The sequence below is a fragment of the Amycolatopsis sp. CA-126428 genome (genome assembly GCF_002904335.1).
Lineage (GTDB): Bacteria > Actinomycetota > Actinomycetes > Mycobacteriales > Pseudonocardiaceae > Amycolatopsis.
On the sequence record NZ_PPHF01000010.1, the window covers coordinates 57,269 to 113,391 of the forward strand.

Below are 56,123 nucleotides of genomic sequence, written 5' to 3' on the forward strand. Positions count from 1 at the left end.
GAAGCCGGCTCCCAGCGGCACAAGCTCCCGTTCATCGCCAAGGCTCATGGGGCCTACCGTAGCCGGAGCCGGGTCACGGAAGGGTGAGCACCCGGGCGGTGCGCCGAACGCGTCGTCTGCCGCGCCGGAAGGAACCGCCGGAATCGGGCGGTTTTCCGGGGGTTCCCGACGCCGGGAGCGGTCCCGCTCCCGGCGTGGCCGTGGCTCAGGCGCCGCGGAACGCGTTGATGCCCTCGAGGTGCTTCGCGCGCTTCTCTTCGTCGCGGACGCCGAGGCCTTCCTGCGGAGCGAGCGCGAGCACGCCGACCTTGCCCTGGTGGGCATTGCGGTGCACGTCCAGCGCGGCCTGCCCGGTTTCCTCGAGCGCGTAGGTCTTCGACAGCGTCGGGTGGATCAGCCCCTTCGCGATCAGCCGGTTCGCTTCCCACGACTCGCGGTAGTTGGCGAAGTGGGAGCCGATGATCCGCTTCAGGTTCATCCACAGGTAGCGGTTGTCGTACTGGTGCATGTACCCCGACGTCGAAGCGCACGTGACGATCGTGCCGCCCTTGCGCGCGGCGTAGACGGACGCGCCGAAGGTCTCCCGGCCCGGGTGCTCGAAGACGATGTCCGGGTCCTCGCCGCCGGTCAGCTCGCGGATCCGCGCCCCGAAGCGCTGCCACTCCTTCGGGTCCTGCTCGGCGTCGTTCTTCCAGAACTTGTAGCCCTCGGCGCTGCGGTCGATGATCAGCTCGGCGCCGAGCTTGCGGCAGATCGCCGCCTTCTCGGGGCTGGACACGACGCACACGGGGATGGCGCCGCCGTTCAGCGCGTACTGCGTCGCGTAGGAGCCGAGGCCGCCCGAAGCGCCCCAGATCAGGACGACGTCACCCTGCTTCATGTCCGCGCCGTTGCGCGAGACGAGCTGGCGGTAGGCGGTCGAGTTGACCAGGCCGGGGGAAGCGGCCTCTTCCCAGGTCAGGTGGTCCGGCTTCGGCATCAGCTGGTTGGCCTTGACCAGGGCGATCTCGGCGAGGCCGCCGAAGTTGGTCTCGAAGCCCCAGATCCGCTGCTCGGTGTCGAGCATGGTGTCGTTGTGCCCGTCCGGGCTCTCCAGCTCGACGTTCAGGCAGTGCGCGACGACCTGGTCGCCCGGCTTCCAGTTGTGCACGCCGACGCCGGTCCGCAGCACGACGCCGGACAGGTCCGAGCCGACGACGTGGTACGGCAGGTCGTGCCGCTTGGCCAGCGGCGAGAGCTTCCCGTACTTCTTCAGGAACTTGAACGTCGGGATCGGTTCGAAGATCGACGTCCACACGGTGTTGTAGTTGATGGCGCTCGCCATCACCGCGACCAGCGCTTCGCCGGGGCCGAGTTCCGGCACCGGGACGTCGTCGACGTGCAGGGACTTGCGGGGGTCCTTGTCCCGGCTCTCGAGGCCTTCGAACATGTCGACCTCGTCGGCGTGCACGGTCACCCCGCGGTAGCTCTCGGGGACGGGCAACGAGCCGACCGCGCCGAACTCGCCGGTCAGGATGGCCTGCTGGATCTCGCCGAGCTGCGTCATCGGTTCCTCCGCGGAGATGGGGGGCGTTGGCGGCAGAAATTACTCGCCGGTAACACGCGACCACAACTGTACGAGACGGACAGCACGATTACACGCCGAACCGTGCCGGCCCAGTCTTGACCGGCCGGCCAGTCAAGCGGATCATCGACGGCGGGTACACCCACCCGACCAGCAGTTTCACCGACGGAGGTGAGCACGAATGAGTGAAGTCTCTACGCGCGCGTGGACCCGGCCCCATGACTGGGCCGAGGTCGTCATCGGGGTGGTCGCCGCTCTTTCACCCCTTTGGCTGAGCACGGACACGACCGCGATGTGGACGATGGTCGTCCTGGGCGCGCTGATCGCACTCGACGGCCTGGTTTCGCTGGCGATGCCGGGCATGGTCTACGGCGAAGGCATCCAGATCGCGCTCGGCGTGCTGCTGTTCATCGCGCCGTGGGTGATGGGGTACACGGAGTTCAACGGCGCATCCTGGACGTCCTGGATCGCCGGGGTGCTGACGGTCATCGCCGGCGCGGCAGCGATGCCGGTCGCGAACGCCGCACACCGCATGGCCGGGCAGCACTGACGACGCGGGAGGCACGGGAATGACCGAGGATTCGGCGAAGGAGCGCATCCTCTGCGCCGCCGAGGCGCTCTTCGCCGAGTCCGGCTTCGACGCCACCCCGACCTCGCGCATAGCGGAGCAGGCCGGGGTCCCGAAGGGCCTGGTGCACTACTACTTCCGCCACAAGGCCGACCTGCTCACGGCGCTCGTCGCCCGGTTGCCCGACGAGCGCATCGAGCCGGCGGTGGTGGTGGTCCCGGGCGACCTGGCGGGCAGCCTGCGGCGTCTGGTCCGCGAACTGGACCACCGGTTCAGCAGGTCCCTGGGGTTGTCGCACCTGTTGTGGCGCGAGGCCGACACGCACCACGTGGTCCGCGACGCGTTGCACGAGCGCTTCCAGGTCCTGGTCCGCCAGGTCCGAGCGGTGATCGTGGCGGCAACGGGCGGCGGGTTGCCGCCGGCTGACGTGGATCGGGCCTCGGGCTTGCTGGCCCGCGCGGTCAGCCACCGCCACGCCACGGCCCGCCATTCCGAAGACGACCTGCCGGCGGAGTTCGACGGCGAGCTGACCTTCATCGCCGACGCCCTGGCGTCCAAGGCCGCGCCTGCGTAGCCGGGTTGGCGTGTGCGGCTGCGTGCCCTCACCGGCGTTTTGGCCGCGCGCCCGTTTCTTGTCACGGGCGCGCGGCTTTCGTGCCGATCCGTTGCGCGGGAACGAGTCAGTGCGCCGTCGCGTCCTTCGCCGGCTCCACCAGCTCCACCAGCACGCCGCCCGCGTCCTTCGGGTGGACGAAGTTGACCCGGCTGTCGGAAGTGCCCCTCTTCGCCTCTTCGTACAGCATGCGCAGGCCCTTTTCGCGCAGGGCCGCGGCCGCGGCGTCCACATCGGACACGCGGTAGGCCAGCTGCTGCAGCCCCGGGCCGCTCTTCGCCAGGAACTTGCCGATCGCCGAGTCTTCGCGCAGCGGGGCCAGCAGCTGGATCTGCGTCTCCGTGCCGGCCGTGCCCGGAGCGCGGAGCATCGCCTCGCGGACCCCCTGCTCCTCGTTCACCTCCTCGTGCGCGACCTCCAAGCCGAAGTGCGCGCGGTGGAACTCGATGGCCGCGTCCAGGTCCGGGACCGCGATGCCGACGTGGTCGATGGCCGTCACGAACGGCCGCAGGGCGTCATTCATGGAGGCAGGATAGGGGGCCGGAGCCTGGCGTCCGGCCAGAATCGTCGCGTGCCCCGGCTCACACTGGCTCCATCAAGAAGGCCTGCTCCCGGGTATGGTCGGCAAAACTGCCCATGCGCCGATGCTTGGAGGACGCCGTGTCCGGTTCCGTGATCCTGGGTGCCGCCCGTACGCCGATCGGGCGCCTGCTGGGCTCCCTCAAGGACTTCACGGGTGCCCAGCTGGGCGGGGTCGCGATCAAGGCGGCCCTCGAACGCGCCGGGGTCGCCCCGGAGGCGGTGCAGTACACGATCATGGGCCAGGTGCTCACCGCCGGCGCCGGCCAGATCCCGGCCCGCCAGGCCGCGGTCGCCGCGGGCATCCCGATGAGCGTGCCCGCGCTGACGATCAACAAGGTCTGCCTCTCCGGCCTCGACGCCATCGCGCTCGCCGACCAGCTCATCCGCGCCGGCGAGTTCGACCTCGTCGTCGCCGGCGGCCAGGAGTCGATGACCCAGGCGCCGCACCTGCTGCCCAAGTCGCGCTCCGGCTTCAAGTACGGCGACACCACCCTCGTCGACCACATGGCGTACGACGGGCTCTTCTGCGCCTTCGACCAGGTCGCCATGGGCGCCTCGACGGAGAAGTACAACTCCCGCTACGGCCTCACCCGCGAGCAGCAGGACGAATTCTCCGCTCGCTCCCACCAGCGCGCCGCCGAGGCGATCAAGAACGGCTACTTCGCCGACGAGATCGCGCCGGTCGCCATCCCGCAGCGCAAGGGCGACCCGGTCGTCTTCGACACCGACGAGGGCGTCCGCGCCGACACCACCGCCGAAGGCCTCGCCAAGCTGCGCCCCGCCTTCGCTTCCGACGGCACCATCACCGCGGGCTCGGCCTCGCAGATCTCCGACGGCGCCGCCGCGGTCATCGTGGCCAGCAAGGCGAAGGCCGAGGAACTCGGCCTCACGCCGCTCGCCGAGATCGGCGCGCACGGTGTCGTCGCCGGGCCCGACGCGAGCCTCCACGAGCAGCCGTCGAACGCCATCCTCGCCGCGCTGGCGAAGGCGAACCTGACCGCCGACGCGCTCGACCTCGTCGAGATCAACGAAGCCTTCGCCGCGGTCGGGCTCGTCTCCACCGAGAAGCTCGGCCTCGACCCGGAGAAGGTCAACGTCAACGGCGGCGCGATCGCCCTCGGCCACCCGATCGGCGCCTCCGGTGCCCGGCTCGCCGTGCACCTGATCCACGAGCTGCGCCGCCGCGGCGGCGGGCTCGGCGCGGCCGCGCTGTGCGGTGGCGGCGGCCAGGGCGACGCCCTGCTGCTGCGGGTGCCGTCCGCGTAAGTGGCCGGCCCACTCGACCTCGACGACCTCGTCGGCCGCGCGCGGGACGGACAGCCCCGTGCCGTCGCGCGGCTGCTGTCGCTCGTCGAGGACGCCCACCCCCGCGTCGCGGAGATCGCGCGTGCGCTGACCCCGCACACCGGCCGGGCCCGGGTCGTCGGGCTCACCGGACCACCCGGTGTCGGCAAGTCGACTTCGACCTCGGCGCTGCTCACCGCCTTGCGCGCGGAGGGCAAGCGGGTCGGGGTCCTCGCCATCGACCCGTCTTCGCCGTTTTCGGGCGGGGCGCTGCTCGGCGACCGGATCCGGATGACCGAGCACGCCACCGACCCCGGCGTGTTCATCCGCTCGATGGCCACGCGCGGGCACCTCGGCGGGCTCTCGTGGGCGACCCCGCAGGCGGTGCGCGTGCTGGACGCGGCCGGCTTCGACGTCGTGCTGATCGAGACCGTCGGCGTCGGACAGTCCGAAGTGGACGTCGTGAAGCTGGCCGACACCACGGTGGTGCTGCTCGCCCCGGGCATGGGCGACGGCATCCAGGCCGCGAAGGCCGGCGTGCTCGAGATCGCCGACGTCTTCGTCGTCAACAAGGCGGACCGCGAAGGCGCCGACGCCACGGTGCACGACCTCAAGCAGATGATTTCGCTGGCACGACGGGAGATCCGGGGACCGAGCTGGCGTCAGCCGATCGTGCGGACCGTCGCGGCGAAGGGCGAGGGTGTCGACGAGGTCGTGCAAGCGCTGGCCGCGCACCACGACTGGCTCGTCGAGCACGACGAGCTGGCCCGGCGCCGGGTGGCCAGGGCACGCGACGAGGTGGAGGCCATTGCGCTCCGGCGGTTGCGGGCCGAGCTCGTGGACCTGCGCGGCGGGGGACGGCTCGCCGGCGTCGCGGAGCGGGTCGTGGCGCGGGAGCTCGATCCGTTCGCCGCCGCCGACGAGCTGATCACGGACTTGCGAAGCTAGTGCCGACCTTCGGCGGCGCGCTTCGTTCGCCGGCCGAGTAGTAGGCGAGGAACATGTCCACGCCACGGCTGATGAGGTCGTGGGTGCGCTCCTCTCCGAGCTGTTCGCCGTAGGCGGCGTGGGTGGAGTGGGGGTAGAGGACGAGGGCGTAGAGCTGGATCAACGCCAGCTCGATGTCGGGGATGGCGAGCTCGCCGGCCTCGATGCGCTTGCGGAACTCCGTGGTCAGGATGGCGGACGTCAGGTCGGGGCCGTTGGCTTTCCACGCCTGGCCGAGCTCGGGGAACCGCTGCGCTTCACTCGCGACGAGCGCGCGCAGCGCTAGCACCTGGGGCTGCGCCATCCCGGCCACCCACCCTCGCGCCGTCCGCACGAGGATCTCCCGGATGTCCTCGGATTCGGCCAGGCTCTTTTCGAGAGCCGACGTCGACTGCTGGAGTGCCTCCTTGAGGGCGTCGTGGATGACCGCGTGGAACAACTCGTTCTTGCTGCCGAAGTGGTTGTAGATCGTCACCTTCGAAACGTCGGCCCGCTGCGCGATGACGTCGATCCCGGCTTCGAAGCCGCGAGCGAGGAAGACCTCGCGGGCGGCCTCCACGATCGCCCGGCGCTTGAGGTCGGCGCGCTCGCCGGTGGGCGGGCGCCGTCGCGAGTCCGTCATACCCGAAGCATACCGAGCGCCTGAACTGGGCAGTCCAGTTCACCTGAACTGAACTGTTGAGTTCATATGAACTGAAGCGTACAGTTCAGCAGTGTCCAGCCGTGACGACCGGGAGGCACTCATGCTGTTCGAACCGGAGCTGGCCTCCGTGAAACCCGCGGTGGAGCGCCACGGCCGCTGCGGCGCGCTGCTGGCGTTGCTGGCGTTCGCGATGCTGATCGTTTCCCTCGACCAGTACATCGTCGTGGTCGCGTTGCCCGAGATCGGCCGGGACCTGGGGTACTCGGCCCAGACCCTGCAGGCGGTGATCAGCACGTACGCGATCGCCTCCAGCGGGTTCCTGCTGTTCGGCGGGCGGGCCGCGGACCTGCTCGGCCGGCGCCGGATGCTGGTGGCCGGACTGGCGCTCTACGCTGTCGCTTCGGTGATCGGGGGACTGGCCACCGCGCCGCTGTGGCAGCTCGCCGGCCGCGCGCTTCAGGGCCTGGGCGGCGCGTTGGTCTTTCCCAGCACCCTGGCCATCATCAACACGACCTTCGCCGAGGGGCGCGACCGCAATCGCGCGCTGAGCGTGTGGGGCGGAGCCGGGGCCGCCGGCCTGGTCATCGGGGTGCTGCTCGGTGGCGTGCTCACGCAGGGTTTCGGGTGGCGGGCGGTGTTCTTCGTCAACGTTCCGCTGGCCGGTTTCGCGATCGTGCCGGCGTTCGCGCTCATCGCCGCCGACCGGCGGCGTGCGGTGAGCCGGCGGTTCGACCTGGCCGGCACGCTCAGCGTCACCGGCGCGGTGACCTTGCTGGCGTTCGCGCTGGTCCGTGGGCCGGATGCGGGCTGGGGTTCGCCCGGGATCGTGGCCGCCCTGGCCGTGGGGACCGTGCTGCTCGGGTCCTTCGCGGTGATCGAGCGGCGCAGCGCGGACCCGCTGCTGCCCCGCGGCCTGCTGCGCAACCCGAGCCTCGTGCTGGCCTTGGTGGTCGCGTTCATGTTCACGGCCACCTTCGGATCGCTGCTGTACTTCCTGTCCATCCACTTCCAGGACGTGTGGGGCTACGACGCCCTGACCACCGGGCTCGGGTTCCTGCTGCCGACCGCGGTGGTGGTCACCGGCTCGGTGCTGGCCGGCTCCGTCGTGACCCGGATCGGGGTGCGGCGCACCCTGCTCGGCGCGCTCGCCACCGGCGCCGTGGGCACGTGCTTGCTCGGGCTCGCGCTCACGCCGGACGGCTCGTACGCCTGGCTGGTGCCCGGCCTGATCGCGGTCAGCATCGGCGACGGGATGGTCTTCACGGCCATGTACATCGCCGCGGCGACGGGGGTGCCCGGCCACCGGCAGGGTGTCGCCTCGGGGATCGTCACCACCGGTTCCGGCGTGGGTGCGGCGGCCGGGCTCGCGGTGCTCGTCCTCATCGCCAACACCACCGCCAACACCACCGCCGGCGCTCACGGGCTGGACGACGAGGCGTTGCGGATCGCGACCGGCGCGGGGATCCGGGTGGCGGTGTTCGCCATCGCCGCGGGAATCGTGCTCACCTTCCTGATCGCCCTGACGTCTTTCCGGCGCGGCTCTTGACCGGTCGCGGCCGGGGCGCTCCCTCGCCGCTTTCCGTTGCCGCGGCTCGATGAACGCGCCGTCAGGCGTCCTCCGGCCGCGCCCCGGTGCGGCACGCAAGAACCCGAGCAGTGCCTGCACGAGCTGTCGGATGCCTGCTGTGCCAACGGTTCTTCTCATGTCTGACCCCTTCGCCGGGCGGCGCTTTGCCGCGTGCTGACCATCGTGCGCCGGGGGTCCGACAATTTCCGGGGTGAGAGCCCCGAGGTTCACCCGATGGACTGACAGGGGCGACTTTCGCGGGTTCTGGCTGTCGGTGCCGGGCCCTAGACTGCGGGGCGCTCCGGAACCGGGCGATCACTGGGAGGGCGTGCAGGATGAAGAGGACACTTCTCACCGCGCTGGCGGCGGGCGCGTTGTTCGTGGCCGGGAACGGCGTCGCCGCGGCGGCCGACGCGCCACCGCCGAAGACGACCCACGGGCCCTGCCAGTACACCGAAACCCCGGACGAACCGCCCGCGCGGCCGGTGCCGCTGCCGCCCGATCCGCGGCACACGCCGAGCCACGGCAAGGTCGACGTCGCCATCCCGACCAGCCAGGGCGCGCTGCCGCTGCGGCTGGACCGCGCGAAGGCGCCGTGCACCGTGCAGAGCTTCCTGCACCTGGCGCGGCACCGGTTCTACGACCACACGGTGTGCCACCGGCTCACCGCGTACCCGACGTTGAAGGTGCTGCAGTGCGGCGACCCGACCGCGACCGGCGAGGGCGGGCCGGGCTACAAGTACAAGGACGAGCTGCCGGTGGACCTGCCGCCGGCGCCGACCGACCCGACCGGCGCCCGGCGCGTCTACGCGCGCGGCCTGCTCGCGATGGCCAACGCGGGGCCGGATACGAATGGTTCGCAGTTCTTCGTCGTGTACGGCGATTCCGCGCTGCGGCCGAACTACACGGTGTTCGGCACGGTCGGTGCGGAGGGGCTGAGGACGCTCGACAAGGTCGCGGCGGGCGGGATCCAGCCGACCGCGGAGGACCCGGCGCCGGTCGACGGCACGCCGGTGCTGCGCACGGAACTGCTGCGGGTCCGGCCGGACTGCTGGTTCTGACGGTGGTCGCGGGCCGCTCCGGTGGGGCGGCCCGCGGGCATCTCGGGTGCTTGGTGAGGTATCGCGCGTGATCGGGCGGGCTTCATGCGTGATCGAGGGGGCATCACGTGTGATTGGAGGGGCATCACCCGTGATTGGGAGGTCGACTCACGTGATTGGAGGGTCGACTCGCGTATCTGGAGGGTCGGTTCGCGTGCCTGGAGGGTCGGTTCGTGTATCTGGAGGGTCGGTTCGCGTGCCTGGATGGACGACTCGCGTGGTGGAGGGTGGGAGTCGAGGGGTGGGTTAGGGGGTTGTTTCGGCTAGGGCCTCTACCAGGTTTTGGGTTGCGCCGGTGAAGGCGTGCTTCGGGGTGGCCGCGTAGCCGACGATGAGGCCGCCGGGGGCGTTGGGGGTCATCCAGTGGCCGGCCAGGCCCTCGATGCCGATCGCACGGCGGCGGCAGGCCGCCAGGGCCGTGGCCTCCGAGGGGCCGTCCGGCGGGAGCATCAGCAGCAGGTGCAGGCCCGCCGCGATGCCGTGCGGGCGCACGGAATCCGGCAGCGCGGCCAAGAGGCGGGTGCGGCGGGAGCGGTACTCGGCGCGGCTGCGGCGGATGTGCCGGTCGTAGGCCCCCGAGTCGATCAGCTCGGCCAGCACCAGCTGGTTCAGCACCGCCGGGCGCGAGCCGCTGTCGGCCATCGCCGCGCGGACCGGCTCCACCAGCGAGCGCGGGAGCACCAGCCACGCGAGCCGGAGGGCCGGGGCGAGCGTCTTGCTGGCCGTTCCCGCGTACACCACCCGCTCCGGCGCGAGCGCCTGCAACGCCCCGACCTGCTGGCGGTCGAAGCGGAACTCGCCGTCGTAGTCGTCCTCGAGCACGAACGCCCCCGATTCGCTCGCCCAGCGCGCGAGCGCCGCCCGGCGTGGCGGGGCCAGCGTGACGCCGGTGGGGTACTGGTGCGCCGGGGTCACGACCACCGCCGGACTGTCCAAAGCGGACACGTCGATGCCGTGCCCGTCGACGTCCACGCCGACGATCCGCGGGCCCTGCGCCGCCGCGATCGACCGGTACATCGCCATCGACGGGTTCTCGAACGCCAGTTCGCCGACGCCCAGGCCGGAAAGCGCCCGGGACACCACCGCGACGGCGTGCGAAAACCCGTGGCACACCACGATCCGCGCCGGGTCGGCGACCACCCCGCGGGCCCGGGCCAGGTAGCCGGCCAGGGTGTCGCGCAGCTCGGGTGCGCCCAGCTCCGACTCGTAGCCGAACGCCGACGCCGGGGTCCGCAGCAGGGCCCGGCGGGTCGCGGTGAGCCACGCCTGCCGGGGGAACGCCGTCAGGTCCGGGCGGCCCGGCCGCAGGTCCCAGCGCGGCGCCGGGTCGCGCGGGACCGGCCGCGGCGCGGACTGGGGCAGCGAACCCGCCGTCGCCACCCGGGTCGGCGCACCCTGCGCCGTGCGCAGGTACCCCTCCGCGGCGAGATCGGCGTACACGCGCGTGACCGTCCCGCGGGCGACGCCGAGGTCGTGGGCCAGCGCGCGGGTCGAGGGCACCGCCGCGCCCGCCTGCCACCGGCCGTCCCGGATGGCCGCGCGGATCGCCGTCGCGAGCCCGCCGCGGCCCGTCGAAGGCTGCCAGCCGAGGTGGACGTCGAGCCCGGAACTGGACCACGATTCCGTCATGTGACTGGACCATACCCGTGGACCAGTTGGCACTAGCGTGGACGGCATGACCAAGCGAATCGGGCTCGGGGGCGCTCCCGAGCTTTACCAGGCGATGGCGAACCTGCAGGCCGAGGTGAACAAGGCCGGCGCCAACGCGGGGCTCGACCCCAAGCTGCTGGAACTGGTGAAGACCCGCGCCTCGCAGATCAACGGCTGCGCGTACTGCCTCGACATGCACTCCCGCGACGCGCTCGAGCTGGGCGAGTCGCCGCGGCGGCTGTTCGTGCTCGACGGCTGGCGCGAGACCGACCTGTTCACCGAGCAGGAGCAGGCCGCCCTCGCCCTCACCGAGGCGATGACCAAGCTGTCCGCGACGCAGACCGTCCCCGACGACGTCTACGAGCGGGCGGTGCGGGTGTTCACCGAGGAGCAGTACCAGGCCGTCGCCTGGGAGATCATCGCCATCAACAGCTGGAACCGGATGACCATCACCAGCCACACGCCGCTGCCGAAGCGGGACGCGTGACCGCCGCCGCGCTCAAGGCGCTGCACGTCCCCGGCAAGCCGCTGGTGCTGCCGAACGTCTGGGACGCCGACACGGCGAAGCTCGTCGAGGCCGCCGGGTTCCCCGCCATCGCGACCAGTTCGGTCGCCGTGGCGGCCGCGCTGGGGTTCGCCGACGGCGAGCAGGCACCCGCGGCCGAGATGTTCGCGGCCGCCGCGCGGATCGCGAAGGCGGTCGGTGTCCCGGTCACGGTCGACGCCGAGTCGGGCTACGGCCTGTCCGGCGCCGAACTGGCGGGCCGGCTGCTCGACGCCGGGGCCGTCGGCTGCAACTTCGAGGACACCGACCACGCGACCGGCGACGTCCGGCCGGTCGGCGAGCAGGCGGCCCGGATCGCCGCCCTGCGCGAGGCGGCGGGCGACGGCCTGGTGATCAACGCCCGGGTCGACTCCTTCCGCGGCGTGGACCCGGAAGAAGCGCTCGAAGCGGGCGTCGCCCGGGCGAAGGCCTACCTCGAAGCGGGCGCCGACTGCGTCTACCCGATCCACCTGCGCACGCCGGAGCTGATCGCGGAGTTCGTGCGGGAGACCGCCGGTGCGGTCAACACGGCCGCCTGGCCGGGCGGCCCCGGCCTCGAAAACCTCGCCGAACTGGGGGTGGCGAGGATTTCGCTGGGCGGCGGGCTGTGGCAGTACCTGCGGAAGCAGTTCGAGACGGTCGTGAAAGGCGTTGCGCAGGGCAAGCTGCCGTACTGAGCATGGCCGAAGGCCGCCGCGAGGGGATCGGGAACACCCTCGCGACGGCCTTCGGGGTCGGTGGAGCTAGTGCGCCACGGCCTTTTCGGCGCCCGCACCGGTGAGGGAGCGGACCTCCATCTCGGCGTACTTCTTCTCGTCGTGCTCCTTGGACAGCACCGTGCCCAGCCAGCCCAGGAAGAACGCGGCCGGGATCGAGACGAGCCCGGGGTTGCTCAGCGGGAACCAGGCGAAGTCGACGCTCTTAATCATCGACGTGCTCTTGCCGGACACGGCCGGCGAGAAGACGATCAGCACGATCGTGATGGCCAGGCCACCGTAGATCGACCACAGCGCGCCCTGGGTGTTGAACCGCTTCCAGAACAGCGAGTAGAGGATCGTCGGCAGGTTCGCCGACGCCGCGACCGCGAAGGCCAGCGCCACCAGGAAGGCGACGTTCTGCCCGTTGGCCAGGATGCCGCCGCCGATGGCGAGGGCGCCGATCACCACCGCGGTGATCCGGGCGACCCGGACCTCCGAGCCGGGCGAGGGCTTGCCCCGCTTGACGACGTTCGCGTAGACGTCGTGGGCGAAGGACGCCGACGCCGTGATCGTCAGGCCCGCGACCACCGCGAGGATCGTCGCGAAGGCGACCGCGGAGATCAGGCCCAGCAGCACCGGCCCGCCCAGTTCGAGCGCGAGCAGCGGGGCCGCGGAGTTGACCCCGCCCGGCGCCTTCTTGATCGTGTCCGGCCCGACCAGCGCACCGGCGCCGTAGCCCAGGACCAGCGTGAACAGGTAGAACACGCCGATCAGGACGATCGCCCAGACCACCGAACGGCGCGCGTCGCGCGCGGTCGGCACGGTGTAGAAGCGCATCAGGACGTGCGGCAGGCCCGCGGTGCCCAGCACCAGTGCGATGCCGAGGGAGAGGAAGTCCAGCTTGGACGTCCCGGTGGCGCCGTACTGCTTGCCCGGGCCGAGCAACGTCTGCCCGGCCTTGCCCGCTTTGTCGACCGCGGCCTGCAGCAGCTGGGAGAAGTTGAAGCCGTACTTGCCGAGCACCCAGAGCGTGATCACGAGCGCGCCGACGATGAGCAGCGCGGCCTTGATGATCTGCACCCAGGTGGTGCCCTTCATACCGCCGATCAGCACGTAGGCGATCATGATCACGCCGACCACGGCGATCACCAGTGCCTGCGCGCCCTTGCCTTCGACGCCGAGCAGCAGCGCGACGAGACCGCCCGCGCCCGCCATCTGCGCGAGCAGGTAGAAGAACGACACGATCAGCGTCGACGTCGCGGCCGCGGCCCGCACCGGGCGCTGCTTCATCCGGAACGCGAGGACGTCGCCCATGGTGAACTTGCCGGTGTTGCGCAGCAGTTCCGCGACCAGCAGCAGGGCGACGAGCCACGCCACCAGGAAGCCGATGGAGTAGAGGAACCCGTCGTAGCCGTTGATGGCGATCGCGCCGGCGATGCCGAGGAACGACGCCGCCGACAGGTAGTCACCCGAGATGGCGATGCCGTTCTGCGGGCCGGTGAACGCGCGGCCGGCGGCGTAGTAGTCCGACGCCGTCTTCGTGTTGCGGCTGGCCCGGAACACGATCACCAGGGTGATGAGCACGAAGGCGGCGAAGATGATGATGTTGAGGAGCGGGTTGCTGCCTTCCACACCCGCGGCGATGTTCGTCATGCCTGCTCCTTCGCGGATTCGCCTTCGATGTCCTCACGGATCTTCTCGGCGACCGGGTCCAGCTTCCGGTTCGCGTACCGGACGTAGAGCCCGGTGATCACGAACGTCGAGACGAACTGCAGCAGGCCGAAGATCAGGCCGACGTTGATGTTGCCGAACACCTTCGTGCTCATGAAGTCGTGCGCGTAGTCCGCGAGGAGCACGTAGAGCAGGTACCAGAGGAGGAACACCGCCGTCATCGGGAAGACGAACCGGCGCAGGCGGCTGCGCAGCTCGCGGAACTCGGTGCTTTCGTGCGCTCGTTCCCAGATGGTCTCGGACGTGTCCGGGGGCCCGCCGGTGTTCGTCGTGCTCATCGCTGCTGCTCCCTGCGACGCTGCGGAAAGTGACGTGCGACACCGTAGGGACGTGTGAGTCTCGTGTGAAGATTCAGCGGTTCAACAGCCGGGCCAGACGACGAACGGTTGACGAACGGTCGCGCGGTCCCGTCGAACGGGGTTCGTCCAGGTGCAGGCGCAGCATGGCCGCCGTCGACCAGCCGGGGGGCCGGCCCCGCAGCGAGACCAGCGCCATTGCGCCGAACGCCAACGGTACCGACCAGGGTGCCGGTTGCTGGACCAGGATCGCCACCCAGCCGTGCAACGGCGGCCCGGCGAGGGCGAACAGGATCGAGCCGGACGACGCCACCAGCCCGGTCAGCACGCCGGCGATCCCGCCGGTCGCGGTCAGCCGCGGCCACCAGATGCCGAGCACGAGCAGCGGGCAGAAGGTCGACGCGGCCACCGTGAAGCCCCAGGTGACCAGGACGCCCGCGTCGAGCTCGGCCGAGCGCAGCGCCAGCAGCACCATCACCCCGGCGACGCCGAACACGGCGATCCGCAGCCGCCGCAGCCCGCCGGGGACGAGGTCGTGCGCGAGCGCGCCGGACATCACCAGCAGCAGGCCGAGTGACGTCGCCAGGAACGCGGCGAACGCGCCCGCGGTGAGCAGCGCGGTGAACAGCCCGCCCGCCCAGCCACTGTCCACTTGGGACGGCAGGGCGACGACCACGGTGTCGGTCGCGCCCGAGAGGTACAGCCCGGGGACGAGCACCCGGCCGAGCACGCCGTAAACGCCGGGGAAGAGGTAGAAGACACCGAGCAGCGCGACGGTGATCGCGGCGGTGCGGCGCGCGGCGCGGCCGTCCGGGCTGGTGTGGAAGCGCATCAGGACGTGGGGGAGGCCCATCGTGCCCAGCATGGTCGCGATGAGCACGGCACAGGTGCCCAGCAGCGGGTAGCCCTGGTCGCCGAGGTCGAGCAGCGGGCGCCGCCAGTCGGGGCCGCCCAGCTCGGCGCCGCCGCGGACCGCCGGGACGGCCGCGCCGGTGCCGAACACGACCTCGTCCTGGCTGTGCGCGGTGAACTCGCCCGGTGGCAGGACTTCGACGACGCCGTTGCGGCGGACCGGGGTCGGTTCGCGGATTTCCATGGTGACGTCGACTTCGAAGCGCACCGGCGTCTCGCGGGCGAAGTGGGTGAACTCGACGGGGTTGAGCGCGTCGGTCCGGTTGACCGCGCCGGCCTGCAGCACCAGCCAGATCGCCGGGATGAGGAACAGCAGCAGCTTCAGGACGAACTGGAACGCCTGCACGTACGTCGCCGCGCGCATGCCGCCCAGTGCCAGGGTGACGCTGACCGCGGCGCCGGCCAGCACCACGCCGACCCAGTACGGGGTGCCGCCGACCGCGGCGAGCACCAGCCCGGCGGTGCGGAACTGCGGGACGACGTAGATCGTGCCGATCACCAGGACGACCACGGCGGCCAGGCGGCGCAGCGCGGGGGAGTTGAGCCGGGCTTCGGCGAAGTCGGGGACGGTCAGCGCGCCCGAGCGCCGCATCGGGGCGGCGACGAGCACGAGCATCGCGATGTAGCCGGCGGTGAAGCCGACCGGGTACCAGAGTGCGCCGATGCCGTCCTTGACGACGAGCCCGGCGATGCCGAGGAAGGAGGCCGCGCTCAGGTACTCGCCCGAAACGGCGGCCGAGTTCACCAGCGGCGAGATCCGGCGGGACGCGACGAGGAAGTCCGACGTCGTGCGCATGGCGGCGACCCCGCGGACGCCGATCAGCAGCGTCACGAGCACGACCGGTGCTACGGCGAGCGCGACGCCCACTACTCGTCCTCGAGGCGCTCGGCGCGGCGCAGCTGCCAGCGGGCCAGCAGCGCCATCACCGGGTAGGGGAAGACCGCGAGCAGCAGCCAGGACAGCGGAATGCCCAGCAGCCGCACGGTGTCCAGGGCCGGGAAGATCGCGAAGACGCCGGGGAGGCCGAGCAGCAGCGCGAACATGAGGACCAGCGCGGGGATGCCGCGACGGCGCTGGGCGGTGTAGAGGGTGGTGGCGCGCTGGGTGTCGCCCGCGGGGAGCCGGGGCTGGCGCCAGCGGCCGCGCGACCGGCGGCGCGCGTGGGCGAGGCGGGTCTGCGGGCTGGTGACGGCGACCCGCCGGATCTTGCTCATCGCGGGCCCGGCCGGAGGTGGTCGCTCATCGCGAATCCGAGCCGAGCTGGCCGCGCTGTGCCGCTTCCAGCAGCCGGTCGCGCAGGTCTCGCGCGTGGCGGCGGCTGACCGGGACGTCGCCGGCCTCCGTGTGGGCCAGCAACCCGCCCGCCGAGTCGCTGCGCAGCTCCAGCACCGCCCCCACCGCCAGCAGGAAACCCCGGTGGACCCGGCTGAACCCCGTGCCCTCCCAGTACTCCTCCAGCCGCGAGATCGGCATCCGCACCAGGTGGACCCCGCCGCGGGTGTGGAGGCGGACGTAGTCGCCGTGCGCCTCGACGAACAGGACGTCGTCCCGGCGGACGTAGCGCGTGCGCCCGCCCGACTCGACCGGGAGCGCCGCCATCGCGTCCGGGGTCGGCCGGGACGCCGGGGTCGCCATCCGCAGCACCTTCGCCAGCGCGGCGGAGAGCCGTTCGGTGCGGACCGGCTTGAGCAGGTAGTCGACGGCGCCGATGCCGTACGCGGCGACCGCGTGCCCGTCGTGCGCGGTGACGAACACGATCACCGGCGGCTCGCTCAGCTTCGCCAGCAGCGACGCCAGCTCCAAGCCGTCGAGGCCCGGCATCGAGATGTCGAGGAACACCGCGTCGAAGCGATCCGCCTGAAGCAGCCTCAACGCCTTCAGCGCGTCACCCGCCCCGACGACTTCGCCGACTTCGGGCGCTTCGCCCAGCATGCGGCAGAGTTCGTCCAGCGCGGGCGGCAGGTCGTCGACGGCCAGCACCCGGAGCCCGCTCACGGCAGCACCCCCGGCTGGAACCGCGGCACCCGCACGATCACCCGGGTGCCCGCGCCGACCTCGGTTTCGACGGTCAGGCCGTACCAGGCGCCGTAGACGTCCCGCAGCCGTCTGTCCACATTGGCCAGCCCGAGTCCCGCGGGGTCGTCCTCGCCGATGCGGCCGGCCAGCAGGTCCGCGGCCCGTTCCGGGTCCATGCCGACCCCGTCGTCCTCGACGAAGATCACGCAGTCGTTCCCTTCCGCCTGGCCGTGCACCTGGACCTGCCCGGTGCCCGACCGCGGCTCGATGCCGTGCCGGATCGCGTTCTCCACCAGCGGCTCCAGCACGAGGTACGGCACGGCGACGGCGAGGATCTCCGGCGCGACCCGCACCTGGACGCGCAGCCGTTCGCCGAGCACCGCCTTCTGCAGCGCCAGGTACGTCTCGATCGCGCGGAACTCCTCGGCGACGACGGTGTACTCGCCGTGGCGAGCCAGGCTGTAGCGCGTGTAGTCGGCGAAGTCGAGCATGAGGTCGCGGGCGCGATCCGGGTCCGAACGCACCAGCGACGCGATCACGGTCAGGGCGTTGTAGACGAAGTGCGGGGACATCTCCGCCCGCAGCGCCCGCAGTTCGGCCTGCGCCGCCTGTTCCGCCGAGGCCTCGAGCCGCCCGCGTTCCAGTGCCTGCACGACGAGGTCGGCGGCCTGGGCCGCGACCGCCTCCCGGACGTCCCCGACGACCAGCAGCGCCCCGGCCAGCTCGTCGCGGACGTGCAGCGGCAGCACCAGGACCTCCGGCGCCGAGCCGGGTTCTTCGCTGTGGAGGACGCCGTCGAGCACCGTCGCGACGACCGCGTCCGGCCCGGGCCGTCCCGACCACATCAGGGAACCGGACAGGTCGGCGAGGCCGAGCCCCGGGAAGCCGAAGAGCCGGCGCAGGCGGTGCGCGGCGCGACGGGCGGGCATCCCGGTCAGGCCGTCACGCAGGTCGTCGGTGACGCGGCGGGCGGCGGCGAGCACCGGCAGCGGGTCGGCGCGGGACGCCGGGCGCAGGTGCACGGTCGGGCCTCCCCTCGGCGGCGGTGTCCAGGGCAGTAGATCCTACGGCTACGCGGGCCCGTCGCGGTCGGCCAGCACCTGGGCGTGGCGGCGGAAGCGGCGCCAGGTCCGGTAGTGGTCGATCGCCGTGACGTTGCCCAGCAGGCTCGAGTTCGCCGGGTACGGCCGGTCCGGCAGCGAAATCCACCCGGTCGTGCGAGTTTCCTTGACCGCCACCGGCACCGGCCGGAACGTCGTCGGGTCGAGATCGTCGCTGTGCCGGACGACCTCGTCGAAGAACCACGCCGACGTGATCAGCGCCAGCACGCCGCGGGACGCCTTGAGCGCCTCCTTCAGCGGCCGCGCCTCCAGCAACCGGAACGTCTGGTTGATCGCCGGCGCGGTGACGCCGTGGTCGTCGTAGGCGATCTCGCCCGCGTGCAGCGCCATCCGGAGCCGGATCCGGGCGCCGGGGTCGTGCGTGCGGTTGTGCCGGTGCAGCGCGACGGCGAGCGCGGCCGGCAGGAACTCGACGAAGGGCCCCTTCGGGATCTCCGGCGGGACGAGGACGAAGACGCCGTCGCCGCAGTCCTCGCGCCGGCAGGCCGCCCACGGGACGCCGGCGTCGTCGAACGCCCGGCAGAGCGCGCGGTACAGCCCGTCGCGCAGCGCCAGCCGGTGTGGCGTGGTCCGGCGCTGGTCGCCGTAGCCCTCGACGTCCACGGCGAAGATCGTCCGGTGCAAAGCCGGCCGCTCGTACTTCATCGCACCCTCCCTGCGATCATGCATCCGGTAGTGCAGATGCATGTGCAGATGAGTGTGACGCGGAACACTGCCTCGGCGAAACGGGCCATGCGGTGAACGGTTTGCCTGCCGCGGTGACCGGCAGCCGATGTTCACCGCGGTGAAAACGCTGTTCAGGGCCCTGCGAGTGGGGTTGCACAGCACCCGCAGGACCCTGACGGACAGCGGATCAGCAGCTCTGCTTGTAGAAGTACTGCGAGTTGGCGTCCATGTCGTCCTTGGTGATCGAGTGCAGCTGCGCGGTGAGGTTCCGCGTCGCCGGCTTGCCCTCGACGGCCGCGACCGCCTGCTGGACGCCCTGGGTGCCGATCGAGGCCGGGTCCTGGGCGATCAGGGCCTGGTACTGGCCGCTCTTGAGGCCTTCGACCTCGGACGGGCTCGCGTCGAAGCCGATCAGGTTGACCGCGCCGACCTTGCCCGCGTTGCGCAGGCCGGTCGCCGCGCCCTCGCCGGTGTTCAGGTTGGTCGCGAAGACGCCGATGAGGTCCGGGGTGGACGAGAGCGCCGCCGTCACCTTGGCCGCGGCCTGCTCCGGCTCGTTCTGGGTGAACTGGACGCCGATCGACTTCAGGTTCGGCGTGTTCTTCAGCTCGTCCTCGAAGCCCTTGGCGCGCGCGGCGGTCGTGGACGTGCCCGCGATCGTGTCGAGCACCAGGACCGAGCCGCTCTTGCCGGCCGCGAGCTTCGCCATCGTCTGGGCGGCGAGCTTGCCGCCCGCGGAGTTGTCGGAGGACACGGACGACACGGCGACGCCGGTGTCCTTCAGCGCGGTGTCGACCTCGACGATCTTCGTCCCGCGCGCCTTGACCTGCTGGATCGGCGCCAGCATCGCGGTGTCGTCGGTCGGGGCGATCAGCAGCGCCGCCGGCGGGTTCGCGCCGAGCGCGTTGACCAGCTGGGTCTGCAGGGGAGCGTCGAACTTCTGCGGTGCCTGGGTGGTCAGCTCGTAGCCGAGCTTCTCCGCCTCGGCCTGCGCGCCGCACTGCAGCGAGATGTAGAACGGCTCGGCCTGCACGCCCGGGATCAGCGCCAGCTTCTTGCCGCCGACCGGCCTGGCGGTGTCACCGGACCCGCTTTGCCCGACCGTGCCGGATCCGCACGCGGTGAGCAGGGCGGCGGCGGAGACCACGGCACCCATGGCGGTGAGAGTCTTGGTCAGTTTCATAAGCACCTCGTTGTACTTGGGGGACTGTACTTGGGGACTCAGCGGGAGTTGCGGCGACGGCGGCGGCGCTGGTCGAACCAGACCGCGGCGACCAGGACCCAGCTGACGATGAACATCTGCCAGAAGTCCTGGACGTGGATGATGTTGAAGCCCTTGCGCAGCACCGCGGGGATGAAGACCCCGATCACCGTGCCGAGGATCGTGCCGACGCCGCCGAACAGGCTCGTCCCGCCCATCACGACCGCGGCGATGGCGTTGAGGTTGTCGGTGGTGTGCCCGGAGATGGTGGTCGAGTTGTAGTAGGCCAGCGACAGGAAACCGGCGATCCCGGCCAGGAAACCGGTCAGCGTGTACACCTTCAGCAGGTGCGCGGTGACGCCGATGCCCGCGCGCCGCGCGCCCTCGGCGTTGGAACCGACCGCGAACGTGTAGCGCCCGAACTTCGTCGTCCGCAGCAGCCACGCGCCGATCACGGTGAGCACGATGGCCACGATCACCAGGTTGGGCACGATGCCGAAGGACGTGCCGTAGCCCAGGGTCTTGGTCAGCTCCGCCGGCACGGTCCGCAGGTCCGAGCCGCCGTTCAGCAGGTACGCGGTGGCGAGCGCGGCGCCCATCGTGCCGAGCGTGACGATCAGCGCCGGGATCTTGGCCACGGCGACGAGGACACCGTTGAGCACGCCCCAGACCGTGCCGGTGACCACGGCGACGACCAGCCCGACGAGGATCACGCCCCAGCCGGCCTTCGACGCGTCGCCGCCGGACAGCGCCTCCATCACCTTGCCGGCGACCATGCCCGCGAGGATCAGCACCGAACCGACGGAGAGGTCGATGCCCGAGGTGATGATCACGAACGTCATGCCGACCGACAGGATCAGCAGGACCGAGGACTCGATGAACAGCGTCTGGAAGGTGAACAGCGTCGGGAAGCTGTCCGGCGCGAGCACGCTGAACAGGATGACCAGCACCAGCAGGACCAGCCCGATCCAGAACGTGTTGGCCTCGATCAGCCGCTGGCCCAGCGGCCGCTTGCCGAAGCCCGCTTCGGGTGACTCCTGGATTTCCTTCGGGGGAGTGGACACGCTCACGCCGCCTCCTCGCTTGCGCTCGTCGGCGTCGTGACCGACGCTGCTGTGTCTATTGCGGACCTCGCAGGCTCGGTCACGCGGCCTCCTCCTGCACGAGTGCGCCGGTCATCGCGGCGACGAGGTCTTCGAGCTTGGTGTCCGAGCCGGTGAACCGGGCGACGCGCTTGCCGAGCCGCAGCACCTCGACGCGGTCGGCCACCGACAGCACCTCGGGCATGTTGTGGCTGATCAGCACGACGGCGATGCCCTTGTCGCGCACCTTCTTGATGACGTCGAGGACGCGCTCGCGCTGCACGACCCCCAGCGCGGCCGTCGGCTCGTCCATGAACACGACCTTCGACGCCCACACGACCGAACGCGCCACCGCGACGCTCTGCCGCTGCCCGCCGGACAGCGAACCGATCGGGACGTCGGTGCTCTGCAGCGTCACGCCGAGGCGCTGGAACTCTTCGACGGCCTGCCGCCGCATCTCCGCCTTGTCGAGCATCCCGAGCTTGCCGAGAATGCCCTTGCGGTGGATCTCCCGGCCCAGGAAGAGATTGGCCGCCGGATCGAGTTCGGGTGCGACCGCGAGGTCCTGGTAGACGGTCTCGATGCCCAGCCGCCGCGCCGTGGTCGGCGAGTCGAAGCGGACCTCCTTGCCGTCGAGGACGATCTTCCCCGACGTCGGCTGTTCCGCGCCGGAGAGGCACTTGACCAGCGTCGACTTGCCGGCGCCGTTGTCCCCGATCAGGGCCGTCACCTCGCCCGCGCGGGCCTGGAACGACGCGCCGCGCAGGGCTTCGACGGACCCGTAGTGCTTCGTGAGGTCGATCGCGTCCAGCAGGATTTCGCTCATCCGTGCCTCTCCTCCGGCGCCGGCGGCCGGCAGCGGATCACCGTCGCCGTGCCGGACAGCTCGGTCTGGCCGGCGTCGAACGGGACGACGTAGGTGTCGCCCTTCGCCAGCGCGTGCTCGCCGCCGTGCTCGGTCCGCAGGGTGCCTTCGCCGTCGAGGACGACGAGGACCGCGAACGACGGATCGAGTGACAACGTTGTCAGCTTGTCCGTGCGCAGCTGTTCGGCTCGGAAGAACCGTTCCGAGCCGCCCGCCAGCAGATCCACGCTGGACGAGGTGTCGCCCGCGGTGCGCTTGATGATCGTGGTCAGCCGTTCGGCGTCCCAGCCCGAGGTGTCCAGCGCCTCGATGGCGGTGTCGAAACCGAGGCCGAGGTGGCCCTTTTCCGGCGACGCGAGGAAGTCGCGCCACTCGATGGTGAGCGAGAAGTCCGTCGGCTGCTGCAGTTCGACGACGAACACGCCCTCGCCGATCGCGTGCGGCAGCCCGGCCGGGATGTAGACCGTGTCGCCGGCGGACACCGGGATGCTGTTCAGCGCGCCCAGCATGGACGGCACGTCCTGCTCGCGCGTCCACTCGGACACCGTCGCCTTCGACAGCGTCTCCTTGAAGCCCGGGTAGACGCGCGGGTCGTCGCCGTAGGTGCCGACGACGATCCACGCCTCGGTCTTGCCGAAGTGGGAATCGAAGTGGCGCTTCGCGAAGGTGTCGTCCGGGTGGAAGTGCACGGGCAGCCGCTGGCCCGCGTCGAGCAGCTTGACCAGCAAGCCGGTCGACGTCCCGAGGGCCTCGACGTGCTTCGCGCCGAGCCAGCCGTTGGCGTTCGCCACCACGGCGTCGCGCAGCCAGGCGCCGTCCGGGAGCCGGGTGAGGCCGTTGGTCTCCTGGCCGAACATCGTGGTCGCCGAGGCGACCCAGTCCTCCGGGCCGAACTTCTTGTCCGGCGACGCGCCGCGCAGGCCTGCGATGGCGTCGCCGCCGCGGTAGAACTGCGGCGGCTGGTTGGCGGGGAGCCGGATCGGTTCGAGGGTCACGGGGCGACCTCACCGGAACCACGGGCGACGAGATGCACGGGCAGGACTACCTTTCTCGGCGGGGACTGATCTCCCTGTACTCGGGCGAAAAGCAGTTCGGCCGCGGCGTGGCCCGTTGCGCTGACGTCGTGCGCGACCACGGTGACCGGCGGGTTCAGCAGGTCCGCCAGCTCGAAGTCGTCGAACCCGACCATCGCCGGGCGCTGCTCGGCGTGCGCGAGCGCGCGCAGGAGGTGCACGGCGATCCGGTTGTTGCCGGCGATCACCGCCGTGGCCGCGTCCGGGCCGTCGAGCAGCCGCTTGACGGCGTTGCCGACGGCGTCGGGCGTCGGGGTTCCCATCGAAACCAGCGACTCGTCGTAGGAGATCCCGTTGCGCACGCAGCCCTCGCGGAACCCGCGCAGGCGCTCGGCCGCGGTGAAGATGTCCGGGCTGTCGCCGAGGAACGCGATCCGCCGGTGCCCGTGCTGCGCCAGGTGCGTGACGGCTTCGATGGTGCCGCCGAGGTTGTCGACCAGCACGGTGTCGGCCACGATGTCGCCGGCCGGGCGGTCGATGAACACCACCGGCGTGCCCGCGCGCATCTCCGGCACCAGGTAGCCGTGCTGCAGGCCGGCCGGGACGACGAGGATGCCGTCCACCCGCCGCGCGCAGAACTCCAGGACGAGCTCGCGCTCGCGGTCGGAGTTCTCCTCGGACGAGCCGGTGAGCACCTGGCGCCCGAACGACGTCGCGATGCGCTCGACCGCGCGGTTCAGCTCGGAGTAGAAGGGGTTGCCGACGTCCTCGACGATCAGCCCGATGGTGCCGGTCGTCGACCCGCGGCGCAGGTTCCGCGCACCCAGGTTGCGCCGGAACCCCAGCTGCTCGATGGCCGCCATGACCCGCTCGGCGGTGTCGGGGTGCACCGCCGGTTCGTCGTTGACCACGCGCGAGACGGTCTTGATGCTCACGCCCGCCAGCCGGGCCACGTCGCTCATCGTGGCTCGCCTGCTCGCGGTGCGCGTGCTGCCGTCTCGGTCCCGGCCGAGAGGAGACAACGTTGTCATAGTGACGGGGATTGAACGCCACGCCCCCGGTGCTTGTCAACGCCTGTCGCGTGGATTGTGCCGATTCGGCTACCGACGGCGTAGGACAGACGGCTGATGACGCTGTCCGGAAGCGGACAGGTCTTGACGTGTCCCTTGACTGTCTCGTGAGCCGCTGCCCAAGGTGGCCGGGTTCGACCGACTGCGCGACAAGGTTGTCATCACACCGTTTCTGGTCGCGCTGACGAGGTGGAGAGGCGATGGCCATGGCGCGAGCGCGCTCAAGAGCCGGTTTGACTTTGTTGGCCTTGGCGGTGACCGCAGCGGTGGCTCCCGCTGTGCCCGCCGCGGCGGCTGCCGGCACCGATTACGCGAAGTGGGTCAACCCCTTCGTGGGCACCCGGCCCGGTGGGGCCGACCACGGCACCGGGGGCGGTGCCGGCAACACGTTCCCGGGCGCGGTCGCACCGTTCGGGATGGTCCAGTGGAGCCCGGACACGGTGAAATCCCAGCCCGGCGGCTACTTCTACGACGACAACGCCCTGACCGGGTTCAGCCTCACGCACCTTTCCGGCGCGGGCTGTTCGACCTATCAGGACATCCCGTTCATCCCTTATGTCGGTGAAGTGACGACTTCCCCGGCCACGGACCCGGCCCACTACACGTCGAAGTTCTCGCACGCCAACGAACACGCGACCCCGGGCGCCTACGACGTCACCCTCGACAGCGGCGCGAAGGTCGAGCTGGCCGCGACCCAGCGCACCGGCTCCGCGCGCGTGACCTACCCGGCCGGCGCGTCCTCGACATTGCTGGTCAACACGTCCGGCTCGGTCAACGGCACCGACGACGCGTCCATCACCATCGGCAAGGACACCATCAGCGGCTGGGCCACGAGCGGCCGCTTCTGCGGGGCGCGCAACAGCTACCGCGTCTACTTCTCGGCCAAGTTCGACACGCCGTTCGCGTCGATCGGCACCTGGAAGAACGGCGCCGTGACGCCGAACAAGGCGGCCGAAACGGGCGGCGCCAAGGCGAAGGTCGCGCAGCCCAACGGCGTCGACGCCTCGATCGCGCGCCCGGCCAAGGCCAAGACGCAGGACACGACCGTGTCCGGGCCGGGCAGCGGCGGGTACGTCACCTTCGCCAACCTCAACGGCGCGCAGGTGAACGTCCAGGTCGGACTGTCCTTCGTGTCCGTCGACGGCGCGAAGGCCAACCTCAAGGCGGAGAACACCAAGAAGTCGTTCGACACGGTGGCCGCGAGCGCGCGCAAGGCGTGGAACGACCAGCTCGGCAAGATCGCCGTCACCGGTGGCTCCGACGCCGACCTGACGACGTTCTACACCTCGCTGTACCACTCGCTGATCCAGCCGAACGTCTTCTCCGATGTGGACGGTCAGTACCCGGGCTTCGACGGGCGGATCCACCAGGCCGACAAGGGCCACGCCGTGTACACCAACTTCTCCGGCTGGGACATCTACCGCTCGGAGGCCCCGCTCCTGGCGACGATCGACCCGAAGGAGACCTCGGACATCGTCCGGTCGATGATGGCCTACGCCGAGCAGGGTGGCTCGTGGGACCGCTGGACGGTCGCCAACGACTACACCGGCGTCATGAACGGCGACCCGTACCACATCATCGTCTCGAGCGCGTATGCGTTCGGCGCGCGGGACTTCGACGCCCAGAAGGCGTTGCTGCTCATGATCAAGGGCGCTACGCAGCCGACCCAGGGCTACACCGAGCGGCCGGGCCTGGACGACTACCAGAAGCTGGGTTACGTGCCCGGCGCCGGCGCGGACACCCTGGAGTACACCAGCGCCGACTTCTCCATCGCCCAGTTCGCGAAGCGGCTCGGCGACAGCGCGACGTACACGACGTTCATGAAGCGCGCGCAGAACTGGCAGAACCTCTACAACCCGGGCACCGGCCACCTGCAGCCGCGCAACGCGGACGGCTCGTTCGCCGGCACCTACGACCCCGCCAGCTCGCAGGGCTGGGTCGAAGGCAACGGCGCGCAGTACGAGTGGATGGTGCCCTACGACCTCGGCGGCGTCGTGACGGCGTTCGGCGGCAACACCGCGACCCAGTCCCGGCTGGACACCTTCTTCACCCAGCTGAACGCGGGCACGCAGGAGCCGTACGCCTTCATGGGCAACGAGCCGAACTCCAACGCGCCGTACGTCTACTCGTACGCGGGCGCCCCGGCCAAGACCCAGGCGATCGTGCACCGCTCGATGGACGAGCTGTACAACCCGCGTCCCGAAGGCCTGATCGGCAACGACGACCTCGGCCAGATGTCGGCCTGGTACGTCTGGTCGGCGCTCGGCATCTACCCGGAGATCCCGGGCCGCGCCGAGACGCTGCTCGTCACGCCGCGCTTCGAGCACGCCGTGCTCACCACCGGTTCGGGCAAGAAGGTCACCATCAACGCGCCGGGCACCGGCGACTACGTGGGCAGCCTGAAGGTCAACGGCGGTGCCGCCGCGAAGGCGTGGCTGCCGGAGGCGCTGATCTCCGGTGGCGGCACGCTCGACTACACCCGCTCCGCCACGGCGACCACGTGGGGCAGCGCGGCGGCCGACGCCCCGCCGTCGTTCCGCGAGCAGGAGAAGCCGAGCCTGTCCTTCGTGGACCCGGCGCGCGCGGTGACGCCCGCGGGGTCGACGTCGAAGGCGTCCGTGGGCGTCCAGGACCTCTCCGGCACCGCCCGGACCTGGACCTACAGCGCGGGCAGCGTCGACGGGATCACGCTGACCCCGGCGACGGGCAGCATCGCGGTGCCCGCCGCGGGCAAGGCGAGCGCGGAGCTGACGGTTTCGGTCCCGGCGGGGCTGGCCGACGGCGCCCGCCGCATCCCGGTGACGTTCTCCGCGCCGGGCGTGGCTTCCTCGCAGGCCGTCCTGACGGTGCTGGTGGCCCAGCCGAACAGCTGGCTGGCCACGGTGAACAACGCCGGCATCTCCCCGGACGCGAACTCCGGCGCGGCCAACTTCGACGGCGGCGGCTGGAGCTACTCGGCCGACGCCCTCGCCGCGGCCGGGGCGACCCCGGGCAGCACCGTGACCAGCGACGGCATCAAGTTCACCTGGCCGTCGTTCCCGGCGGGCGACCCGGACAACGTCGTCGCCGGCGGCCAGACGGTGAACGTCACGGGCTCCGGGCGGCTCGCGCTGCTCGGCTCGGCGTCGAACGGCAACGCGTCGGGCACGCTGACGATCACCTACACCGACGGCAGCACCTCCACCGCGACCATCGGGTTCTCCGACTGGACCCTCGGTGGTGGCGGCGCGCAACCGGCGTTCGGCAACCGCATCGTGCTGTCCACGCCGTACCGCAACGCCGCGGGCAGCGACCCGCAGCAGATCCGCACGATGGTGTTCGGCACCAACCCGATCACCCTGGCCGCCGGCAAGACGGTCGCCAGCGTGACGCTGCCCGACAACGTCAGCGGCGGTGCCCTGCACGTGTTCGCGATCGGCATCGGTTCGTGAAGCGCACCATCCTCGCGGGCTTCTTGACGCTCGCCGCGGCCGCGACGGGGCTCAGCCCCGCCGCGGCCGCGGCCGGCGGGGACGCCCTGGCCGCCGTCAACACGTTCATCGGCACGCAGGACGAGGGCAACACCTTCCCCGGCGCGTCGGCGCCGTTCGGGATGACTCAGGTCAGCCCCATCACCTCGCACTACGCCGGCTACCGCTACACCGACACCGCGATCCGCGGCTTCGGGCACTTCTTCCTGTCCGGCGCGGGCTGCTGGGAGCAGGGCGGCCTCGTCTCGACCCTGCCGACCACGGGCGAAGTGGGCCCTGGCAAGGCGTTCGACACGACGAAGGCGGCCACGTTCGACCAGAAGCAGTACGCCTCGCCGTTCACCCACGACGGCGAAGTCGGCAAGCCCGGCTACTACAAGGTCCACCTGACCGGCTACGGCGGTGTCGACGTCGAGACGACCGCGGCGACCCGGGCCGGGGTCGAGCGGTACACCTTCACGAAACCGGGCGACGCCAACGTCTTCGTCAACGTGGGGCAAGCCAACGACAAGGAACCGGTGACGGGCAGCAGCATCCGCGTCGTCGACGACCGGACCGTCGAGGGCACCGTGGAGTCGCAGGCGTTCTGCGGCGGCAAGGCCTACACGACGTACTTCACGACGAAGTTCGACAAGCCCTTCAAGTCCTCGGGCACGTGGTCGCCGGCCGGTGGCACGCCCGGGTCCCGCGAGTCGAGCGGCGGCGCGGGCCTGCGTGGCGCGTGGCTGACGTTCGGCGGCGGTCAGGTCACCGCGACCACCGCGATCTCCCAGGTGGACGCGGCCGGCGCGCGGGTGAACCTGGCGTCGGAGCACCTCCGCTCGTTCGACGCGGCCAAGGCCGACGTCCAGCGCACCTGGCGCCGTGAATTGTCCACTGTGGACATCAAGGGTGGCACGCCGGACGACCGCACGGTCTTCTACACCTCGCTCTACCACGCGCTGCTGCAGCCGCTGACGGCGAACGACGCCGACGGCCGCTACTACGGCTTCGACAAGAAGGTGCACCGCGCGATCGGCTGGACGTACTACGACTTCTTCTCGCTGTGGGACACCTACCGCACGCAGAACCAGCTCCTGGCGCTGCTGCGGCCGGACCGGGCGCGCGACATCGCGAAGAGCATCCTGGCCATCCACGACCAGGGCGGCTGGCTGCCGAGGTGGGCGTACGCGAGCCAGGAGACGAACACGATGACCGGCGACCCGGTCACGCCGTTCCTGGTCGACCTCTGGCGCTTCGGCGCGCTGTCGGGCGAGGAGGTGCACGCCTACCAGGCCCTGCTGCAGAACTCGCGCGAGATCCCGCCCGCCGCGTCGCCGTTCCAGGGCCGCTCGGGCAACGCGAGCTACCAGCAGGACGGGTTCGTCCAGTACGACCCGGACTTCCCGAAGAAGGGCCAGGACACCGACCCGAACCACGGCGCTTCGGCCACCCTGGAGTACGCGCTCGGTGACTGTTCGCTGTCGGTCATGGCGGCCGCGCTCGGCAAGAAGGACGACGCGGCGGCGCTGGCCGCGAAGGGCCGGACCTACCGGACGTTGTGGGATGCCACCCAGGCCGACCGCGGCTTCACCGGCTTCTTCCGGCCGAAGGTCCTCGGCGGCGCGTGGTTCTCGCCCGCCGACAAGCCCTACAGCCCGCAGAGCCAGGACGGCTTCCACGAGGGCACGGCCTGGCAGTACCAGTGGCTCGTCCAGCAGGACGTACCCGGGCTGGTGCAGCGGATGGGCGGCCCGGCGGCCGCCGGGAAGCGCCTCGACGACTTCTTCGCCTACGACGAACTGGTGAAGAACCCGGCGACGGCGGTCCGCGAGAACTGGGTCGTCGGCCCGTACGACTACTACGACCAGTTCCGCTACAACCCCAACAACGAGCCGGACCTGCACTCGCCGTGGATGTACGCGCTCACCGGGCAGCCGGCGAAGACGTCGACGGTCGTGCGGGCGGCGCACACGTTGTTCACGAACGCGCCCAACGGCGTCACCGGGAACGACGACCTGGGCACCATGTCGGCGTGGTACGTCTTCAGCGCGCTCGGGCTCTATCCCGCCGTCCCGGGTACTGGGAATTTCGTCCTGAACGCGCCGCGGTTCGCGAAGTCCGTGCTGCACCTGGAGAACGGGCGTGACGTCACGATCAAGGCGCCCGGTGCGGACGGTTCGAAGCTGCAGTACGTCTCGGGGCTGAAGGTCGGTTCGCGGCCGGGTGACCACGTGTACGTCAACGTGGACCAGCTGAAGCGCGGGACGACGCTCGACTTCGGCCTCACCGGCGACGCGACGGCGAAGTGGGGGACGTCACCTTCGGCCGCCCCGGCTTCGCCCTGCGCGGGGTAGTCACCCACCGCTCGCGGCCGTGGTTCAGACCACAGTGGACCACGGCCGTGAGCATCGTCACGGGCCCCGGTGTTCCGGTGAGCGCCGTCACGCCTCACACTGGGTATCAGCACGTCCGACAGCGCCGTTGACGTCCACAGGCAGTCCGCCTTGGACGGTGCCGTCGGACGTTTGCCATGTCACGAACAAACGTGGTGAGACCCCACAGGAGGAAGAAGTGTCCAGCAAGGCCGCTCTAGTTTTCCGCGTGGCCGCAGTCGCCGAAGCCCTCTCCTGGGCGGCGCTGCTTGTCGGGATGTTCCTCAAATACGTCGTCCACTCCTCTCACGAGGGCGGCGTGCCCGTCCTCGGCATGGTGCACGGCGTGATCTTCGCTCTCTACGTGGTCGTCTCCCTGTCCGTGGCGAAGCCGCTCGGCTGGCGCCCGAAGACGCTGGTCCTGGCGCTGCTCGCGAGCATCCCGCCGCTGTTCACCTGGCTGTTCGAGAAGTGGGCGCTGCGCAACGGCAAGCTCGACGGCCCGCAGCGGCTGTCCCACGGCGGTGTCGGCCTGTTCCAGGTGAAGGAACCCGTCGCCGTCTGATTCCCAAGGCGTGAGAAAGGCCCGCACTCTTCCGAGTGCGGGCCTTTCCGCTGTCGAGCGCTTACTCGCTGAAGTCCCCGGCGGCCCGGCGCACCTTGGTCAGCAGGTCCGTCAGCTGCTCGGTCTGCCGCTCGGTCAGCCCGCTGAGCCCGAAGTCGATGGCGGTGACGGCTTCGGTCGCGGCCTCGCGGCGCCGGCGGCCCTCGTCGGTGATCTCCACCAGCGTCGTGCGGCGGTCGGTCGGGTGCGGGACCCGCTTGACGAGCCCGTCGCGCTCCAATCGGTCCACTATGTTGGTGACACTGGTGGGGTGCAGCTGGAGCCGCTCGCCCATCACCCGCATCGGCAGGCTGGCGCTGCGGGCGAAGGTGAGCAGCACCAGTGCTTCGTACCGGGCGAAGGTCAAGCCGTGCGGCTTGAGCGCGCCGTCCACCGCGGACTGGATGATCTGCTGGACCCGCATCACCCCGGTCACCGCGGCCATGGTCCCGGAGGGCCCGATGCGGTCCTCCCAGATCCGGGCCGCGCGGGCGATCGGGTCGAACGGCAGCGGACGGTTCATGACACGCGAAGTTACCAGCGGGTACCGGCGGGTGTCGCACGACTGGCGGAAATGGCCACCGAAGAAGGGACTTCCGAGCATGATCGTCGCGTTCAGCGTGAGCCCGTCCGGCGGGGACCCCGACGGCGGGGTGAGCGAGGCCGTGGCCCGCGCGGTGAAGGTCGTCCGCGAGTCCGGCCTGCCCAACTCGACCAACGCGATGTTCACGAACATCGAAGGCGAGTCCTGGGACGAGGTGATGGACGTCGTCAAGCGCGCGGTCGAGGCCGCGGGCGAAGGCTCGGCGCGCGTCAGCCTGGTCCTGAAAGCGGACATCCGGCCGGGCTTCTCGGGCCAGCTCGAAGCCAAGGTGGACCGGGTGGAAGCCCACCTCCGCGACAGGTCGTGAGTGGTAAGGCGGGTTCTAACCCGCCTAAACACTCACGAGGGGGTCAGGGCAGCGGCGGGGTGAAGGCGACCGTCCAGCGGCCGTCTTCGCTCGTCACCGTCAGCGGGTAGCTGAACGGCTGACCGTCGCCGAGGGCACCGGAGACCGTCGCCCGGGTCGGTGCGGCCGCGTCCGGGCCCAGGTCCACGCGCACGGCGTGGACCCCGCGGTCGGCGAGCACCGAGACGTAGTCCTTCGCGAAGTCGCCGCCGCCCGAGCCGGGGTAGTCGAGGAGGCCGGCGAAGGCGTCGGCGTCGTGGCCGGAGAGCGCCGAGGCGAGCCGGTCGCGCAGCTCGGCCGGGGTGGCCGCACCGGGGTCCGGCTCGTGCACGATGAGCAGCGTCACGGCCCCGATCCAGACGACGGCGGCCGCGACCGAGAGCCCCACCTTCACGTCACGCCGGATGTGCACCCGGCCGAGCCTGCCCCAGCGGTGCCGTCCCTGCCAAGCGGACGGCCCGGGCAGCGTGCGGAAACCCCGCGGATCGGCCCGGTCACCCGCTGAGCAGCCCCCGTTTTCCACGCTACCGGTGGCCACCGACAGTGCCCGGGGCTGCGCGCGCGGCCCGGAATCGTCGGTGCCGGTCGGTAAGCTGGATACCGGGGGCCGGAGGCCGGCCCAGCTCGCTGCCGAAAGCCGCCCGCGATCGCACGCGGCTTTCGAACCCCGCGCCGCCGTCGTCGCCGGCGCCCGAACCGGCCACACCGTGGACGGGGCCGGGCACCCCGTGAAACTTCTCCGGTGCGCGTGCCAGGATGGAACCGTGACACAACCACGCGGATCTGCAGCGAAGTCAGCGGCCCTGTCCGCCGCCCTCTCCGGCGCGGTCGACCTGTCCGCGCTCAAGGCCCGCGCCGAAGCGGCGCAACGGCAGCCGGCCCCGCCCGCCGGGCCGGCCGGTGGTGATGGGCCGCCGCGGCCCGCCTCGGGCGATGCCGTGATCGATGTCACCGAGGCCACCTTCCAGGCCGAGGTCGTGGAACGGTCCCTGCACCAGCTCGTGGTCGTCGACCTGTGGGCCGAGTGGTGCGGCCCGTGCAAGCAGCTGTCCCCGGTCCTGGAGCGGATGGCCACCGAGTCCGGTGGCGCGTGGGTCGTCGCGAAGGTCGACGTCGACGCCAACCCGCGGATCGCGCAGCTGTTCGGCGCGCAGTCCATCCCGACGATCGTCGCGATCGCCGGCGGCCAGCCGGTCGACGCCTTCTCCGGCGCGCTGCCCGAGCCCGAGATCCGCAAGTGGATCAACGCGCTCCTGGACGCCCTGCGCGACAAGCTGCCCGGAATCCGTGACGCGGAGACGGCCGGCGGCCCGGTCGAGGAGCCGGAGGACCCGCGCTTCACCGAAGCGGAAGAGGCCTTCGAGCGGGGCGACTTCGCCGCCGCGCAGGCCGCGTACGAGCGCATCCTCGACGTCGAACCGGCGAACGAGCTGGCGAAGAACGCCCTGGCCCAGGTCAAGTTCACCGCCCGGGCCGAAAGCGCCGACCCGGACGCGCGCGCCAAGGCGGACGCGGACCCGTCCGACCTGGCGGCCCAGCTCGACGCGGCCGACCTGGACATCGCGGAGAACGACGTCGAGGCGGGGTTCAAGCGCCTGATCGACGCGGTCCGCCGCACCGCGGGCGAGGACCGCAACAAGGTCCGCGAGCACCTGGTGGCCCTGTTCGACCTGTTCGACCCGGCCGACGACCGGGTCATGAAGGCCCGCCGCGACCTGGCGAGCGCCCTCTTCTGAGAGAAAAGGGGCCCCCACCGCGGTGGGGGCCCCTTTTTCACGCAAAAATCAGGCGTACTGCTTCGAGCAGACCGACGAGCCTTCCAGGTACCCGCGACGCAGTGCCTCGACCCGGTCGAAACCGCTGTCCGGGCGCTTCCCGTTGACGTCCGCGGACACCAGGCTCTCCGGCTGCAGCAGGTCCGCGATGGCCTCGTCGAGGTCGCCCGCCGACAGCCGCAGGTCGCCCGGCCGGTTGGTGAACGCCGCCCAGGCGCCCACCAGGCAGGCCGTGCGCAGGCCCGCGTTCGCGTTGTCGATCGACGCGCCGACGCCCTTCTGGATGCCCAGCGCGTACCGCGCCGCGACCTCCGAGAAGGCCGCGAAGTCACCCATGCCGCCCGGGTCCTCGCCCTTCATCTCGGCGTCGCGGTCGATCGGCTGGGCGAGTTGGGCCAGCTTCGCCAGGTCGATGCTGACGGTGTTGTCGCCCGGGCAGTACGACGCCGGCGGCGTGGTCTGGCAGCTGCCGCCGTCGGTGATCTCGGGGGCGGCCACCCCGGCGCCCTTGAAGGCCTCGTCGAGGCTCTTCTTCAGCAGCGCGACGGTCTGGGCGGTGAACTTCGCGTCGCCCTTGCCCTGGTCGCCCTTGTCGAACGGGCGCTCGGTGAGGCGGGGCTTGATGTTCTCGGCCGTCATCCCCGCGCACTCCTTGGGGCCCTTCTCGAACCCGGCTTGGAAGGCGTACGTGCGGTCGAACGCCGTGCCGTGCGCGCCCTTGTCGGCGGCGCTGGTGCCGGCCTGGTCGCGGATCAGGAACATCGACGCCATCACCTGGTTCAGGCCTTCGGACGTCGAGACGCGGTAGTACTTGCTCTTGTCCTCGGCGACCCAGCGGAAGTAGCCGCCGGCGAAGCAGTCGGCCTGCTGCTCCTTGACCACGGTCGGGGTGTTCTTGGTGATCCCCGCCTTGTCGCCGAGCCGGTACTGAACGGCGTGGCCGAACTCGTGCGCGAGCACCACGACCACCGACATCGGGCCGAATCGCTGGCGCAGCATCGGCAGCAGCACGCCGCGGTCCCACGCCACCGAGTCGTCGACCGGGCAGTAGAACGCGTTCACGAGCTTCTTCACGCTGCCGCAGCCGGTCTTCTCGGTGTCGGTCTGCGCGTCGTAGGACAGCAGCGACTTGACCGGTTCGAACTGCCGGCCGAAGTTCGCCGGCAGCATCTCGCCCCAGTAGGTCTGGACGTCGTCGATCGCGGCGGTGGCGAGCTTGTCGTCCTCGCCGCCTTGGGCGTTGCGGACGTTCAGGCTCGGCGTCGGCGCGTCCGGCTTGAGGCCGCTCTCGAAGTGCGTCACCGGCAGCCCGGAGACCGAACCCGCCCCGGTGTCCTTGGCCGGATCCCCGTTCGCTCCGCCCTTGCCGGTGCACCCGCTCACGGCGACCGCCGCGACGGCCAGCAGCGCGACCAGCGCCCGCCGTCCTCCCCCTGGGATCATCTGTCCAACTCGCTCTCGTGCCCACCCGGTACCCGACGCGCAGGACCCTACCCAGGGCATACGCGGGTTGTGCACGTAATCCCCGAAGTCCTCCCTGCGCACCGCGCCCCGCGGCCCGATATCGTCGCTTCCCATGCGTGCAGTCCGCCGGTTCACCGTCCGCGCCAGCCTCCCGGATTCGCTGTCCGGCCTGGGCGCGCTGGCCACCAACCTGCGCTGGACGTGGCACCCGCCGACGCGCGACCTGTTCGCGTCGATGGACGCCGAGCTCTTCAACGCCGTGCGCGACCCGCTGCGGATGCTCACCGCGCTGCCGCCGGCCCGCCTCGACGAGCTCGCCGTCGACGACGGCTTCCTCGCGCGTGCCCGCGCCGCGGCCGAGGACCTGGAGAAGTACCTGTCGGAGCCGCGCTGGTACCAGCGCCGCGAAGACGACGACCTGCCGTCCGCGGTCGCCTACTTCTCGATGGAGTTCGGCGTCACCGAAGCGCTGCCGAACTACTCCGGCGGCCTCGGCGTGCTGGCCGGCGACCACCTCAAGGCCGCGTCCGACCTGGGCGTGCCGATGGTCGGCGTCGGGCTGCTCTACCGCAACGGCTACTTCCGGCAGTCGCTGTCGCTCGACGGCTGGCAGGTCGAGCACTACCCGGTGATCGACCCGAACGCCTTCCCGCTGGAGCTGCTGACCGTGGGCGGGCGGCCGGTGCTGATCGGCGTCGCGATGCCGGGCGGGCGCGAGCTGTGCGCGCAGATCTGGCAGGCCCGCGTCGGCCGGGTGCCGCTGCTGCTGCTCGACACCGACACCGAGGCCAACGACGAAGACCTGCGCGGCGTCACCGACCGGCTCTACGGCGGCGACGCCGACCACCGGCTGCGGCAGGAGATCCTGGCCGGCATCGGCGGGTTCCGGGCGGTGCGGAAGTACTGCGAGCTGACCGGGCACCCGCAGCCGATGGTGTTTCACACGAACGAGGGACACGCGGGCTTCCTGGGGCTGGAGCGCGCTCGAGAGATCGTGCAGGCCGACGGGCTCGCGTTCGACGAGGCCATGCCCGCCGTTCGCGCCGGGACGCTGTTCACCACGCACACCCCGGTCAGCGCGGGCATCGACCGGTTCCCGGTGGACCTGGTGCAGCGCTACTTCAACGACGGCAGGCTGGTGCCCGACATCGATCCGCGGCGCGTGCTCGCGCTCGGCGCCGAGGACAACCCCGGCCTGTTCAACATGGCGCACATGGGCCTGCGGCTGGCGCAGCGCGCGAACGGCGTCTCGCAGCTGCACGGACGCGTGACGCGGAAGATGTTCTCCCGGCTGTGGCCCGGGTTCGACCACGACGAGGTGCCGATCTCGTCGGTGACGAACGGCGTCCACGGCCCGACGTGGGTGGCGCGCGAGCTGAGCACGCTGCTCGGCCGCGAATGGGGCCTCGACGTCGGCGAAGGGCCGCTGCGCGACGGCGTTTCCGACGCCCAGCTGTGGGAGCTGCGGCGCGAGCTGCGCGAGAAGCTGGTGCACGAGGTGCGGCGCCGGGTGCGCGCCGCGTGGCTGCAGCGCGGCGCTTCCCCGCTGGAGCTGGGCTGGGTGGACTCGGTCTTCGACCCCGACGTGCTGACTGTCGGGTTCGCCCGCCGCGTCCCGACGTACAAGCGGCTGACGCTGATGCTGCGCGACCCCGACCGGCTGCGGACGCTGCTGCTGCACGAACAGCGGCCGATCCAGGTCGTCGTCGCCGGCAAGTCGCACCCGGCCGACGAGAACGGCAAGCAGCTGATCCAGCAGATCGTCCGGTTCGTCGACGGCGCGGACGTGCGGCACCGCATCGTCTTCCTGCCCGACTACGACATGTCGATGGCGCGGTACCTCTACCGCGGCTGCGACGTCTGGCTGAACAACCCCGTGCGGCCGCTGGAGGCGTGCGGGACGTCGGGGATGAAGTCGGCGTTGAACGGCGGCCTGAACCTGTCCATCCGCGACGGCTGGTGGGACGAGTGCTACGACGGCAGCAACGGCTGGGCGATCCCGACCGCCGACGGCGTCGCCGACCCGCTGCGCCGCGACGACCTCGAGGCCGCGGCGCTGTACGAGCTGCTCGGCCAGCAGATCGCCCCGCTGTTCTACGACCGCTCGTCCGACGGCGTGCCCACGGGCTGGCTGTCGATGGTGTGGCACACCCTGGAAACGCTCGGCCCGCGCGTGCAGGCGTCCCGGATGGTCCGCGAGTACGTCGACAACGGCTACCTGCCGGCCTCCCGCACGGTCGCGGCGGCCACCGGCGACGGCTACCGCGGCGCGCTGTCGCTCGCGGACTACCGCACGAAGCTCGAGGTGTCGTGGCCGCGGCTGCGGATCTTCGACTCGGAGCTGCTGGTGGAGGCGACCGAGCCCCTGGTGGTGGGCACCGAGGTGACGATCAGGGCCCGCATCGACCTGGCCGGTCTCGATCCGTCCGAAGTGGACATCCAGGCGGTGGTCGGCCGCGTGGCCGACGACGACGAGCTCCGCGACCCGGTCACGGTCCCGATGTCCGGCGACGGGGTCGGAGCGTTCGCGGCCCGCGTGAAGCTGCCCCAGCCGGGCGCGATCGGCTACACGGTCCGGGTGCTGCCGAAGCACAGCCTGCTGGCGACGCCGGCGGAGCTGGCGCGGGTCGTGCTGGCCTGACCTGGAGTTGCTCCAGCCGGAAATCGCTGCGCAGCCCGGCTTGGGCGGCGTTAGGTTGGACGCATGCGCTTCGGAATGTTCGTCCCGCAGGGCTGGCGGCTCGACCTGGCCGGCATCGACCCCGCGGACCACTGGAAGACCATGCTCGGCCTCGCGAAACACGCGGAGGCCGGGCCCTTCGAATCGATCTGGGTCTACGACCACTTCCACACCGTGCCCGTCCCCACCGAGGAGGCCACGCACGAGGCGTGGTCGCTGATCTCGGCCTTCGCCGCCGCGACGGAGACCGTCCGGCTCGGGCAGATGTGCACCTGCATGGGCTACCGCAACCCCGCCTACCTGGCGAAGGTCGCCGCCACCGCCGACACGATCTCCGGTGGCCGCGTCGAGATGGGTATCGGCGCCGGCTGGTACGAGCACGAGTGGCGGGCCTACGGCTACGGCTTCCCGTCCGCCGGCGAGCGGCTCGGCCAGCTCGACGAGGGCGTGCAGATCATGCGTGACCTCTGGACGACCGGAAAGTCCACGCTGGACGGCAAGCACTACCGGACCGACGGCGCGATCCTGCGTCCGCTGCCGCCCCAGGAAGGCGGGCTCCCGCTGTGGATCGCCGGCGGCGGCGAGAAGAAGACGCTCAAGATCGCCGCCAAGTACGCGAAGTACACGAACTTCGCCGCCGACCCGGAGACGTTCACTCGCAAGTCGGAGATCCTCGCGCAGCACTGCAAGGACGTCGGCACCGACTTCGACGCGATCGTGCGCTCGGCCAACCACAACATCGTCCTCGGCGAGACCGAAAAGGACGTCCAGGACAAGCTGGCCTGGTTGCGGTCCCACCTCGGCAAGTACATCGAGGCCGACGCCGTCGAGCGCTGGGCGGGCAACTTCGAGAACAGCCCGGCCACCGGCACGCCGGAGCAGGTCGCCGAGAAGCTCGCCGCGATGGGGGAGCTGGGCATGTCGTACGCGATCTTCAACTTCCCGGAAGCCGCGTACGACCGCTCAGGCATCGACCTGTTCACCAAGCACATCGCCCCGGCGCTGGCCGGCTGAAAACCGTCGGTCCCCTTCGGTAGCGTGGAAAACGGGGGCTGCTAAGGCACCGCCGGGCTCCCGCCGGCCTGCACGGGCAGGCCGGCGGCGGCCCACGCGCGGAACCCGCCGTCGAGGTCGGTCGCGCCGGGCAGGCCGAGCCGCTGCAGGTCGGCCGCCGCCAGGCTCGACGAATAGCCCTCGTTGCACACCACGACCACCGTCGCATCGGGAGTCACCGAAGGCAGCCGCCACTCGCTGTCCGGCGCCAGCCGCCACTCCAGGTGGATCCGCTCGACGATCACCGCGCCGGGGATCTCGCCCTCCGCCTCGCGGTTCGCCAGCGGCCGGATGTCGACCAGCAGCGCCCCCGCCTCCTGCAGCTCGCGGGCCCGGGCGGGCGTCACCCGGTCCAAGCCGGACCGTGCGGAAGCCAGCAGTGAATCGACAGCGTTCATGACCGGACGATAGCGGGCAGCGGCGGGATTTCCGCCGGAACGTCGGCGAGCGTGGCGTACTCCCGCGTCGCCACCAGCGGCGGCGAATACGCGTGGACGCTCGCGGCGGGCCGGTCGCCGAGGCCGGTGACCTGGTGGGCGCGGCCGGCGCCGAAGCCGAGGCCGTCGCCGGCGACGTGCGTCCGGCGCCGGATCGGGCCGCCCGGGTAGCGGTACTCCTCGCCGAGTTCACCCTGCAGGACGGTGAACGAGCCGGACGCGCCGCCGTGGTCGTGCGGCTTCGTGGACTGGCCGGGCAGCCACGACAGCAGCCACAGCTCGACGCCGTCGGTCAGCGCCAGCCGGGCCCACCAGCGGCGGTCCTCGTCGAACCGCAGGATGCCCTGCAGGCCCGCGGTCAGTTCGGTGGTGACGGTCGTGGTCAGCTCGGCCAGCTCGCGCGGTGTCCAGAGCAGCCGCGTGGGGTGCAGCAGCTCGGGCAGCAGCGGGTCGGTCAGCTGCGGGTGGATTTCGACGGGCGGGCGAACCAGGGACGTGGTCAACGCGGGTGCTCCTCGCAACGTGGAGTGATCGGGACGCCGGGGCAGCGCGGCACCGCACGCGTCAGCGGACGCGAGGGATCAGGGGAGCCGCGCCCGCGTACACCCGGCCGAAGCGACGAGGAGCAGGTCGATCGCGCGACGGCGCCAGAAGGAGCCCCGGGTCACCGGGGGCACGGGCGCGTCGGCGGACATGATCCGGATGGTGCCACAACCGGCGTTCCCGCTCACGGTGTTCCACCTCGTGGAACGGCTCCGACCTGCCCGTTCGCCGTCTCACCCGGGCGGGTGCGCACGCGCGCGCGACGGCAGACAGAATGGGCCTCGTGAGCGAGCCGATCCAGCCCAGCGAACTTGACGACCTCGTGGTCCGGATGGCCGGTGTCGGCGTCCGCCGGGGGACCAACGACCTCCTCGCCGGCCTCGACTGGACCGTGGAACTGGACGAGCGCTGGGTGGTGCTCGGGCCGAACGGCGCGGGCAAGACCACCCTGCTGCGCCTCGCCGCGGCCGAACTGCACCCGACCACCGGCGAGGTCGACCTGCTCGGCGAGCGGATCGGCCGGGTCAACATCTTCGACCTGCGCCCGCGCATCGGCTTCACCTCGGCGGCCATCGCCCAGCGCGTGCCGGGCGAAGAGCTGGTCAAGGACGTCGTGGTCAGCGCCGGCTACGCGGTGCTCGGCCGCTGGCGTGAGGAGTACGACACCCTCGACACCGCCCGCGCGACCGAGCTCCTGGACGCGATGGGCATCGGGCACCTGGCCGACCGCACCTTCGGCACGCTGTCCGAAGGCGAGCGCAAGCGCGCGCTGATCGCCCGGTCGCTGATGACCGACCCGGAGATGCTGCTGCTCGACGAGCCCGCCGCCGGCCTCGACCTCGGCGGCCGCGAGGACCTGGTCGCCCGGCTGTCCGAGCTGGCGCTGGACCCGGACGCCCCGGCCCTGGTGCTGGTCACCCACCACGTCGAGGAGATCCCGCCGGGGTTCACCCACGCGCTGCTCCTGCGCGACGGCCACGCGGTGGTGTCCGGGCTGGTCGACGACGTCATCACCAGCGAAAACCTCTCCAAGACGTTCGACCAGGACCTCGTGCTGGAGCGTTCCGGCGATCGCTTCTTCGCCCGCCGTCGCTAGGCTGTCCTTACCGACCGGTAGCGTGCTGGCAGATCGTCAACGAGGAGTGATGGGCGTGGGAGAGTTCGTAACCCTGGAGGTCAAGGACGCGGTCGGGACCATCCGGCTCGACCGGCCGCCGGTCAACGCCCTGAACGCCCAGGTCACCGCCGAGCTCGCCGAGCTGGCGAAGGAGGTCTCCGAGCGTGACGACGTCCGTGCGGTGATCCTCTACGGCGGCGAGAAGACCTTCGCCGGCGGCGCGGACATCAAGGAGATGGCCGCCCGCACCTACCCGGGGATCGCGAAGTTCGGCGCGATCCTCACCGGCACCCTCGCCGCCATCGCGAACATCCCGAAGCCGGTCGTCGCGGCCATCACCGGGTACGCCCTCGGCGGCGGCCTGGAGCTGGCGCTGACCGCCGACTGGCGGGTCGCCGGCGACAACGTGAAGGTCGGCCAGCCGGAGATCCAGCTCGGCGTCATCCCCGGCGCGGGCGGCACCCAGCGCCTGGCCCGGCTGATCGGGCCGAGCAAGACCAAGGACATCGTCTACACCGGACGGTTCGTCAAGGCCGAAGAGGCGCTGCGGCTGGGGATCGTGGACCAGGTCGTGGCCCCGGACGACGTCTACGCGGCCGCGCACAAGTGGGCGGCCCAGTTCGCCGACGGCCCCGCCGTGGCGCTGCGCGCGGCGAAGGCGGCCATCGACGGCGGCCTCGACACCGACCTGGCGAACGGGCTCAAGCTCGAATCGCACCTGTTCGCCGCCCTCTGGGCGACCGAAGACCAGCAGAACGGCATGAAGTCGTTCATCGAAAACGGGCCCGGCAAGGCCACGTTCGAAGGGAAATGACGCCTTGACCGACGTGAACGACCCGGCGCCGAACCCGCACGCCACCGCCGAAGAGGTCCAGGCGGCCTACGCCGACCCCAAGCTGGCGAACGTGCTCTACCACGACTGGGAAGCCGGCACCTACGACGAGAAGTGGTCGATCTCGTACGACGAGCGCTGCATCTCCTACGCCACCGACGTGTTCAACGCCGTCGCGGGCGAGGACGGCCAGCCCTACCAGCACGCGATGGAGCTGGGCAGCGGTACCGGCTTCTTCCTGCTGAACCTGATGCAGGGCGGCGTCGCCAAGAAGGGCTCGGTCACCGACCTCTCGCCCGGCATGGTCCAGGTCGCGCTGCGCAACGCCGAGAAGCTCGGCCTCGACGTCGACGGCCGGGTCGCCGACGCCGAGCGCATCCCCTACGACGACAACACCTTCGACCTGGTGGTCGGGCACGCGGTGCTGCACCACATCCCGGACGTCCAGGCGGCGTTCCGCGAGGTGCTGCGCGTGCTCAAGCCGGGCGGCCGGTTCGTCTTCGCCGGCGAGCCGACCAAGATCGGTGACTTCTACGCCCGCAAGCTCGGCCAGTTCACCTGGTTCCTGACGACCCGGGTGACGAAGCTGCCGGTGCTGAGCGGCTGGCGGCGTCCGCAGTCCGAACTGGACGAGTCCTCGCGCGCCGCGGCGCTCGAAGCCGTGGTCGACATCCACACCTTCGACCCGTCGGAGCTGGAGACCTGGGCCCGCGGGGCCGGCGCCCAGGACGTCCGCGCGGTCACCGAGGAGTTCGCCGCCGCGCTGGCCGGGTGGCCGATCCGGACGTTCGAGGCCGCGGTGCCGGCCGAGAAGCTCACCGTGCGCTGGCGGCTGTTCGCCTACCACCTGTGGCTGCGGCTGTCCGCCGTGGACAAGAAGGTGCTGGCGAAGATCCTGCCGCGCGAGCTGTTCTACAACGTCATGATCACCGGGACCAAGCGGCCGTCCTGAATTGGGATATTCGTTCAGCCTCGGCGACGTCGCCTACCTGCGTTCCGGCGCGGGGGTGGCGGCGCTCGCCGAGGTCTCGGCGCTGCCGCTGACCGACCCGATCGCGTCCGTCGCCGCCGTCCGCCGCCTGGTCGGCGCGGAACACGCGAGCGCGGTGCTGGAAACCGTGCTGCTGCGCCGCAAAGCCGCGTCCAAAGTGGATTCCGATGGCTGGTTGTTCACCTCGGACGCGCTTCAGCAGGCGAGTGCCACCCCGGTCGCGCGGCACCGGGCGGCGCGGCTGGCCGGGCTCGACGTCCACGACGTCACGTGCTCGGTGGGGGCCGACCTCGTCGAAATCGCCCGGGTGGCGCGGCGCACGCTGGGGTCCGATCTGGACCCGGTCCGGCTGGAGATGGCGCGGCACAACGGAGCCGTTGCGGGCGTCGCGTTCGGGCTCGCCCGTGCCGACGCGCTGCGCCCGGTGAGCCGGTCGGGGGTCGTCGTCGCCGATCCGGCCCGGCGGGACTCCTCCGGGCGGCGGGCGTGGAAGCCCGCGGACTTCGCCCCACCGCTGGACGGCCTGGTCGAGGCCTACCCGGGGCGTGCGCTGTCCGTGAAGTGCGCGCCCGGGCTCGACTTCGCGCTCACGCCGTGGGCGGAGGAAGTCGAACTCGTCTCCCTCGACGGTCAGGTCCGGGAATCCTGCCTCTGGCGGGGCCTGGGCACCGGCGTCACCCGGCGGGCGAGCGTGCTGCGCTCGGATGGGACGCAGTGGACGGTCACTGACGCGGAACCGGACGAACTGCCGGTGCGGGAGCCGGGGGAGTGGATCGTCGACCCGGACGGCGCCGTCGTCCGCGCGGGACTGGTCCGCCACTACGCGGCGCGGCACGGGTTGTGGCAACTGGACGAACGCATCGCTTACTTGACCGGCGACACCCCGCCGCCCGGGGTGCGGGCGTTCCGCGTCCTGGAGCATGGACCGTACAGTGAAAAGGCACTGAAGGCCGTCCTCAAGCGACACGACGTCGGCCGGCTGGAAATCCTGGTGCGGGGCCTGGACGTCGATCCGGACGCGCTGCGCCGGCGGCTGAAACCCCGTGGTGGTGCCGAAGCTTCAGTTGTGCTGACGCGGATCGGGCGGTCACCAGTGGCGTTTCTGTGTCGTGCCGGAAAGTGAACGGCAACTTTCGAGGGGTGGAACTCCCGGTGAACCTGACGTAGGTTCCCCGGGTCGCCAAAGTTCCACTGGAGGGTGCGCCGTGTCCGGAAAATGGTCAAATCTCGTCAAGCTCGCCGCCGCGGCGGCCATCGGCGCAACTGTCGCTTCGGGTGCCACCGCACTGGCCGGCTCGGACGAGCCGACGGCCGCCCGCGCGAAGGAACCGGCCAACATCGGCCAGGTCAAGCTGGACGTCAAGGCGTACTACGGCGACTACGTCGACGCCGCGGGCAAGCACCACTATTCGGACACCAGCCGGTTCGTGAAGGACACCGGCCGGATCGTCTCGGACGCGAAGCGTTACCTGCAGCAGTCGCTGGGCCGGGTGAAGAGCCCGGCGATCGTGCTGGACGTCGACGACACGTCCGAGGTCACCTACGGCTGGGAGGCCGACAACGACTTCGGCTTCGACCCGGTCAAGCAGCAGCAGGCGATCGACAACGGTACGTTCGTCGCGAACAAGCCGGTGCTGGAGCTGGCCAACTGGGCGGCGCAGCACGGCGTCGAGGTGTACTTCCTGACCGGCCGCAACGAGTTCCAAGGGCCGCAGTCGCTGAAGAACCTGGCCAGCGAGGGCTTCCCGGCCCCGGCCGGCGCGTTCTTCAAGCCGAAGACGACCGCGCCGGACTACCTGCCGTGCGGGCTGACCTGCACCACCGTCCAGTACAAGTCGGGCACCCGGGCGCACATCGAGGCGACCGGCGCGAAGATCGTGCTCAACCTCGGCGACCAGTTCAGCGACCTCGAAGGCGGGCACGCGCTGCGCCCGGTCAAGCTGCCGAACCCGATGTACTACCTGCCCTGAGCGTGGAATAACCACCGGGCCCGGCGTGCTGCTCCCTGTACACAGGACTCTTAGGGAGCTGACATGGCGAAGCAGGTTCTGCAGCCGGGCCCGGACCACCCGATCACGGTCGAGCCGACGAAGGCGCGTGTGGTGGTCAAGGCGGGCGGCCGCGTGATCGCGGACAGCCGCAACGCACTCACCCTGCAGGAATCCACGTACCCGGCGGTCCAGTACATCCCGCTGGCGGACGTCGACTCGGGCGTGCTGGAGCGGACCGGCCACGAGACGTACTGCCCGTACAAGGGCGAGGCCGGCTACTACTCGCTCAACGCGGGCGACGTGAAGGGCGAGAACGCGGTCTGGACGTACGAGAAGCCGTACGACGCGGTCGCGCCGATCAAGGACCACGTCGCGTTCTACCCGAACGTCGTGGACTCGATCGAGCTGATCGAGGACTGAGCTGGACCTCGACCTGCTGCGCACGTTCCTGGCCGTCCACCGGGCCGGCTCGCTGACCCGCGCGGCACCGTCGCTGGGCCTGTCCCAGCCGACGGTGACCGCGCAGGTCAGGGCCCTGGAGGACCAGCTCGGCCAGCAGCTGTTCGTCCGGCGCGCCCGCGGCGTGACCCCGACGTCGGTGGCCGACGAGCTGGCCGCCCGGATCGCTCCGCACATCGACGCGCTCACCGGCGTCGTCGCGGGGCGCCCCGACCCGTTCGCGGCGCCCGTGCACCTGGCCGGGCCCGCCGAGCTGACCACGGCCCGGGTCCTGCCCGCGCTGGCCGGCCTGGTGGCGTGCGGGCTCGTGCTGCGGGTGACGTTCGGCCTGGCCGACGACCTCCTGGCGGGGCTCGCGCAGCGACGTTTCGACCTGGTCGTCTCGACGATCCGCCCCCGTGGCCGCGGCTTCACGGCCACCCCGCTGACCGACGAGGAGTTCGTCCTGGTCGGCCCCCGCGGCTTCACCGGCGACCCCCGGACGGCGCCGCTGGTGGCCTACGCCGAGGACCTGCCGATCATCCGCCGCTACTGGCGTTCGGTCCTGGGCACGCGCCCGTCCGCGGGGCCGGCGGTCGTGGTCCCGGACCTGCGCGGAGTCCTGGCCGGCGTGCTGGCGGGCTTCGGCGTCAGCGTGTTGCCGCGGTACCTCTGCGCGGCGGAACTGGCGTCGGGAGAGCTGATCGCGCTCCTGGAGCCGCAGGAGCCGCCGATCAACACGCTCTTCGCGGTCACCCGGACCGAGCCCTGCCGGCCGGGGCCCGCGGCGGTGCGGGACGCACTGCTCGCGGACGCCGCCCGGTGGTGACTCAGCCGGCTCCCGGAACGACAGCATGCCCAGGTGGCCGGTCTTGGCGAAGGCCACCAGCGCCCGGGCGTCCTTCTGGTAGAAGATCTCGTTCTGCGAGTCGTTGACGCCGATCATCGGGGTGACGCCGAACTTCTTCCACGCCGCCGCGTCGCTCAGCCCGTAGAGCGCCTTGAGCTGCGCCTGGGTCGCCGAGATCGCCTTCGCGCCCTGGTCACCGGCGCCCTTGTTCTGCAGCGTCTTCAGGGCCTGGGAGCGGCGCGCGATCGACGCCGGGTCCGCGACCGCCGCGCCTTCGATGTCGAAGTCGACGTACTTCAGGCCGTAGGCCCTGACGACGGCGTCGTACTCGGCGGCGACCTGCGCGACGCATGGGAACCTCCACGACTCGAAGCGCGGCGGCGGCGACTGTCCCCCTTGGTATAGACCATTTCCTGTGGTGTGGATCATCGGCCGAACGGGCTGCCCCGGTCACCGTGCGTGGCTCAGGCCGCCGCGCGACGCCGTCCCCGGCCCAGCCAAAACTCGGCGGCCAGCAGCGGGAGCACCCAGCCGGTCCAGGTGGTGATCCCGGCGATCGCCTGGCCCAGGGCGAGTTCACTGCCGCCGAAGGTCGTGTCCAGCTGCGGCGTCAGCACCATCGCCCAGACCACGCCCCAGATCCGGTTGCTGATGATCGACATGCACAGCGCGAAGCTGCGGACCATCCAGCGGCGGTGCTCGCCGAACCGGCGCGCCCGCGCCATCCGATAGCCCTGCACGGTGCAGCCGAACCAAAGCGTCGCGAGCAGGACGTTCGACACGGCCCCGACCGGGCCGAACGGCGCCGCGAGCGCGATGACGAAACCGGCGATCGACGCGGGGATCGCACCGGCGAAGACGTACACGCGCCCGGTGCGGCGGTGCACCGCCGGGTGCTTCTGCCGCAGCCACGGCCAGATCTGCAGTGCGCAGGTCACCATGGCGAGGGTCGCGAAGCCGATGTGCGTGACGAGCACCGGGTAGTACCAGTCGGCCGGGGCGGGGATCCGCGACCGCGCGGGATCGAGTCCGAGGTAGGGCGGCAGCGAAAAAACCAAGAAGGCGGTGACGAGCAGCCCGAGCGGGAACACCCACGGGCGGCGCACCCACGGCTTCGGGCGGCGGACTTCGGTCGTCGTCATGGTTCCCCCTGTTTCGTACGGTGTATTCGAACCGTATTTACTCGGGGCCTCGACCGGCAATCATTGCTGGCGATGTTGGGGGAGTACCCTGAAACCGTTCTAGATCCGGTCGGTAAGTGTTCTAGTACGGAGTTCCCGGTGGCCGAGGCGCCCTACCTGCGGATCGCGGCGGACCTGCGCCGCCGGATCAGCGCGGGCGAGCTGCGGCCCGGCGACCGCGTCCCGTCGACCCGGGCGCTGGTCCGCGAATGGGGTGTCGCGATGGCGACCGCGGCGAAGGCCCTCTCGGCGCTGGGCGAGCAGGGCTGGGTGCGCGCGGTGCCGGGCAGCGGCACGGTGGTCGCCGACCGGACGCCGGCCAAGCCGCCGCTGGGCCGGGCCGCGCTGGTGCGCGCGGCCATCGCGCTGGCCGACGCCGAAGGTCTCGCCGCGTTGTCGATGCGGCGGCTGGCGGCCGAGCTGGGCGTCGGCCCGATGGCGCTGTACCGGCACGTGCCGGACAAGGACGAGCTGCTCCGGCTGATGGCCGACGTCGCGCTCGGGGAGGCGGAGCTGCCGGAGCCGGGCCCGGCGCGGTGGCGCCCGCGCCTCGAACTCGCGGCCCGCGCGCAGTGGCGGGCGTACCGCCGTCACCCGTGGCTGGCGCCGATCCTGCTCAATTCCCTGGTCCGGCCGCCGGTGCTGGCGGCGGGTCTCCGGCTGGTGGACTGGTCGCTGCGAGCGCTGGCCGGCACCGGCTTGAAGCGCCGGGTGAAGCTGCAGGTGATCATGACGCTCAACGGCTGGGTCGGCGGCCTGGCGGTGAGCAACGCGTTCGAGGTCCAGGCGGAGCAGGAGACGGGCATCACGGGCGACCAGCGCCTGGAGGCCGACATGGCGCTGCTGACGCACTTTCTCGAATCGGGCCGCTTCCCCGAGCTGACCGAAGTGATGACCGGCGTCGAGGACGTCGACCTCGACGAGGCGTTCGAGTTTGGGTTGCGGCGCCAGCTCGACGGGATCGCCGTGCTGCTGGGCGAACACTAGACTGGCAGCGGTGCTGATCACCACGGAAAGGCTCACGCTCCACGCGTGGTCCGAAGCCTGTTTCGACGGCTTGTTCGCGTTGGCCCAGCTGCCCGAGACGGTCCGCTACGTGGGAACGGGCGAGCCGTGGAGCCACGAGTACACGCTGGCCAAGCACCGCGCAACGCTCACCCACTGGACCGAACACGGCTTCGGCTGGTTCGCGGTATCGGCGGCGCCGGGTTCGTTCGACGGAGTGGTGTCCCTGGTGCGCCGCAACGCCACGGAGTCAGGCCTCGGCCGGCCGGCGGTGGAGATGGGCTGGTGGATAGCGCCCTCGGGCTGGGGCCGCGGCTACGCAACAGAAGCGACGACGGCGGTGCGCGATCGCGCGTTCGACGCGGGCTGGGCGGAACGATTGCTGGCGGTGTACGAGCCGGTGAACAAGCCGTCGGCCCGGGTGGTGGAGAAGCTCGGGTTCACCGTGCACAGCAAGTTCGTGCTGGACGGCCGGGTGGAGCAACGGGCGGTCCTGGAACGTCCGCGCCCCTGAGCGCGGAGCGGGTTGTCCACAGCCTGGCCGCGTTGTGGAGAACCCGGCCGCTCGCCGGCTGCTTTTAGGGGTTTGTCACACCCCGCCGATAGACTGGACTTGGGGACGCCCCCCAGGGACGGGCGGGGGAGTTTGCGGCCCCCCGCCCCCGCCCCCGCCCCCGCCGGTCAGGCGGACGTCGGGACCGGAACGTCCCCGACCCACCGCTGCATCGCCTCCGCCAGCCCCGCGTCACCCGAGTCCGGCGTGCCCACCCAGGCGACGTGCCCGTCCGGCCGCAGCAACACCGCCGCAACGTCCGAAATGGACGGACTCGAAGCGGTCACCACCGCCGGCCAGGCCGCGAACGACCCCGTCAGGTCCAGCAGCACCGGCCGCCCGGCGTGCAGCAGTGCCGCCAGGTGCGTCTCCGCTCCCGACACCCGCAGCGGCACGTCCGGCGCCAACCGTCCCAGCCACGGGTGCCCGCCCGGCTCGTAACACGCGTCCAGCCCGGTGATGATCTCCGCCAGTGCGCGGTTCCCCGCCGGGTGCGCCGCCACGCGCCGCATCAAGTCGGCCCACGGTTCCTCCCCGGCTTCCTCCAGCGCCACCTGTGCCCGCGTGTTCGCCAGGATCCGCGCACCCGCCGCGTGCCGCTCGTCGTGGTAGGTGTCCAGGAGGCCCTCCGGTGCCGTTCCCCGCACCGTCGCCGCCAGTTTCCAGCCCAGGTTGAACGCGTCGTCGAGCGCGACGTTCACGCCGATCGCGCCCGCCGGCGGGTGGATGTGGGCCGCGTCGCCCGCCAGCAGCACCCGGCCTTCGCGGTACCTCGAGGCCAGGCGGGCCGCGTCGCCGAAGCGGCTCAGCCAGCGGGGCGCGCGCAACTCGACGTGGCGGCCGAGGACCGCGTCCACCTGCGCCTGCAACCGCTCCAGCGTGACCGGCGTGTCCTTGTCCGACGGCGGGTCGTCCTCCCGGACCACGATCCGGACGTACCCGGGCCGCGGGATGACGAACAAGCTCCGCCCGTCCGGCCCCGCCGAAGGCCCGTACGGCAGGTCGCATTCGACGTCGCCGAGCAGCGCGTACCAGCGCGCGTCGACGCCGGGGAAGCCGATTCCGGCTTGCTTGCGGACGGTGCTGCGGCCGCCGTCGCAGCCGGCGAGGAAGCGCGCGCGGATCGTCCGGCCGAAACGTCCATTGTGGACCACCGCGGTGACTTCGTCCGCGGACTGGGTGAACGAGCGCAGATCGTGGCCGCGCAGGATTTCCGCGCCCAGTTCGAGCGCCCGCGCCTCCAGGACCTCTTCGACGCGTGTCTGCGGGATCCCCAGCGAGAACGGGTGATCCGTCGCCGCCCCGTCCAGCAGGAGCGGGCCGGGCAGGCCGGTCGCCGGTGCGTGCGGCACCCGGTGCCCCTCGGCCACCAGTCCCTCGGCCAGCCCGCGGCGGGCCAGCAGGTCCAGCGCCCGCGCGTTCAGGTTGAAGCCGCGGCAGTACGGCGGACGCTCCGGCAGGCGTTCGACGATCGTGGTGCGGACGCCGGCCAGGGCGAGCTCCGCGGCGAGCAGCAGGCCGGCCGGGCCGGCGCCGGCGACGAGGACGTCGGTTTCGAAGTCGGACATGGTTCCCCTCAGAAGTTTTCGGGCCAGTTTTCGGGCCACGGCAGAGAGCCGGACCGGATTTCGGCGGCCGTGCGGCGCGCCCAGTCGAGCTCCGCGCGCCACGCGTCGCGGACGAACTCGACCTCGATCATGAACAGCCGCGGCGCCCCCTTGCCGACGGTCTCGGCCAGCGCCTTCTCGGCGCCGTCGATGCGTTCGGCGAGGTGCCGGGCGCGTTCCTCCAGCGCGTCGGCGGCGCGGTCCGGGCCGAGCGCGCCGAGGTAGCTCACCGCCGCGACGAACTTCGGGTACTCCGCGACCGGCTCGCGGACCAGTTCGTCGAGCCAGGCGACGAACTCCTGGCGGCCGAGCTCGGTGTGCGCGTAGACCGTCCGCTCCGGCCGGTTGCCTTCCCGGACCGTCTCGACGGGCTCGATCCAGCGGTGCTTCGCCAGGGACTCCACGGTGTCGTAGAGCGACCCCGGGTTGATCTTGAACGTCGAGCCCTTGTGGCGCTCGCGCAGCGTGGACGCCATTTCGTACGGGTGCATCGGGCGTTCCAGCAGCAGGCCGAGCAAGGCCAGCGCGAGCGTGTTGCGGATCTTGCGTGACGGCACTAGTCGCTCCCTGTTAGTCGGAACCGACTATACGACCGCCGTCAAGCCAGGTTGCCGACGCAGGTGCGCAGGAGGTCCGCCAGGTCGCGCCGCTGGCCGGCCGACAACGTGTCGAGCATCTGCACTTCGACCTGCGTGATCAGGTCCTCGGCGGCGGCCAGCCGGGCGCGGCCCGATGGGGTCAGCGTCACTGGGCGCGCCCGGCCGGTGCTCGCCTGCTCGGCGACGGTGACCAGCCCGGCCGACCGCAGGCCGCCCAGGACGTCCCGCAGCGACTGCCGCGTGACGAACGTGATCCGCGCGAGTTCTGCCGACGACGCGCCGGGGTGGTCGTCGAGCGCGCGCAGCACGGCGTACTGCGACATCGACAGCTCCAGCGGGCGCAGCCGGTCGGTGCAGGCCTGGTTCAGTGCCTGCTGGGCACGTTTGATCAGGTAGCCGGGCCGGTCGCCGGTCGGGGCTGAACACATGACAGGGACCTTACACAGGCTCGCCGCGTCCGGAACCTGACACCGTGAACGGCTAGAAGCGCGTGTTCTCCCGCCAGTGGTGGAACAGGGCCGCGTCGCCGGACACGGTGAGCCGGGGGTCGTCGGCGGCGAGGCGCCCGGTCAGCGCGAGGAGCAGGTCGGCGGCACGGCCCTCGACGACGACGTCGGCCTCGGCGGCTTCCTGGGCCACCTCGACGCCGGCCGGGGTCCGCCGGACGAGCCAGTGGACCTCGGGTTCGGTGGCGTGGAACAGCAGTGTCTCGCCGGTGCCCCGCAACGACGTCCGGTCCAGCGCCGGGTGCGGCCGGCGTGAGAAGGTGGCCGCCAGCCCCAGGCCCTCGGAGATCCCGTCCGCGGCGAGATCGGCGTCGACGTCGTACGGCGTGCCCGTCGCGAAGGCGGCGTCCGCGCGGTGGACGACCGTTTCGTGGGTCAGCCGCCGCGTCCAGAACCCGGCGCGCCGATCGGGGGTCCACGTCGACGTCGGGGTTTCGGGGCCGACCTCGGCCACCGCGGCGACGAGCCGCCGCGCGCCCTCGCGCAGCCAGCCGCCGAGGGCCTCGAACGCGGGCGGGTCGTCGATCGTGACCGCCTCGAACGGCACGTAACCCGTGGGCCGGCTCGCGATGATGACGGCGGACTTGTAGTAGGCGATCCCGACGTGGCAGGTCAGGTCCCGCAGTGTCCACTCTGGACACGTCGGGACCCGCAAGTCCGGGGCGGCGCCCGCGATCGCCGTCCCGAACCGGTCCGCTTCGGTGCCGAGGGCGGCGGCCAGCCGGTCATGGCTCAACGACTTCACCCCACCACCGTAGGCCCTGCGGCGGCGGCCGTGGGGTCGTGATCGGCTGCCCCGAAGCCGGCCTCCGGGGACCTGGACAGGGGCTTCGCGCCGGTCCAAGATCCGTGGGGTGGCGGGAGAGCTGGAACCGGCCCTGGTCGGCGCGCCGCCGTCTCGGCGGCTGAAGCTCAGCGCGTCCCCTGGACGTCGGCGCGGCACGCCTCGAGGAACCGGTCCCCGGCGTCGCTGATCCCGGTCAGCACCTGGTCGAGACTCTCCCGGCGCACCTCCTCGGCCCCGGCGTCGAGCTCGGCGAAGACGGCGTTCACCCCGTTGCGGGCCGCCTTCCACAGTTCCTTGCCGCGCTTCCGCGGTTCCTCGGTGCCGAACAGGGCGACTTGGTTGTGCGCCTTGCGCAGCTCGGTGCGCCGTTCGCGCCACCGGGTTTCGATCTGGTCCCGGTCCGCCGGCAGCTTGATGAACTCCGACCGGACCAGCTGGAACGCCTCTTCGCTCGCCGTCGACAGGCCCGCGTAGGCCTTGACGCGCTCGTCGCGCAGCCAGTTCGCGTGGTCCGCCGCCCGCTTCTGCGCTTCCGCGCGCTGGGTCGCCTTGAGCTTGCGGCCCTCGACGAACGTGTTGGTCAGCAACGTGAGCACGACCCCGCCGAGCGTCGCGCCCACGGTGATCAGCTGCGTGGTGGTCCCCGAGTCCATCAAGGGATTATCCCTGCGGCCTTGACCTCCACCTTGGTCGAGTTCCAAGACTGGCGTCATGACGATCTGGATCTGCGGAACCTGCGGGGTCGAATACCCCGACACCGACCGGCCCCCGGCCGGCGACTGCGCGATCTGCGCCGACGACCGGCAGTGGGTGCCCACCTCGGGGCAGGTGTGGACGACCCTCGACGAGCTCGCGGCCGACAGCCGCGAAGTGGTGCACCGGGAGCTCGAACCGCGCCTGCACGGGTTCAACCGCGAACCGCAGTTCGGGATCGGCCAGTGGACGCACCTGGTCCGGACGCCCGGCGGCAACCTGCTGTGGGACCCGCCGAACCACCTCGACCCGGCGCTGGCCGCGAAGATCGAGGAACTCGGCGGCGCCGCCGTGATCGTGGCCAGCCACCCGCACATGTACGGCTCCCAGGTCGGCTGGAGCCGGCGGCTCGGGAACGCCCCGGTCCTCGTCCACTCCGCCGATCGGCGCTGGGTGCAGCGCGAGGACGCCGTGATCCGGGAGTGGTCCGGCACCGAGCGGGTCCTGCCCGGGGTGACCCTCGTCGAAGCCGGCGGGCACTTCCCCGGCGCCGCGGTCGCCCACGTCGAGAACGACACCGGCGGCACCCTGCTGGTCGGCGACACCATGCTCCCGGTGCCGGCGGCCGGGTGGGTGACCTTCATGCGCAGCTACCCCAACCGCATCCCGCTCTCCGCTGGCCTGGTGCAGCGGATCGTGGACCGCCTCGAGCCCTACGAGTTCGACCGCCTTTACGGCCTCCTCGGCGGCAAGGTCCTCGGGGACGCCAAGGGCGTGGTGCGCCGGTCCGCGGAGCGCTACATCGCGTGGGTGAGCGGGGCCAACGACCACCTCGGCTGAGCCGGCGCCCTCCTCCGCCGATGACCCACCGGCGGCTGGACGGGCGGCGACGAGCACGAGGAGGTGCTCGCCGCCGCCCGGACGCACGGGGCGAGCCCGGCGCACGTGCGACTCGCCTGGACCCTGCGGCGAGGACCGCCCGTGCTGGTCATCCCCGCCACCGGGCCTCCTGGTCATTTGGAGGACAACGTCGCGGCCGGAGCCCTCCAGCTCACCCCGGACGAGCCGGCCCGCCTCGACGCCGTCCACCGGACCTCACCGGAGAGGTGAGCCGAACCAGCGGGCCAGGTGGTCGTCCAGGTCCCGTTGGTCGTCGCCGATCCAGGCGACGTGCCCGTCGGGGCGCAGCAGGACGCCCGGGACGTCGAGGTCCGCGGTGGGGTCCGCGAGGTGGTCGACCCGGTCCGACCAGCCGCCGGCGGTCAGGCGTTCGGTGCGGTCCAGCAGCAGGCCGCGGCCGCGGTGCAGCCGGTCGTAGAGGCGGCCCTGTTTCACGTCGAGGTCGCGCAGGCGACGGCCGAGCAGATCGGGGCCCGCACCGAAGTCGTAGCGGATGTCGATCGCGGCGATCTTCGCGATCAGGTAGCGGTTCACCTCGTCGAGGTCCATCAGCTCGGTGAGCAGCCGGCGCACGGCCTGCGGTCCCGGTCCGGGGGACGAAAGTGCCATCTGGGCGCGGGTGTTGTCCAGCACGGCCTCGGCGACCGGACGACGTTCGGCCTGGTAGGTGTCCAGCAGCGGTTCCGGCGCCCAGCCGCGGATCCGCGCGGCCAGCTTCCAGCCGAGGTTGAACGCGTCCTGGATGCCCAGGTTCAGCCCCTGGCCGCCGGTGGGCGGGTGGATGTGCGCCGCGTCGCCGGCCAGCAGCACCCGCCCGGTCCGGTACCGCTCGGCCAGCCGGGTCGCGTCCCCGAACCGCGACAGCCAGCGCGGGGAGTGCACGCCGAAGTCGGTTCCGGCGATGGCCCGCAGCTGTTGCCGGAAATCGTCCAGGGTGGGTGGTGCCGCGCGATCGGCGACGCCCGCGGCCGGGACGACGACGCTGTAGACGCCTTCACCGAAGGGCCGGAGCCAGAACGGCCGGTGGGTCTCGCTGATCCCGGTCACCTTGGCGGCGATCTCCGCCGGCGGCGCAGTCGCCGCCATTTCGCCCATCAGCGTTTCGGTCCGCGAAGGCTCGCCGGGGAAGCCGATGCCGCTCAGCTTGCGCACCGTGCTGCGTCCGCCGTCACAGCCGACGAGGTAGCGCGCACGCAGCCGTTCACCGCCGGCCAGCTCGACGGTCACGCCGTCGTCGTCTTGCGCGAAACCGGCCACGGCGTCACCGTGCCGGACCTCGGCGCCCAGGTGGACCGCGTGGTCTTCGAGGAGACGAACGATGACCGGCTGCGGAATGCCCAGCAGGTAGGCGTGCGCGGAATCGAGGTCCCGGGGCGCGGGCTTGGGGATGGCGGCGAAGAACCCGCCGGCCGGACGCTGCCGTCCGTGGGCGAGGAGGCGGTCCAGCAGCCCGCGCATGGCCATCAGTTCGAGACTGCGGATGTGCAGCCCGACGATGCGGACGAACGACGCGGGCTCGGTGTCCTGTTCCAGGACGAGGACCCGCACGTCGTGCAGCCGCAGTTCGGCGGCCAGCGTCGCGCCGGTCGGCCCGCAGCCGACGATGATCACGTCGAACGGCGACGGAGTGGATGGCGAAGAGTCCATGGTGGTGCCTTTCGGGAGAGCCTGGGGTCGGCGCTCCCGGCGACACCTACGTCAATCGCCCGGCCGTGACTGGCGGGGGAGCACCCACGTCGATCCTGCGTTCATGGGGCTCACCTCCTCGGGCGGTGTCACGGTTCCCGGCAAGCTACAAGCCCGGGCCGCACGCCGTCCAATCCTTTTGTCGCCCGCGCGACCACGGCCGGGCTCAGGCCGTGGGGCGGCCGGCTCCGGCATAGTCGTCGCCGTCCCTGCGGTACGAGTGGACCTGGACCGCCTGCCCGGTCTGCGGCGCGTCGATCATCTGCTGGTTGCCGATGTAGAGGCCGACGTGGTGGATCTTCGTCGCCGGCTCGCCGTAGAAGATCAGGTCGCCCAGCTGCGGGTCGGTCACGTGCGGGACGCTGCGGAACTGCGTGTCGGCCGTGCGCATCAGCTTGACCCCCGCGCTGCCGTACGCCGCCGTCGTCAGGCCCGAGCAGTCGAAGCCCGGGTCGCTGCCGCCGGTGCCGTTGCCGCCCCAGATGTACGGGAGACCGATCTTGTCGATCGCGAAGTTCACCGCGCTCAGCACCGCCGCGTTCGGCGCCGCCGAGCCCTGGCCGACCGTGCCGTAGACGTTGACCGTGGCCAGCGTCCGGTGCAGGAACAGCGGCGCCGGCTGCAGCGTGCCGACCGAGTCCCACCACACCTGGCCCTGGGACAGGTCGTGGCCGTCGGCGCACAGCGCGCGGCCCGTGGTCAGCGCGGCGTCGTCGATGTTTTGGACATCGGGCTTCCCGCCGGACGCGCTGGCCTGGTACTTGCCCCAGACCGCCGGGGACAGCTGCATCGGCCCGGCGGCGTTCGCCGTCGAGACGACCTTGTTGTAGAAGTCGCGCACCTCGATCGTGCCGAGCGGCTTGTCCAGGACGCCGGTGGTGCCGAACTGCCCGCCCCGCGCGCGGCCGTGGTCCGTGGTCACTTTTCCGACCGCGGCCAGCGTGACCCACGAAAGGTGGCACCCGGGGACGTCCTTGCCCAGCTTCGTCGTCGCCTTCGCGTAGCCGACCATCGCGCGCAGCGGGACGTCGAGCCACTGGCTGGTCTTGGACGCCCAGGCGTCGAACTCGCTCGCTTCGGGCACCTTCGGCGGCGTCGACGTCTGCGGGGGCGTGGTCGCCGGCGGCTTCGAAGGCTTCGGCGACGTCGACGACGCCGGTGTGCCCGTCGCGGCGGCGTTCGTGGTCTCCTGCTGCTTCGGCGCGAGCAGGATGCCGGCCACCAGGGCGCCCGCGACGACGACCACCGCCGCGATCACGACCACGGGCTTCCGGCGGCGGGGC

Annotated in this window: 56 protein-coding genes and 1 pseudogene (1 of these 57 cut by a window edge); 26 read left to right on the forward strand and 31 right to left on the reverse strand. The window is 71.4% G+C overall.

Annotated features, from left to right (window positions below; all coding sequences use genetic code 11):
* Positions 1-21 carry the 5' portion of a chromosome segregation protein gene (locus C2L58_RS01915; protein ID WP_103335284.1) on the reverse strand. 1,188 nt of this gene lie to the left of the window's left edge, so 21 of the gene's 1,209 nt are visible here — the first part of the coding sequence; the start codon lies at positions 19-21; its stop codon lies beyond the left edge, outside the window.
* Between the two features lie 184 nt (positions 22-205).
* Positions 206-1,546: a crotonyl-CoA carboxylase/reductase gene (gene ccrA, locus C2L58_RS01920; protein WP_103335286.1), complete on the reverse strand. Its 1,341-nt coding sequence runs from the start codon at positions 1,544-1,546 to the stop codon at positions 206-208.
* Positions 1,547-1,745: 199 nt separating this feature from the next.
* On the opposite strand from ccrA, the gene C2L58_RS01925 reads away from it, so the two are divergent.
* Together C2L58_RS01925 and C2L58_RS01930 are read left to right on the forward strand one after the other, a co-directional pair.
* Complete coding sequence (locus C2L58_RS01925; RefSeq protein WP_103335287.1) at positions 1,746-2,114, forward strand: SPW repeat domain-containing protein; 369 nt, start codon at positions 1,746-1,748, stop codon at positions 2,112-2,114.
* 19 nt (positions 2,115-2,133) lie between these two features.
* Positions 2,134-2,706, forward strand: coding sequence for a TetR/AcrR family transcriptional regulator (locus tag C2L58_RS01930; protein WP_103335289.1), 573 nt, complete (start codon positions 2,134-2,136; stop codon positions 2,704-2,706).
* Between the two features lie 106 nt (positions 2,707-2,812).
* Here the strand turns inward: C2L58_RS01930 and mce are convergent, their stop codons facing one another.
* Positions 2,813-3,268, reverse strand: a complete 456-nt coding sequence (gene mce / locus C2L58_RS01935) for a methylmalonyl-CoA epimerase (RefSeq protein ID WP_103335290.1) — start codon at positions 3,266-3,268, stop codon at positions 2,813-2,815.
* A 137-nt stretch (positions 3,269-3,405) separates the two neighbouring features.
* On the opposite strand from mce, the gene C2L58_RS01940 reads away from it, so the two are divergent.
* Together C2L58_RS01940 and meaB are read left to right on the forward strand one after the other, a co-directional pair.
* Positions 3,406-4,593, forward strand: coding sequence for an acetyl-CoA C-acetyltransferase (locus C2L58_RS01940; RefSeq protein ID WP_103335292.1), 1,188 nt, complete (start codon positions 3,406-3,408; stop codon positions 4,591-4,593).
* Entirely contained in the window at positions 4,594-5,559 is a 966-nt protein-coding gene (gene meaB, locus C2L58_RS01945) for a methylmalonyl Co-A mutase-associated GTPase MeaB (RefSeq protein WP_103335293.1), read from the forward strand. It abuts the gene before it with no gap.
* On the opposite strand, the gene C2L58_RS01950 is transcribed toward meaB, so the two are convergent.
* The gene (locus tag C2L58_RS01950) at positions 5,540-6,220 is read right to left on the reverse strand and encodes a TetR/AcrR family transcriptional regulator (RefSeq protein WP_103335295.1); all 681 of its coding nucleotides are present in this window, start codon (positions 6,218-6,220) and stop codon (positions 5,540-5,542) included. The genes meaB and C2L58_RS01950 overlap by 20 nt on opposite strands.
* A 91-nt stretch (positions 6,221-6,311) precedes the next feature.
* On the opposite strand from C2L58_RS01950, the gene C2L58_RS01955 reads away from it, so the two are divergent.
* Entirely contained in the window at positions 6,312-7,787 is a 1,476-nt protein-coding gene (locus tag C2L58_RS01955) for an MFS transporter (RefSeq protein WP_233225512.1), read from the forward strand.
* A 356-nt stretch (positions 7,788-8,143) separates the two neighbouring features.
* Positions 8,144-8,869, forward strand: a complete 726-nt coding sequence (locus tag C2L58_RS01960) for a peptidylprolyl isomerase (RefSeq protein WP_103335298.1) — start codon at positions 8,144-8,146, stop codon at positions 8,867-8,869.
* 285 nt (positions 8,870-9,154) lie between these two features.
* On the opposite strand, the gene pdxR is transcribed toward C2L58_RS01960, so the two are convergent.
* Positions 9,155-10,537, reverse strand: a complete 1,383-nt coding sequence (pdxR, locus tag C2L58_RS01965) for a MocR-like pyridoxine biosynthesis transcription factor PdxR (RefSeq protein ID WP_103335300.1) — start codon at positions 10,535-10,537, stop codon at positions 9,155-9,157.
* A 46-nt stretch (positions 10,538-10,583) separates the two neighbouring features.
* Between pdxR and C2L58_RS01970 the strand changes: the two genes are divergently transcribed.
* A complete protein-coding gene (locus tag C2L58_RS01970; protein WP_199191055.1) occupies positions 10,584-11,045 on the forward strand; it encodes a carboxymuconolactone decarboxylase family protein in 462 nt (153 codons plus the stop codon).
* Positions 11,042-11,779, forward strand: a complete 738-nt coding sequence (locus C2L58_RS01975) for an isocitrate lyase/PEP mutase family protein (protein WP_103335303.1) — start codon at positions 11,042-11,044, stop codon at positions 11,777-11,779. Before C2L58_RS01970 ends, C2L58_RS01975 begins: the two co-directional genes overlap by 4 nt.
* Before the next feature lie 66 nt (positions 11,780-11,845).
* On the opposite strand, the gene C2L58_RS01980 is transcribed toward C2L58_RS01975, so the two are convergent.
* The 12 genes from C2L58_RS01980 to C2L58_RS02035 form a co-directional block, all read right to left on the reverse strand.
* Entirely contained in the window at positions 11,846-13,453 is a 1,608-nt protein-coding gene (locus C2L58_RS01980) for a solute symporter family protein (RefSeq protein WP_103335304.1), read from the reverse strand.
* On the reverse strand, positions 13,450-13,809 hold the full coding sequence (locus C2L58_RS01985) for a DUF485 domain-containing protein (protein ID WP_103335306.1): 360 nt from the start codon (positions 13,807-13,809) through the stop codon (positions 13,450-13,452). The genes C2L58_RS01980 and C2L58_RS01985 overlap by 4 nt, the downstream gene beginning before the upstream one ends.
* A gap of 73 nt (positions 13,810-13,882) precedes the next feature.
* Positions 13,883-15,607 carry a sodium/solute symporter gene (locus C2L58_RS01990; RefSeq protein WP_103335308.1) on the reverse strand — a complete coding sequence of 575 codons (1,725 nt, stop codon included), beginning with the start codon at positions 15,605-15,607 and terminating at the stop codon, positions 13,883-13,885.
* Entirely contained in the window at positions 15,607-15,954 is a 348-nt protein-coding gene (locus C2L58_RS01995; protein ID WP_103335309.1) for a hypothetical protein, read from the reverse strand. Before C2L58_RS01995 ends, C2L58_RS01990 begins: the two co-directional genes overlap by 1 nt.
* Positions 15,955-15,979: 25 nt before the next feature.
* The gene (locus tag C2L58_RS02000) at positions 15,980-16,735 is read right to left on the reverse strand and encodes a LytR/AlgR family response regulator transcription factor (RefSeq protein ID WP_103335311.1); all 756 of its coding nucleotides are present in this window, start codon (positions 16,733-16,735) and stop codon (positions 15,980-15,982) included.
* Positions 16,732-17,778 carry a sensor histidine kinase gene (locus C2L58_RS02005; protein WP_103335313.1) on the reverse strand — a complete coding sequence of 349 codons (1,047 nt, stop codon included), beginning with the start codon at positions 17,776-17,778 and terminating at the stop codon, positions 16,732-16,734. Before C2L58_RS02005 ends, C2L58_RS02000 begins: the two co-directional genes overlap by 4 nt.
* 48 nt (positions 17,779-17,826) lie before the next feature.
* On the reverse strand, positions 17,827-18,522 hold the full coding sequence (locus C2L58_RS02010) for a hypothetical protein (protein ID WP_103335315.1): 696 nt from the start codon (positions 18,520-18,522) through the stop codon (positions 17,827-17,829).
* Between the two features lie 208 nt (positions 18,523-18,730).
* Entirely contained in the window at positions 18,731-19,726 is a 996-nt protein-coding gene (locus C2L58_RS02015; RefSeq protein WP_103335317.1) for an ABC transporter substrate-binding protein, read from the reverse strand.
* A 38-nt stretch (positions 19,727-19,764) separates the two neighbouring features.
* Positions 19,765-20,814, reverse strand: a complete 1,050-nt coding sequence (locus tag C2L58_RS02020; protein WP_103335318.1) for an ABC transporter permease — start codon at positions 20,812-20,814, stop codon at positions 19,765-19,767.
* A gap of 73 nt (positions 20,815-20,887) precedes the next feature.
* On the reverse strand, positions 20,888-21,652 hold the full coding sequence (locus C2L58_RS02025; RefSeq protein WP_103335320.1) for an ATP-binding cassette domain-containing protein: 765 nt from the start codon (positions 21,650-21,652) through the stop codon (positions 20,888-20,890).
* Positions 21,649-22,686 carry a class I mannose-6-phosphate isomerase gene (locus C2L58_RS02030; RefSeq protein WP_103335322.1) on the reverse strand — a complete coding sequence of 346 codons (1,038 nt, stop codon included), beginning with the start codon at positions 22,684-22,686 and terminating at the stop codon, positions 21,649-21,651. The genes C2L58_RS02025 and C2L58_RS02030 overlap by 4 nt, the downstream gene beginning before the upstream one ends.
* Positions 22,683-23,666: a LacI family DNA-binding transcriptional regulator gene (locus C2L58_RS02035; protein ID WP_103335324.1), complete on the reverse strand. Its 984-nt coding sequence runs from the start codon at positions 23,664-23,666 to the stop codon at positions 22,683-22,685. Before C2L58_RS02035 ends, C2L58_RS02030 begins: the two co-directional genes overlap by 4 nt.
* Before the next feature lie 314 nt (positions 23,667-23,980).
* On the opposite strand from C2L58_RS02035, the gene C2L58_RS02040 reads away from it, so the two are divergent.
* From C2L58_RS02040 to C2L58_RS02050, 3 genes are all read left to right on the forward strand, one after another.
* Positions 23,981-27,205, forward strand: coding sequence for a GH92 family glycosyl hydrolase (locus C2L58_RS02040; protein WP_103335513.1), 3,225 nt, complete (start codon positions 23,981-23,983; stop codon positions 27,203-27,205).
* The gene (locus C2L58_RS02045) at positions 27,202-29,580 is read left to right on the forward strand and encodes a GH92 family glycosyl hydrolase (RefSeq protein ID WP_103335326.1); all 2,379 of its coding nucleotides are present in this window, start codon (positions 27,202-27,204) and stop codon (positions 29,578-29,580) included. Before C2L58_RS02040 ends, C2L58_RS02045 begins: the two co-directional genes overlap by 4 nt.
* 217 nt (positions 29,581-29,797) lie before the next feature.
* Positions 29,798-30,163 (forward strand): DUF3817 domain-containing protein, encoded by a 366-nt coding sequence (locus tag C2L58_RS02050; protein WP_103335328.1) that lies wholly within the window; start codon positions 29,798-29,800, stop codon positions 30,161-30,163.
* Positions 30,164-30,224: 61 nt separating this feature from the next.
* On the opposite strand, the gene C2L58_RS02055 is transcribed toward C2L58_RS02050, so the two are convergent.
* Positions 30,225-30,725, reverse strand: coding sequence for a MarR family winged helix-turn-helix transcriptional regulator (locus C2L58_RS02055; protein ID WP_103335330.1), 501 nt, complete (start codon positions 30,723-30,725; stop codon positions 30,225-30,227).
* A gap of 79 nt (positions 30,726-30,804) precedes the next feature.
* Here C2L58_RS02055 and C2L58_RS02060 point away from each other — a divergent pair, with 79 nt between their 5' ends.
* Positions 30,805-31,113: a thiamine-binding protein gene (locus C2L58_RS02060; RefSeq protein ID WP_103335332.1), complete on the forward strand. Its 309-nt coding sequence runs from the start codon at positions 30,805-30,807 to the stop codon at positions 31,111-31,113.
* A gap of 43 nt (positions 31,114-31,156) precedes the next feature.
* On the opposite strand, the gene C2L58_RS02065 is transcribed toward C2L58_RS02060, so the two are convergent.
* Positions 31,157-31,564 carry a hypothetical protein gene (locus C2L58_RS02065; RefSeq protein ID WP_103335334.1) on the reverse strand — a complete coding sequence of 136 codons (408 nt, stop codon included), beginning with the start codon at positions 31,562-31,564 and terminating at the stop codon, positions 31,157-31,159.
* A 352-nt stretch (positions 31,565-31,916) separates the two neighbouring features.
* Here C2L58_RS02065 and C2L58_RS02070 point away from each other — a divergent pair, with 352 nt between their 5' ends.
* Complete coding sequence (locus C2L58_RS02070; protein WP_103335335.1) at positions 31,917-32,888, forward strand: tetratricopeptide repeat protein; 972 nt, start codon at positions 31,917-31,919, stop codon at positions 32,886-32,888.
* A 48-nt stretch (positions 32,889-32,936) separates the two neighbouring features.
* Here the strand turns inward: C2L58_RS02070 and C2L58_RS02075 are convergent, their stop codons facing one another.
* Complete coding sequence (locus C2L58_RS02075; protein WP_199191056.1) at positions 32,937-34,370, reverse strand: neutral zinc metallopeptidase; 1,434 nt, start codon at positions 34,368-34,370, stop codon at positions 32,937-32,939.
* A 133-nt stretch (positions 34,371-34,503) separates the two neighbouring features.
* Between C2L58_RS02075 and glgP the strand changes: the two genes are divergently transcribed.
* On the forward strand, positions 34,504-37,032 hold the full coding sequence (gene glgP / locus C2L58_RS02080) for an alpha-glucan family phosphorylase (protein ID WP_103335338.1): 2,529 nt from the start codon (positions 34,504-34,506) through the stop codon (positions 37,030-37,032).
* Between the two features lie 63 nt (positions 37,033-37,095).
* Complete coding sequence (locus C2L58_RS02085; protein ID WP_103335340.1) at positions 37,096-38,085, forward strand: LLM class F420-dependent oxidoreductase; 990 nt, start codon at positions 37,096-37,098, stop codon at positions 38,083-38,085.
* A 41-nt stretch (positions 38,086-38,126) separates the two neighbouring features.
* On the opposite strand, the gene C2L58_RS02090 is transcribed toward C2L58_RS02085, so the two are convergent.
* Together C2L58_RS02090 and C2L58_RS02095 are read right to left on the reverse strand one after the other, a co-directional pair.
* Positions 38,127-38,522, reverse strand: coding sequence for a rhodanese-like domain-containing protein (locus C2L58_RS02090; protein WP_103335342.1), 396 nt, complete (start codon positions 38,520-38,522; stop codon positions 38,127-38,129).
* Positions 38,519-39,064 (reverse strand): cysteine dioxygenase, encoded by a 546-nt coding sequence (locus C2L58_RS02095; RefSeq protein WP_103335343.1) that lies wholly within the window; start codon positions 39,062-39,064, stop codon positions 38,519-38,521. The genes C2L58_RS02090 and C2L58_RS02095 overlap by 4 nt, the downstream gene beginning before the upstream one ends.
* Before the next feature lie 314 nt (positions 39,065-39,378).
* Between C2L58_RS02095 and C2L58_RS02100 the strand changes: the two genes are divergently transcribed.
* From C2L58_RS02100 to C2L58_RS02130, 7 genes are all read left to right on the forward strand, one after another.
* Complete coding sequence (locus C2L58_RS02100) at positions 39,379-40,200, forward strand: ABC transporter ATP-binding protein (protein WP_199191057.1); 822 nt, start codon at positions 39,379-39,381, stop codon at positions 40,198-40,200.
* Positions 40,201-40,255: 55 nt separating this feature from the next.
* The gene (locus C2L58_RS02105) at positions 40,256-41,035 is read left to right on the forward strand and encodes an enoyl-CoA hydratase/isomerase family protein (protein ID WP_103335517.1); all 780 of its coding nucleotides are present in this window, start codon (positions 40,256-40,258) and stop codon (positions 41,033-41,035) included.
* Between the two features lie 4 nt (positions 41,036-41,039).
* Positions 41,040-42,005 carry a class I SAM-dependent methyltransferase gene (locus C2L58_RS02110; RefSeq protein WP_103335345.1) on the forward strand — a complete coding sequence of 322 codons (966 nt, stop codon included), beginning with the start codon at positions 41,040-41,042 and terminating at the stop codon, positions 42,003-42,005.
* Position 42,006: 1 nt separating this feature from the next.
* Entirely contained in the window at positions 42,007-43,167 is a 1,161-nt protein-coding gene (locus C2L58_RS02115) for a class I SAM-dependent methyltransferase (protein ID WP_103335346.1), read from the forward strand.
* Between the two features lie 82 nt (positions 43,168-43,249).
* Complete coding sequence (locus C2L58_RS02120) at positions 43,250-44,014, forward strand: HAD family acid phosphatase (RefSeq protein ID WP_103335348.1); 765 nt, start codon at positions 43,250-43,252, stop codon at positions 44,012-44,014.
* 63 nt (positions 44,015-44,077) lie between these two features.
* Positions 44,078-44,455, forward strand: coding sequence for a DUF427 domain-containing protein (locus tag C2L58_RS02125; protein WP_103335349.1), 378 nt, complete (start codon positions 44,078-44,080; stop codon positions 44,453-44,455).
* Between the two features lie 16 nt (positions 44,456-44,471).
* The gene (locus tag C2L58_RS02130) at positions 44,472-45,302 is read left to right on the forward strand and encodes a LysR family transcriptional regulator (RefSeq protein WP_103335351.1); all 831 of its coding nucleotides are present in this window, start codon (positions 44,472-44,474) and stop codon (positions 45,300-45,302) included.
* A gap of 9 nt (positions 45,303-45,311) precedes the next feature.
* On the opposite strand, the pseudogene C2L58_RS51435 reads toward C2L58_RS02130, so the two are convergent.
* Positions 45,312-45,668, reverse strand: a pseudogene (locus C2L58_RS51435) (chitinase); the annotation flags it as partial.
* A gap of 119 nt (positions 45,669-45,787) precedes the next feature.
* Positions 45,788-46,465 (reverse strand): DUF2306 domain-containing protein, encoded by a 678-nt coding sequence (locus C2L58_RS02140; RefSeq protein WP_103335353.1) that lies wholly within the window; start codon positions 46,463-46,465, stop codon positions 45,788-45,790.
* 138 nt (positions 46,466-46,603) lie between these two features.
* Here C2L58_RS02140 and C2L58_RS02145 point away from each other — a divergent pair, with 138 nt between their 5' ends.
* Together C2L58_RS02145 and C2L58_RS02150 are read left to right on the forward strand one after the other, a co-directional pair.
* Positions 46,604-47,491, forward strand: a complete 888-nt coding sequence (locus C2L58_RS02145) for a TetR/AcrR family transcriptional regulator C-terminal domain-containing protein (protein ID WP_103335355.1) — start codon at positions 46,604-46,606, stop codon at positions 47,489-47,491.
* A gap of 10 nt (positions 47,492-47,501) precedes the next feature.
* On the forward strand, positions 47,502-48,023 hold the full coding sequence (locus C2L58_RS02150; protein WP_103335357.1) for a GNAT family N-acetyltransferase: 522 nt from the start codon (positions 47,502-47,504) through the stop codon (positions 48,021-48,023).
* Between the two features lie 167 nt (positions 48,024-48,190).
* Here C2L58_RS02150 and C2L58_RS02155 read toward each other — a convergent pair whose 3' ends face one another.
* From C2L58_RS02155 to C2L58_RS02175, 5 genes are all read right to left on the reverse strand, one after another.
* A complete protein-coding gene (locus C2L58_RS02155; RefSeq protein ID WP_103335359.1) occupies positions 48,191-49,630 on the reverse strand; it encodes an FAD-dependent monooxygenase in 1,440 nt (479 codons plus the stop codon).
* A gap of 8 nt (positions 49,631-49,638) precedes the next feature.
* Positions 49,639-50,226: a PadR family transcriptional regulator gene (locus C2L58_RS02160; RefSeq protein ID WP_103335361.1), complete on the reverse strand. Its 588-nt coding sequence runs from the start codon at positions 50,224-50,226 to the stop codon at positions 49,639-49,641.
* A gap of 41 nt (positions 50,227-50,267) precedes the next feature.
* Positions 50,268-50,696, reverse strand: coding sequence for a MarR family winged helix-turn-helix transcriptional regulator (locus C2L58_RS02165; protein WP_103335363.1), 429 nt, complete (start codon positions 50,694-50,696; stop codon positions 50,268-50,270).
* Between the two features lie 52 nt (positions 50,697-50,748).
* A complete protein-coding gene (locus C2L58_RS02170; RefSeq protein WP_103335365.1) occupies positions 50,749-51,519 on the reverse strand; it encodes a maleylpyruvate isomerase family mycothiol-dependent enzyme in 771 nt (256 codons plus the stop codon).
* A 167-nt stretch (positions 51,520-51,686) separates the two neighbouring features.
* Positions 51,687-52,214: a hypothetical protein gene (locus C2L58_RS02175; protein ID WP_103335367.1), complete on the reverse strand. Its 528-nt coding sequence runs from the start codon at positions 52,212-52,214 to the stop codon at positions 51,687-51,689.
* Between the two features lie 58 nt (positions 52,215-52,272).
* On the opposite strand from C2L58_RS02175, the gene C2L58_RS02180 reads away from it, so the two are divergent.
* Positions 52,273-53,094 (forward strand): MBL fold metallo-hydrolase, encoded by an 822-nt coding sequence (locus tag C2L58_RS02180; protein WP_103335369.1) that lies wholly within the window; start codon positions 52,273-52,275, stop codon positions 53,092-53,094.
* A gap of 63 nt (positions 53,095-53,157) precedes the next feature.
* Entirely contained in the window at positions 53,158-53,364 is a 207-nt protein-coding gene (locus C2L58_RS02185) for an aldo/keto reductase (protein WP_369903932.1), read from the forward strand.
* Here C2L58_RS02185 and rox read toward each other — a convergent pair.
* On the reverse strand, positions 53,350-54,801 hold the full coding sequence (gene rox, locus C2L58_RS02190; RefSeq protein WP_103335371.1) for a rifampin monooxygenase: 1,452 nt from the start codon (positions 54,799-54,801) through the stop codon (positions 53,350-53,352). The genes C2L58_RS02185 and rox overlap by 15 nt on opposite strands.
* A gap of 205 nt (positions 54,802-55,006) precedes the next feature.
* Positions 55,007-56,104: a C40 family peptidase gene (locus C2L58_RS02195; RefSeq protein ID WP_103335518.1), complete on the reverse strand. Its 1,098-nt coding sequence runs from the start codon at positions 56,102-56,104 to the stop codon at positions 55,007-55,009.
* Positions 56,105-56,123: the final 19 nt, after the last annotated feature.

Excerpts from the sequence above, each read along its gene's own strand:
- ccrA (WP_103335286.1), bottom strand. The coding sequence starts at position 1,546 with ATGACGCAGCTCGGCGAGATCCAGCAGGCCATCCTGACCGGCGAGTTC.
- C2L58_RS01925 (WP_103335287.1), top strand. The coding sequence starts at position 1,746 with ATGAGTGAAGTCTCTACGCGCGCGTGGACCCGGCCCCATGACTGGGCC.
- C2L58_RS01930 (WP_103335289.1), top strand. The coding sequence starts at position 2,134 with ATGACCGAGGATTCGGCGAAGGAGCGCATCCTCTGCGCCGCCGAGGCG.
- mce (WP_103335290.1), bottom strand. The coding sequence starts at position 3,268 with ATGAATGACGCCCTGCGGCCGTTCGTGACGGCCATCGACCACGTCGGC.
- C2L58_RS01950 (WP_103335295.1), bottom strand. The coding sequence starts at position 6,220 with ATGACGGACTCGCGACGGCGCCCGCCCACCGGCGAGCGCGCCGACCTC.
- C2L58_RS01960 (WP_103335298.1), top strand. The coding sequence starts at position 8,144 with ATGAAGAGGACACTTCTCACCGCGCTGGCGGCGGGCGCGTTGTTCGTG.
- pdxR (WP_103335300.1), bottom strand. The coding sequence starts at position 10,537 with ATGACGGAATCGTGGTCCAGTTCCGGGCTCGACGTCCACCTCGGCTGG.
- C2L58_RS01970 (WP_199191055.1), top strand. The coding sequence starts at position 10,584 with ATGACCAAGCGAATCGGGCTCGGGGGCGCTCCCGAGCTTTACCAGGCG.
- C2L58_RS01980 (WP_103335304.1), bottom strand. The coding sequence starts at position 13,453 with ATGACGAACATCGCCGCGGGTGTGGAAGGCAGCAACCCGCTCCTCAAC.
- C2L58_RS01985 (WP_103335306.1), bottom strand. The coding sequence starts at position 13,809 with ATGAGCACGACGAACACCGGCGGGCCCCCGGACACGTCCGAGACCATC.
- C2L58_RS01995 (WP_103335309.1), bottom strand. The coding sequence starts at position 15,954 with ATGAGCAAGATCCGGCGGGTCGCCGTCACCAGCCCGCAGACCCGCCTC.
- C2L58_RS02010 (WP_103335315.1), bottom strand. The coding sequence starts at position 18,522 with ATGAAGTACGAGCGGCCGGCTTTGCACCGGACGATCTTCGCCGTGGAC.
- C2L58_RS02015 (WP_103335317.1), bottom strand. The coding sequence starts at position 19,726 with ATGAAACTGACCAAGACTCTCACCGCCATGGGTGCCGTGGTCTCCGCC.
- C2L58_RS02025 (WP_103335320.1), bottom strand. The coding sequence starts at position 21,652 with ATGAGCGAAATCCTGCTGGACGCGATCGACCTCACGAAGCACTACGGG.
- C2L58_RS02035 (WP_103335324.1), bottom strand. The coding sequence starts at position 23,666 with ATGAGCGACGTGGCCCGGCTGGCGGGCGTGAGCATCAAGACCGTCTCG.
- C2L58_RS02040 (WP_103335513.1), top strand. The coding sequence starts at position 23,981 with ATGGCGCGAGCGCGCTCAAGAGCCGGTTTGACTTTGTTGGCCTTGGCG.
- C2L58_RS02055 (WP_103335330.1), bottom strand. The coding sequence starts at position 30,725 with ATGAACCGTCCGCTGCCGTTCGACCCGATCGCCCGCGCGGCCCGGATC.
- C2L58_RS02060 (WP_103335332.1), top strand. The coding sequence starts at position 30,805 with ATGATCGTCGCGTTCAGCGTGAGCCCGTCCGGCGGGGACCCCGACGGC.
- C2L58_RS02075 (WP_199191056.1), bottom strand. The coding sequence starts at position 34,370 with ATGATCCCAGGGGGAGGACGGCGGGCGCTGGTCGCGCTGCTGGCCGTC.
- glgP (WP_103335338.1), top strand. The coding sequence starts at position 34,504 with ATGCGTGCAGTCCGCCGGTTCACCGTCCGCGCCAGCCTCCCGGATTCG.
- C2L58_RS02085 (WP_103335340.1), top strand. The coding sequence starts at position 37,096 with ATGCGCTTCGGAATGTTCGTCCCGCAGGGCTGGCGGCTCGACCTGGCC.
- C2L58_RS02090 (WP_103335342.1), bottom strand. The coding sequence starts at position 38,522 with ATGAACGCTGTCGATTCACTGCTGGCTTCCGCACGGTCCGGCTTGGAC.
- C2L58_RS02100 (WP_199191057.1), top strand. The coding sequence starts at position 39,379 with ATGGGCCTCGTGAGCGAGCCGATCCAGCCCAGCGAACTTGACGACCTC.
- C2L58_RS02125 (WP_103335349.1), top strand. The coding sequence starts at position 44,078 with ATGGCGAAGCAGGTTCTGCAGCCGGGCCCGGACCACCCGATCACGGTC.
- C2L58_RS02140 (WP_103335353.1), bottom strand. The coding sequence starts at position 46,465 with ATGACGACGACCGAAGTCCGCCGCCCGAAGCCGTGGGTGCGCCGCCCG.
- C2L58_RS02155 (WP_103335359.1), bottom strand. The coding sequence starts at position 49,630 with ATGTCCGACTTCGAAACCGACGTCCTCGTCGCCGGCGCCGGCCCGGCC.
- C2L58_RS02165 (WP_103335363.1), bottom strand. The coding sequence starts at position 50,696 with ATGTGTTCAGCCCCGACCGGCGACCGGCCCGGCTACCTGATCAAACGT.
- C2L58_RS02175 (WP_103335367.1), bottom strand. The coding sequence starts at position 52,214 with ATGGACTCGGGGACCACCACGCAGCTGATCACCGTGGGCGCGACGCTC.
- C2L58_RS02180 (WP_103335369.1), top strand. The coding sequence starts at position 52,273 with ATGACGATCTGGATCTGCGGAACCTGCGGGGTCGAATACCCCGACACC.
- rox (WP_103335371.1), bottom strand. The coding sequence starts at position 54,801 with ATGGACTCTTCGCCATCCACTCCGTCGCCGTTCGACGTGATCATCGTC.